The 57,671-nt window shown below is 41.0% G+C and carries 53 protein-coding genes and 1 riboswitch (2 of these 54 cut by a window edge); all 53 genes read right to left on the reverse strand.

The genetic code is table 11. From position 1 onward, the window contains the following. Positions 1-547, reverse strand: the start of a protein-coding gene (fliD, locus tag HPY27_RS12850) for a flagellar filament capping protein FliD (protein WP_174225165.1). Its footprint begins 962 nt before the window's first position; the window shows 547 of its 1,509 coding nt (coding positions 1-547); the start codon lies at positions 545-547; its stop codon lies off the left edge, out of view. 12 nt (positions 548-559) lie between these two features. Further along, a complete protein-coding gene (gene flaG, locus HPY27_RS12855) occupies positions 560-895 on the reverse strand; it encodes a flagellar protein FlaG (protein WP_007718168.1) in 336 nt (111 codons plus the stop codon). A 60-nt stretch (positions 896-955) separates the two neighbouring features. Beyond that, the gene (locus tag HPY27_RS12860) at positions 956-1,942 is read right to left on the reverse strand and encodes a Gfo/Idh/MocA family protein (protein ID WP_174225166.1); all 987 of its coding nucleotides are present in this window, start codon (positions 1,940-1,942) and stop codon (positions 956-958) included. 11 nt (positions 1,943-1,953) lie between these two features. Then, complete coding sequence (locus HPY27_RS12865) at positions 1,954-2,976, reverse strand: Gfo/Idh/MocA family protein (RefSeq protein ID WP_174225167.1); 1,023 nt, start codon at positions 2,974-2,976, stop codon at positions 1,954-1,956. Continuing rightward, on the reverse strand, positions 2,976-3,857 hold the full coding sequence (locus tag HPY27_RS12870) for an SGNH/GDSL hydrolase family protein (protein ID WP_174225168.1): 882 nt from the start codon (positions 3,855-3,857) through the stop codon (positions 2,976-2,978). The genes HPY27_RS12865 and HPY27_RS12870 overlap by 1 nt, the downstream gene beginning before the upstream one ends. Positions 3,858-3,896: 39 nt before the next feature. After that, positions 3,897-4,724 (reverse strand): SDR family oxidoreductase, encoded by an 828-nt coding sequence (locus HPY27_RS12875; RefSeq protein WP_174225169.1) that lies wholly within the window; start codon positions 4,722-4,724, stop codon positions 3,897-3,899. Next, positions 4,705-5,424: an acylneuraminate cytidylyltransferase family protein gene (locus tag HPY27_RS12880; RefSeq protein WP_174225170.1), complete on the reverse strand. Its 720-nt coding sequence runs from the start codon at positions 5,422-5,424 to the stop codon at positions 4,705-4,707. Before HPY27_RS12880 ends, HPY27_RS12875 begins: the two co-directional genes overlap by 20 nt. Then, positions 5,421-6,332, reverse strand: coding sequence for a Gfo/Idh/MocA family protein (locus HPY27_RS12885; protein ID WP_174225171.1), 912 nt, complete (start codon positions 6,330-6,332; stop codon positions 5,421-5,423). The genes HPY27_RS12880 and HPY27_RS12885 overlap by 4 nt, the downstream gene beginning before the upstream one ends. Then, on the reverse strand, positions 6,329-7,378 hold the full coding sequence (locus tag HPY27_RS12890; RefSeq protein WP_174225316.1) for a nucleotidyltransferase family protein: 1,050 nt from the start codon (positions 7,376-7,378) through the stop codon (positions 6,329-6,331). The genes HPY27_RS12885 and HPY27_RS12890 overlap by 4 nt, the downstream gene beginning before the upstream one ends. 13 nt (positions 7,379-7,391) lie before the next feature. Next, positions 7,392-8,024: an acetyltransferase gene (locus tag HPY27_RS12895; RefSeq protein WP_174225172.1), complete on the reverse strand. Its 633-nt coding sequence runs from the start codon at positions 8,022-8,024 to the stop codon at positions 7,392-7,394. Then, on the reverse strand, positions 8,021-9,103 hold the full coding sequence (gene neuB / locus HPY27_RS12900; protein WP_174225173.1) for an N-acetylneuraminate synthase: 1,083 nt from the start codon (positions 9,101-9,103) through the stop codon (positions 8,021-8,023). The genes HPY27_RS12895 and neuB overlap by 4 nt, the downstream gene beginning before the upstream one ends. Before the next feature lie 17 nt (positions 9,104-9,120). After that, positions 9,121-9,792: a PIG-L deacetylase family protein gene (locus HPY27_RS12905; protein WP_174225174.1), complete on the reverse strand. Its 672-nt coding sequence runs from the start codon at positions 9,790-9,792 to the stop codon at positions 9,121-9,123. Continuing rightward, positions 9,792-10,952 (reverse strand): UDP-N-acetylglucosamine 2-epimerase, encoded by a 1,161-nt coding sequence (gene neuC, locus HPY27_RS12910; RefSeq protein ID WP_174225175.1) that lies wholly within the window; start codon positions 10,950-10,952, stop codon positions 9,792-9,794. The genes HPY27_RS12905 and neuC overlap by 1 nt, the downstream gene beginning before the upstream one ends. 4 nt (positions 10,953-10,956) lie before the next feature. Continuing rightward, a complete protein-coding gene (locus HPY27_RS12915; protein WP_174225176.1) occupies positions 10,957-11,607 on the reverse strand; it encodes an HAD family hydrolase in 651 nt (216 codons plus the stop codon). Beyond that, positions 11,579-12,481 carry an ATP-grasp domain-containing protein gene (locus HPY27_RS12920; RefSeq protein WP_174225177.1) on the reverse strand — a complete coding sequence of 301 codons (903 nt, stop codon included), beginning with the start codon at positions 12,479-12,481 and terminating at the stop codon, positions 11,579-11,581. The genes HPY27_RS12915 and HPY27_RS12920 overlap by 29 nt, the downstream gene beginning before the upstream one ends. A 31-nt stretch (positions 12,482-12,512) precedes the next feature. Next, positions 12,513-13,217, reverse strand: a complete 705-nt coding sequence (locus tag HPY27_RS12925) for a TylF/MycF/NovP-related O-methyltransferase (RefSeq protein WP_174225178.1) — start codon at positions 13,215-13,217, stop codon at positions 12,513-12,515. Positions 13,218-13,233: 16 nt separating this feature from the next. Further along, entirely contained in the window at positions 13,234-14,406 is a 1,173-nt protein-coding gene (locus HPY27_RS12930; protein ID WP_174225179.1) for a LegC family aminotransferase, read from the reverse strand. After that, positions 14,403-15,413 (reverse strand): NAD-dependent 4,6-dehydratase LegB, encoded by a 1,011-nt coding sequence (locus tag HPY27_RS12935; RefSeq protein ID WP_174225180.1) that lies wholly within the window; start codon positions 15,411-15,413, stop codon positions 14,403-14,405. Before HPY27_RS12935 ends, HPY27_RS12930 begins: the two co-directional genes overlap by 4 nt. A 16-nt stretch (positions 15,414-15,429) precedes the next feature. Beyond that, positions 15,430-17,313 (reverse strand): motility associated factor glycosyltransferase family protein, encoded by a 1,884-nt coding sequence (locus tag HPY27_RS12940; RefSeq protein WP_174225181.1) that lies wholly within the window; start codon positions 17,311-17,313, stop codon positions 15,430-15,432. Then, positions 17,300-17,881, reverse strand: a complete 582-nt coding sequence (locus HPY27_RS12945; protein WP_174225182.1) for a hypothetical protein — start codon at positions 17,879-17,881, stop codon at positions 17,300-17,302. The genes HPY27_RS12940 and HPY27_RS12945 overlap by 14 nt, the downstream gene beginning before the upstream one ends. Positions 17,882-18,015: 134 nt before the next feature. After that, positions 18,016-18,840, reverse strand: a complete 825-nt coding sequence (locus HPY27_RS12950; protein WP_174225183.1) for a flagellin N-terminal helical domain-containing protein — start codon at positions 18,838-18,840, stop codon at positions 18,016-18,018. Between the two features lie 196 nt (positions 18,841-19,036). After that, a complete protein-coding gene (locus tag HPY27_RS12955; RefSeq protein ID WP_174225184.1) occupies positions 19,037-19,735 on the reverse strand; it encodes a class I SAM-dependent methyltransferase in 699 nt (232 codons plus the stop codon). After that, the gene (gene csrA, locus HPY27_RS12960) at positions 19,732-20,007 is read right to left on the reverse strand and encodes a carbon storage regulator CsrA (protein WP_174225185.1); all 276 of its coding nucleotides are present in this window, start codon (positions 20,005-20,007) and stop codon (positions 19,732-19,734) included. Before csrA ends, HPY27_RS12955 begins: the two co-directional genes overlap by 4 nt. A gap of 22 nt (positions 20,008-20,029) precedes the next feature. Beyond that, positions 20,030-20,434: a flagellar assembly protein FliW gene (locus HPY27_RS12965; protein ID WP_174225186.1), complete on the reverse strand. Its 405-nt coding sequence runs from the start codon at positions 20,432-20,434 to the stop codon at positions 20,030-20,032. 13 nt (positions 20,435-20,447) lie between these two features. Next, on the reverse strand, positions 20,448-21,026 hold the full coding sequence (locus HPY27_RS12970; RefSeq protein WP_174225317.1) for a DUF6470 family protein: 579 nt from the start codon (positions 21,024-21,026) through the stop codon (positions 20,448-20,450). A gap of 23 nt (positions 21,027-21,049) precedes the next feature. Continuing rightward, entirely contained in the window at positions 21,050-21,952 is a 903-nt protein-coding gene (gene flgL / locus HPY27_RS12975; protein ID WP_174225187.1) for a flagellar hook-associated protein FlgL, read from the reverse strand. Between the two features lie 17 nt (positions 21,953-21,969). Then, entirely contained in the window at positions 21,970-23,457 is a 1,488-nt protein-coding gene (flgK, locus tag HPY27_RS12980; protein WP_174225188.1) for a flagellar hook-associated protein FlgK, read from the reverse strand. Between the two features lie 12 nt (positions 23,458-23,469). Next, a complete protein-coding gene (locus HPY27_RS12985) occupies positions 23,470-23,961 on the reverse strand; it encodes a flagellar protein FlgN (protein ID WP_026043387.1) in 492 nt (163 codons plus the stop codon). A 72-nt stretch (positions 23,962-24,033) separates the two neighbouring features. Then, positions 24,034-24,309: a flagellar biosynthesis anti-sigma factor FlgM gene (gene flgM, locus HPY27_RS12990; protein ID WP_016742371.1), complete on the reverse strand. Its 276-nt coding sequence runs from the start codon at positions 24,307-24,309 to the stop codon at positions 24,034-24,036. A 110-nt stretch (positions 24,310-24,419) separates the two neighbouring features. After that, complete coding sequence (locus HPY27_RS12995; RefSeq protein ID WP_017252293.1) at positions 24,420-24,848, reverse strand: TIGR03826 family flagellar region protein; 429 nt, start codon at positions 24,846-24,848, stop codon at positions 24,420-24,422. Between the two features lie 87 nt (positions 24,849-24,935). After that, positions 24,936-25,721 (reverse strand): ComF family protein, encoded by a 786-nt coding sequence (locus HPY27_RS13000; protein ID WP_017252294.1) that lies wholly within the window; start codon positions 25,719-25,721, stop codon positions 24,936-24,938. Continuing rightward, entirely contained in the window at positions 25,718-27,706 is a 1,989-nt protein-coding gene (locus HPY27_RS13005) for an ATP-dependent helicase ComFA (protein ID WP_174225189.1), read from the reverse strand. The genes HPY27_RS13000 and HPY27_RS13005 overlap by 4 nt, the downstream gene beginning before the upstream one ends. A 149-nt stretch (positions 27,707-27,855) precedes the next feature. After that, positions 27,856-28,221 (reverse strand): glycosyltransferase family 2 protein, encoded by a 366-nt coding sequence (locus HPY27_RS13010; RefSeq protein ID WP_017252296.1) that lies wholly within the window; start codon positions 28,219-28,221, stop codon positions 27,856-27,858. Positions 28,222-28,291: 70 nt separating this feature from the next. Beyond that, a complete protein-coding gene (locus tag HPY27_RS13015; RefSeq protein WP_017252297.1) occupies positions 28,292-28,999 on the reverse strand; it encodes a response regulator in 708 nt (235 codons plus the stop codon). A gap of 33 nt (positions 29,000-29,032) precedes the next feature. Continuing rightward, positions 29,033-30,175, reverse strand: a complete 1,143-nt coding sequence (locus HPY27_RS13020; protein ID WP_017252298.1) for a sensor histidine kinase — start codon at positions 30,173-30,175, stop codon at positions 29,033-29,035. Further along, complete coding sequence (locus HPY27_RS13025; RefSeq protein ID WP_017252299.1) at positions 30,172-31,188, reverse strand: polysaccharide deacetylase family protein; 1,017 nt, start codon at positions 31,186-31,188, stop codon at positions 30,172-30,174. Before HPY27_RS13025 ends, HPY27_RS13020 begins: the two co-directional genes overlap by 4 nt. Before the next feature lie 150 nt (positions 31,189-31,338). After that, entirely contained in the window at positions 31,339-32,544 is a 1,206-nt protein-coding gene (gene metK, locus HPY27_RS13030; protein ID WP_217437969.1) for a methionine adenosyltransferase, read from the reverse strand. 132 nt (positions 32,545-32,676) lie between these two features. Further along, positions 32,677-32,778, reverse strand: a riboswitch (SAM riboswitch). Between the two features lie 61 nt (positions 32,779-32,839). Further along, the gene (locus HPY27_RS13035; protein ID WP_174225190.1) at positions 32,840-35,416 is read right to left on the reverse strand and encodes a S8 family peptidase; all 2,577 of its coding nucleotides are present in this window, start codon (positions 35,414-35,416) and stop codon (positions 32,840-32,842) included. 180 nt (positions 35,417-35,596) lie between these two features. Then, positions 35,597-36,592 (reverse strand): SLAP domain-containing protein, encoded by a 996-nt coding sequence (locus HPY27_RS13040; protein WP_173623356.1) that lies wholly within the window; start codon positions 36,590-36,592, stop codon positions 35,597-35,599. 40 nt (positions 36,593-36,632) lie between these two features. Then, on the reverse strand, positions 36,633-37,595 hold the full coding sequence (locus HPY27_RS13045; RefSeq protein WP_173623355.1) for an SLAP domain-containing protein: 963 nt from the start codon (positions 37,593-37,595) through the stop codon (positions 36,633-36,635). Positions 37,596-37,688: 93 nt separating this feature from the next. Beyond that, complete coding sequence (locus HPY27_RS13050) at positions 37,689-38,639, reverse strand: accessory Sec system S-layer assembly protein (RefSeq protein WP_173623354.1); 951 nt, start codon at positions 38,637-38,639, stop codon at positions 37,689-37,691. A gap of 413 nt (positions 38,640-39,052) precedes the next feature. Then, entirely contained in the window at positions 39,053-40,339 is a 1,287-nt protein-coding gene (locus tag HPY27_RS13055; protein ID WP_174225191.1) for a glucose-6-phosphate isomerase, read from the reverse strand. A 169-nt stretch (positions 40,340-40,508) separates the two neighbouring features. Beyond that, positions 40,509-42,251, reverse strand: a complete 1,743-nt coding sequence (locus HPY27_RS13060) for a phospho-sugar mutase (protein WP_174225192.1) — start codon at positions 42,249-42,251, stop codon at positions 40,509-40,511. Then, a complete protein-coding gene (gene galE, locus HPY27_RS13065; protein WP_174225193.1) occupies positions 42,248-43,246 on the reverse strand; it encodes a UDP-glucose 4-epimerase GalE in 999 nt (332 codons plus the stop codon). The genes HPY27_RS13060 and galE overlap by 4 nt, the downstream gene beginning before the upstream one ends. 30 nt (positions 43,247-43,276) lie before the next feature. Beyond that, positions 43,277-44,680, reverse strand: a complete 1,404-nt coding sequence (locus HPY27_RS13070) for an undecaprenyl-phosphate glucose phosphotransferase (RefSeq protein ID WP_174225194.1) — start codon at positions 44,678-44,680, stop codon at positions 43,277-43,279. 278 nt (positions 44,681-44,958) lie between these two features. Next, the gene (galU, locus tag HPY27_RS13075; RefSeq protein ID WP_217437970.1) at positions 44,959-45,852 is read right to left on the reverse strand and encodes a UTP--glucose-1-phosphate uridylyltransferase GalU; all 894 of its coding nucleotides are present in this window, start codon (positions 45,850-45,852) and stop codon (positions 44,959-44,961) included. A gap of 9 nt (positions 45,853-45,861) precedes the next feature. Beyond that, a complete protein-coding gene (locus HPY27_RS13080; protein WP_174225195.1) occupies positions 45,862-46,944 on the reverse strand; it encodes a glycosyltransferase in 1,083 nt (360 codons plus the stop codon). Between the two features lie 18 nt (positions 46,945-46,962). Next, positions 46,963-48,693: a glycosyltransferase family 2 protein gene (locus HPY27_RS13085; RefSeq protein WP_174225196.1), complete on the reverse strand. Its 1,731-nt coding sequence runs from the start codon at positions 48,691-48,693 to the stop codon at positions 46,963-46,965. 83 nt (positions 48,694-48,776) lie between these two features. Continuing rightward, on the reverse strand, positions 48,777-53,612 hold the full coding sequence (locus HPY27_RS13090) for a glycosyltransferase (RefSeq protein ID WP_174225197.1): 4,836 nt from the start codon (positions 53,610-53,612) through the stop codon (positions 48,777-48,779). A gap of 19 nt (positions 53,613-53,631) precedes the next feature. Next, positions 53,632-54,327, reverse strand: a complete 696-nt coding sequence (locus HPY27_RS13095; RefSeq protein ID WP_174225198.1) for a class I SAM-dependent methyltransferase — start codon at positions 54,325-54,327, stop codon at positions 53,632-53,634. After that, positions 54,324-55,610 (reverse strand): ABC transporter ATP-binding protein, encoded by a 1,287-nt coding sequence (locus tag HPY27_RS13100; RefSeq protein ID WP_174225199.1) that lies wholly within the window; start codon positions 55,608-55,610, stop codon positions 54,324-54,326. The genes HPY27_RS13095 and HPY27_RS13100 overlap by 4 nt, the downstream gene beginning before the upstream one ends. Beyond that, a complete protein-coding gene (locus HPY27_RS13105) occupies positions 55,600-56,463 on the reverse strand; it encodes an ABC transporter permease (protein WP_174225200.1) in 864 nt (287 codons plus the stop codon). Before HPY27_RS13105 ends, HPY27_RS13100 begins: the two co-directional genes overlap by 11 nt. A 210-nt stretch (positions 56,464-56,673) precedes the next feature. Continuing rightward, positions 56,674-57,671 carry the final stretch of an O-antigen ligase family protein gene (locus HPY27_RS13110; RefSeq protein ID WP_174225201.1) on the reverse strand. The gene runs 1,306 nt beyond the window's last position, so only the last 998 of its 2,304 coding nucleotides appear in the window; its start codon lies off the right edge, out of view; it ends in the stop codon at positions 56,674-56,676.

Raw genomic sequence — 57,671 nt, forward strand, 5'->3', positions numbered from 1 at the left:
TATTAAAATAACTTGCTTTGACTCCGGCTTTTGCATTATTGATATTTTGGATAATGCTATCCAAAGAGTCATTCGCTCCTGAAACAGTTATAGGTACACCAACCGTGTCATTTGAATCAATTGTGCCGTCACCGTTCGAATCCTTACTAATTGTGATAGTAAAATCCGATCCACCAATTGGAATTTTGGGATCTGTCACCGCTAGGTTGAACTCAGCTTTTGGAGGTGTACCTGCTTTAGCCAAGCTCTCTACCTCTATAGAATATGAAGATAGACTAGGTTTACCTGCTACCTTAGCAGATGCAATTGTGTCATTCTCGGAGGAAGCAATCTTTTTATTAAAACTCCCTGACATCCTTAGACTTTTCATTGAATTCTGCAAGTCTGCCAGAATCGTATTCATATCTCGGTAAGCATCGCGCTTCCATTCCACACTATACTTGCTTCTTTGTAAACGATTGACTGGTTCACGTTGGGCTTTCATCAAATCTTTGATCATATTTTCAGTGTTCAATCCTGATGCCATACCACTAATTCTAATTCCCATGAGTGTAGCCTCCTATCTCTTTTCGTCAACAAGCAATCCGATCATTTCATGCATTTTCGCTACCATATCCATCATTTTTTTTGAAGGGATCTCACGTATCACCTCGTTTGTCTGGTCATTAATAACCTGAACATAATACTCATTGAGATCCTCATGAAGGGTAAACTTAATGTGGGAACTACTTGATTGCAACCACTTGTTTATGCCAGATATTTCATGTTCTAAATCACGTTTGCTCTGCTGCGAATGCTCTATAGGCGCTGGCTTTTCTTGCGACTGGTTGTTATTCTGAACTAACTCAGTGTACGGTTTCGCTTTTCCGAAGTTATTTAATGAACCGACTTCCATTACAATCCTCCTTAAGAAATATTTTCTTAAGATAGTTATCGGTTTTTTTTACTAAAACTTTTAGATTATACATTCCTCTGTTGATGGGCTAAGTGACTCTACTAATTGCATCGTTCGAACAGCATCTTGAATGGACATACTTCCCTCATATACTGCACTTTGACTCTGTGTTACTACATTGTTAATAAAATACAAGATTTGATTTGCAAAACCAGGTTTAGCATTAACATCTGCTGCTTCAGGAAGTAACCGGTAAGGCTCCTTATTTCTTAGAAAAACATGGGCTTCTTCCAAATTAGTGAACTGTATTTTTCCATCTGGGATGTATAATTCGTAATTCCAATTTCCAAGGGCATGCCAGTATGCCTGAAATGTAACTGGTATATTTGATTCTGAAACAATAAGAGCAGCATATCGATGATTAAAAGGTTCTACATCCTGTGAATTATGAAACGCATTCACCGTTTTGGGATCACCACAGTAATAGCGAATCAAGTCAATACAATGGATGCTATTTCCTGTAAATAACATCTCTAGCTTTTCGGGGGGATAATTATTTTCTCGAAGCGATCGATACCTCTCAAATACATCCATGCGCATTCCGAGCAGACCGCCAGCTTCCTCAATGACATTTTTTGCCTGACTAACTACACTGTAAAATCGACGGTTAAAACCTACCATTATGCTTGTACCGTGCTGCTTGGACAATACCTCTAAAGATTTCGTTTGTTCTGCTGTTAAACCGGGTGGCTTTTCAATCAGTAAAGGAACTTGATATGGGATCAATGCTGACGTGACATCATAAATTTGGCTAGCAGATACTGCTATAATCACTCCATCTAATTTCTCATTTTCAAGCATGTCGATAATAGTAGTATACGTCCTTGGTATCTTTAGTTCATGCTTCGCTCTCTCGTTACTTTCTCTGGTACGATTTACGGCCGCACTTACTCGTATATTCGAGTCATTATTTTCATTTAGCCAATTAATGGCTGATATATAGAAAGGAGCGATTGTACCAGTTCCAACTATCCCCAGAGATATCATGAGAACCTCCCTTAAGTAAACGAAAACATTTTGTTTGAGTATTCTTTATCAGTAAGAGGAAGCTCAATCATTTTATTTCCCGTTTCGTGGGAGAAATGTATTCCAATAACCACCTCTAATGCCTCAACAGCATGTAGCGGATTAGCAGGAAGCTCGTCCCTTAGTAAGCTCATTACTAGATCACGACTTAAGGTAATAATATCAAGCTCAAGATTACATTCTTCCATTAATTTTAATGGAGTTCCATACCTAGTCACTGATAACTCTTGATCTTGCTTTTCTCTCGCTTCAATCGTGTATAACCGTTTTAATTCATTAATAATAATTCGCCCGTATTTACCATTTATTATAAGTAACGGGGGAATTCCCAAATCATCAGTCATTTCAAAGAACATGCGTGTTCCTGAACTAAGATGGAAGATCGCATAACCGCCAGGATCTTTAAATTGTGCTCCTCGTGGATTGGGTATGTTTTCATCATTTAGGAAGCCGCATACTTGTACCACTTTCTGATCTAATAAAAAGCTCACCAGATCAATAAAATGAGTACCATTGCATCCCAATTGACCGCCGCCCATTGAAAACATCACGCTTTCTACTGGACCAATAACTTCGTTTCTTATTTTATCCCGTAACGCAATATAATCTTTGGACCATCTTCTCCCATGATTTACTGCAAGCATCATCCCCTCTGCCTCAGATTTGTTTACCATATCTTTAGCCTGGGATATTGATATTGCAATTGGTTTTTCACAAATGACTTTCTTCACACCATACTTCCTTGCATCTAAAAAAAGAGGATAATGGCTTGGCCCATTAGTGGCTATGATTAAAATGTCAACCCGCTCATTTTGCAGCATGTCCAAATGATTAGAATATATGGATACCTCTTGTTTTAGCTGAAAATCTTCAATTTTCTTAACTGCGTCTGCTCTCACATCAGCTACAGCTATTCTAATTTCTTCCATGTTTTGAACAGCATTTACATATCTTTGTCCCATCGGCCCTAGCCCAATAATCCCGATCGTTTTCATCAATTAATTTGCTCCTTAATCATGTCCACAAGTTGAGGTAAAAGCGAATGCTTAATTTTATTTTCTCTCACAAATTTGATATACTCAGTTGTCTTTCTCAAGTCTTGCATCTGAAATGAAAGGTATATAAGATTATAAAGGTTGTCTCCATAATATGGGTAATACCCAAAAGATCGAGTAAAATGCTTATAACTTGTATCTATCTCTGTTTCAAAGGCGTTACAACCTGCTATATTCTCATAGAATGCTTTGATTATATCGAGTAAAAAAGTGCTGACCAACAAATTACCTTGCTTGTTCAAATGATGGTCATCTGGCAGTAGGTAAACATGGGGATCGCTTGGTTCAATATGTGACTCCATATCTATAAAGAATACTTGGCTATGGTTTTCGCCGGTTTTTAAAATATCATTGTACAACGATATTTGTGTTAATGTTCCGGGATAACGTTGTTCCATCTTCAAGGAAGTTTTACAGATCCCTATTACAATTAGTTTCGTTTGAGGGCGCAATTCTACTAATGAGATAATTTTCCTGTAGTATTGCTCAAAATCTTCAATTTCAACTATTTGCTTTCCACCCAGTTCCTCTCTAAACCAGCAATCAACAATACCTACTTGCATAACAATGACATCTGGTTGAAAGAAAAAAAGGTGGTCACCAAATTGTTCACAAATATTTTTTATAGTAGAGAATCGTTGAGCACGATTGGTGACAGAAAAATTCATTTCAGTAAATTGAGATCGTAATTCTTGCTCTAATAAAAACCCGTAAGTCTCATTAAAATGAACCGCTAATTCTTTATCTTGAATCGGATCAAAATTATTAATTCTATGAGGACGTGGTAGTGCAAGGGAATCGCCAAGAATAAGGATATTCATATGAATTCACCAGTCTTTTCAGTTTTCTATCCGATAGTTTTACCAGACCGATAAACCACCGTCTATTACGAATTGTTGTCCAGTTACATAACTAGATGCATCAGATGCCAAGTAAATCACTGCTCCAACAATTTCTTCTGGCCTTCCCATTCTTCCCATGGGTACGCGATTTGAATATTTTGTAATAAACGTTTCATTCTGCCCACTTTGAATTCCCCCAGGAATAAGGGTATTAACTCTAATTCCATGAGAAGCCCAATAACTGGATAAATACTTTGTCAAACCAACTACAGAGGCTTTTGATGCAGAATAAACAGCTGGGGTATTGATCTGTTTGCCCAAATAATAAGACCCTTCATAAATCCTATTATCTGGAGCAACAATCCCATAAATTGAAGCAGTTTGAATAATTGAACCGCCTTTTCCTTGAAGAACCATTTGTTTTCCTATCGATTGCGCTACTAAAAACATACCATCAATGTTCACTGCCATGATTTCTCGCCATTGATCTAATGTGTATTCTTCAAACGGGGCAAAGAAAGCATCGAGATCACTTGATTTACTCGCGGCATTATTATGGAGAATATGAATTTCGCCAAAAGTCCTAACCGTCTTCTCAACCATCTCTTTAACTGATTCTGTCGAAGAAACATCACATTGAACACCCAAGCATTTAACTCCGTAGACATCGGTAAGCTCCTCGGCAAACGCAATTGCACCATTCTCATGTAAATCCACAACAACAACATTTGCGCCGAATTCCGCTAAACCTTGACAAATTCTCTTACCTAGAATTCCAAGTCCACCTGTTACAACCGCAGTTTTCCCCTGTAAATCAAACAAATTCTTAAACAAATAAGGCTTCATAACTATCCCTCTTTTGGCTCATTAAGAATTCAACAAATTTGAAATCTATCTCTGAATCAATATCAATAGAGCGATCCTCTGGCATTTCATACAGTAATGTATCATCATTAAATACAGTATGTTTTTCAAAGAAAGCATTGCGGGTCCATACATATATAGAAGCATTCATGTCAAAACATTTTGGAGAGTCCTGCCTTCTCACAATAGGTTTTTCAAGCTTTTTAGATAGGTATACATAACCTTCTGAATTCAATTCTACTAAATTGAAGTAAGGAGATCTTCTTGCGGGAGCTGCGGTAATAAGATTAGATCCTTTCTTCTTTTCAAATAATTCTACTGCCGAATTTAAATCCTTAACATCTCGTAACGGTGATGTTGCATCTAAATCAACAATAATGTCAAAAGATACTCCCAATCTAGCCTCTGCTTCTTTTACGCAATGCTGAATTGCAGGCAGTTTTGCAGATTCATCAGTGGCCATTTCAGTCGGTCGTTCGATTAAGACGTCAGCTCCATATGTTCTTGCAGCTTCTAAAATATCTTTTGAATCACTACTTACAGCCACACAGTCAAATAAACCCGATAATTTCGCTTGTCTGATACTAAATGCTATAAGAGGATGACCCAGTAAAAGGCGTACGTTTTTATTTTTTACCCCTTTCGATCCTCCTCTAGCACAAATTGTACATATTCTTTTCATTTTCTAATCCACCTTTGCTCCATGTTGGCCTCTTCGACAGCTTTGATCATACCCATTACTTCACTTGCTTCACTTAGACTACATAAGTCCTGCATATTCCCATTCAAAACTGCAGTATGCTGTTCGATATATGTAAAATCTCGTGATACTTCGAATGTCTCTTTTTCATCGTTAACTACTATTTCATTATTAATCATATCTAATTTAATCGTATTTTTTTCTGTATTCACTATTACAAATCGTTTTGCAAGCCTATCCATATAATTTATATTGATTGTGACCACAGGACATTTCTTTGTCTGCAATAAGATAGAGAATATATCATCACTATTAATTTCTAAACTACTGAACTGTCCTCCTAGGGCTGTTAACCTCTCCCATCCACCGACGAGCCAATTTACGTAATCAAGTTCGTGGCTTAAATCTCTTAGAACGCCACCCCCATCTTCCTTCCTGGAAGAGTAGGCGGTCCTATAGTCGATTTGTGGTCTCCATTGAGGTAGATATTGACCAGTATAAACGTGAAACGATAATATTTTTTCATTCTCTAAATAACTCTTTAGTTTTTTTATTCCTGGGTGAAAACGAAGATTATACCCTACAAAAAGATTTTGAAAATCATTAGGGGGAACTTCATTTTCTTGATCAAATAGTGGTTTTTCGACTAAAACTGTCCCCTTGAACCCATTTCTGCTTAATTCAAGTAAAGTTTTATAGTGTTCAGAAGTACGATTGGCAACAATTACATAATCAGGCTCTTCTATTTGTAGTGCTTCCGTGAGTGAAAAATAGTGACAATCCCATTCGATAATACGGCTACTCACAACTGCAACTTTGCACCCGAGTTTATCAAGTAATCTAGCGTGTCTCATCCCGATAGATCCAAACCCAATGACAATCGCTTTCAACTGAATACCTCCATGTATTCTTTGTTGGCCTTTTCGTAGTCAGTCATACGTCCAATATCTAACCAGTATTCTCGAATAGGGAATGCAATTGTATTTTTCTCTTCCTGCATTAGTTCTTCAAACAGACTTGGCATGTCTAAATACTGATTATGCTTGATGTAGTCTAGAACATTAGGGTCGAGTACATATATCCCAGCATTAACAAAAAAACGTTGCATCGGTTTCTCCTCAATGCTCGTTAATCGTTGTTTATCGAGTCTAACTACACCATAGGGGATTTGATGATCATACTCTCGCACACACATCGTTGCATAGGCTCGATAAGTCTTGTGAAAATCTAGCAACTGTTCAAAATGCACTTTTGTAAGCAAATCTCCGTTCATAACAATAAATGGATGCTTGGGTCGTTCAGGTATCAAACTTAAAGCTCCAGCAGTACCAAGAGTCTCTTGTTCATGTAAATATCGTATTGTCACACCCCAACGGTCACCGTTACCAAAATACCCTTGAATCATCTCCGCTTTATATTTAACTGAGATGTAAAACTTATGAAAGCCTTGGTCAATAAAACTTTGTAAAATTGTTTCAAGTATTGGTTTATTGCCCACTTTCAGCAATGGCTTCGGGCAATCGTATGTTAATGGATGAAGTCGTGTCCCCAACCCACCTGCCATAAGGACGATCCAATTATCCTTTTTCTTTGGGCGAAGTAACTCATCTAAAATTTCCACATGTATAATTCGACCGTCTTCATCCACAATAGGAATCTGGTGAATTTGCTTAATTCTCATTAGAGCCAGTATGTTTTCACGATTATCATAAGGTGATGCAACAGTAGGATAAGGGTTCATAACCGTTGAGATTTCCTCTTGAAGATCTCTACCTTTTAAAAGGCCCCTCCGAATATCACCATCTGTAACAGTTCCTAGCAACCGATCCTTATTGTCTACTACAAGTGCAATTTGCCTAGCGTTTTTATCAATAATTTCCAACGTGTTGATGATAGGAGTTTGAGGCGATACCAAAAGGTCTCTCCAGTTCAACAGTCCTCACACCTTTCTAGCTGCTCGTTGTAATAACCTTTGCAGGAACTCCCGCCACCTTTACTCTGTCTGGAATGTTTTTAATTACAACAGCACCAGCACCAACCAGGCTCTCTTTCCCTACTAGGATACCCTGTATCACTACGGAACCAGTTCCCAAATGCGTCCCTTCTTGAACTTCTACCCCTCCGGACAAAATAACCCCGGGTGCTATATGAACGTGCTTCCCTATCTTACTATCGTGGTCTACAGAAGCCCGCGTATTGATTATAGAATTACTTCCGATATAACAATCTGCTTGAATAATAACACCAGCCATTATCTGTACGCCCTCATCAATTACAACACTTGGTGAAATAATAGCGCTTGGATGAATGACACTAGTAAATTTGTATCCTTTTTCTTTATAAAGATCATACAAATGCTTTCTTCTCGTATTGTCACCTGTTGATCCTAATCCGTTTACAAGTACAATATTTTCAGCTAAATAATGTTCAATCTTCGAATCATTTCCTAAACATGGAACCCCATAAATGTCCCCATGATCAATGAAATCTGTATAACCGATTACTTCTCTAGCCTGTGATAACAAAATCTCAATAAGAACTTTAGCGTGTCCTCCGCCTCCAATAACAATTATCCCTCTCATAATTGGATCGCTTCATCCGCCTGATAGTCCTTATCTGCCTGCTTCCCAATTATATCCCAGTAGTACATTGGAGAAATTCCTGTCGCTGGGCGTTTCGAAGTTAAATTGTTAGGGGTAAAGGTCTCCCCTTTACGAATACTGCACGCTGCGACCAAACTCTTGCGGGCAATATGTTTATTTTTTTGTTCAGATTGCGTCATCTTCTTAATTTTCGTTCCTAATGCTTCCTCCACTTGACGAATCGATTCTATCATTTGCTTTAATTCATCTGGTTCGATAGAAGCCTTGTGGTCTGGCCCAGGTAAATTCTTGTCCAAAGTAAAATGTTTCTCAATGACTTTTGCTCCCCGAGCAACTGCAGCAATGGGAATAGAAATACCCTCAGTGTGATCGGAAAAACCCACAGGAAGACCAAATGCCTCGAACATAGTGTCCATCGCTCTTAAGTTTACGTCGGTTAGAGGAGCAGGGTATTCTGTTGTACAATGCAATAGTGTTACTTTATTTTGGAGAGCCTGCTGTCCCTCCATACTTGTATATGCCTCCTCGAATGCTTGAAAAGAAGGAGCACTGCCCGACTGGACGTATCCAAAAGCCAAGACACCAAGTGCTTCTTCTATCTCTCCAAGCAGAGACATTCCCGTGGAAAGAATCACCGGCAGCCCAGATTGCGCTGCTTTTAGTAAGAGTGGTGCATTCGTAATTTCACCAGACGACATTTTAAGCTTATCAACCCTGATGTGTTGTGTAAGTAAATCTACACTATCTAGATCAAATGGTGTAGACAAGAATTCTATATTTAATTCCTTACAATAGCCCAACAGCTCTTCATGCATTTCCAAAGTTAATTCTAGTTTTTGTACCATTTCCAGTTGGGTCTCTTGCGAATTTGTTGTCTTCTTTTGATAATCGGCTTTTTCGGCATGATTGGTGATAATATTTTTTGCTTTAAATGTCTGAAACTTAACTGCATCAGCTCCAGCTTCAGCAGCTCGAAAAACCAGTTCCTTTGCCATCGATATGGAGCCATTATGATTAACTCCTGCTTCAGCGATAATGTATGTTCTATTACTATTCACAAAGATCTCCCCTTTCTTCACAAGACCTCTTTTAATAGCATAAACGCTTCCGCAGCTTCCACACCTGCCGTTGAACCACGTACGTAAGCCAGAGATCTTATTGTTTGTTCACTCCTTGGAAATGGAAAAGAGCCTACTTCACTTTCAAAAATACGCATAACTTCTAGTTTTCTCTCCAGATATTTCGAAATATCCACATAAACATTAGGTCTAAAACCATTCGTATCAGGATTTAAACCAAATTCAGTTTCGGACAGAGTTTCATATGCTAGTATTCTCTTCACAAAAGAATATCGAAACCATTTTGTACAAGAAATAATTGCATCAAAAACAAATTTGTGATCCGTGTGGACATCCCCAGGATACGGAGCGTAAATTACCTCTGGCTGAACAGAAAGCATCGCAGCGCTCATCTTCTCTACTATTTTGCTCATACCTATTTCATCGAGTTTGGTAGTTGGAAGATCTAACTTATGAACAGATGTAAACGAATATTGTCTAGCAGCAATTTCAATTTCTCTCGCCCTTGAAGCAATCCGGTCAAGGGAAAACCCTCCGTCCACACTCATTCCTGTAACAATTAACCAATGAACTCGGTCACCTTGTTCTAAGTGACGATAAATGGTTCCACCACAGCCAAGAGTCTCATCATCGGGATGTGGAGCGATAAACAGAACGTTTTTACTCATCAGTATGTAATATCCTTTACTAATAATTTTTCATCAATTTCAATTTCAGCTAAAATACTTGCTATCTTTTGTGAAGAGAATCCATCGCCATACGGATTCACACAATTCATCACTGAACTTTTGTAATCAGTATCATGAATTGCTTTCCTAACTGCCCCCATGATTGCCTCGACATCATGAGGAACAAATTGAACATTCTCAGCATGCAATCGACCTTTTTGTCTATTTCCAACATTAATGACTGGTAATTTTAACAATGGTGCTTCTAAAATGCCTGAGCTTGAATTACCCAGTAAGCAATCGGCTTGTCTCATAATGTTTATAAATTCTAACCTCGGTATATTTTTTGCCATATATATAAAAGAAAGATCTTTGTATTCTTGTAATGCATTAATTAGTTGCTGGCTACCTGCATCTGAGTTTGGATAGCTTATAATAGTCTTTATTCCTAGCTTTCTAACGGCCTCCAAAGTTTGCTTCATTTGAAAGTAAGCCTCATCAATTTCTGTAGAAATTACATGTTGAATTAACAAGATAAGTGGTTCTTGGTCTTCAATCTTAAAGCCAAGCCTTTCGGATAGTTCTTCTCTTGAAAGAAGAGGAACCTCTCTAATTCGATCCAACCCTGGATTCCCAGTATTATATACTCGAAATGATTGTTCACCCATTTTGATTAAACGGTCAGCACTGTCTTGGTTTGTTACAAAATGCAAATGTGCAAGTTTAGAAACAGCATGTCTAATCTGGTCATCAACGTTACCTACTACGCGATCACCACCAGCAATATGGGCTACAGGAATATTCATATACGCTCCAACTAGAGCTGTAGTCATGGATTCTTCACGATCTCCCAAGACTAGTAAAAATTCTGGTTCTACTCTTTTTACAGCTTGAACTAGCCCTTGAAGTTGGATAGCCAAACCTTTTACTCGTGAAGATGCCTGATCACTGTTTAAAAGACTTTCAATTTCGTCTGCAATTGTAAAACCATCCTGTTTTATTTCATTTACTGTTAAGCCGTATGCGTCACTTAAATGTGCACCTGTCACAATAAGCTCTAAATCTAACATGGGGTGAGAATCTATCGCCCTAAATACCGATGACATAATGTCATATTCCGATCGAATACCGGTAACTCCTAAAACTTTACGTTTATTCATAAGGTTATCCCTCTTTTTGAAGGCAATATGTTTGTACAAATTGAAAACCGAGTACTTCTGCAAACTTTCTATCTACTTCCCTATCGCCAAAAAAGACGACCTTCTTCGAATTCGTGATTCCTTCTAAAATCTTGATTTTTTTTGTAATTAGAGGTGAAGGTTTACTGTACTCACTTCCATACAATCCTGTAAATCCAATATTTTCTTCCTCAAACCACGAAGACAGTCCTAAGGAATGAAATTTTGCTTTTTGCAATTGAACTCCACCATCTGTAATTAAAAACAAGCCATATTTATTCTGTACATAATCCAAGACAAACGAAACTCTATCAGATAATGTAAGGATCGGAGTATGTTTTCTAAAGATCCTTAGACACTCATTAATAGTTGTTTCTCGTTCGCTCTCTACAACATCGTGCTGTATTAGTATTTCGTCAAATATTTTATTATATGAACTACCTTTTTCCATCCATCGCCGCAGTAATTGATTATATATTTCTTGTTCTGTAGTTTTAGTTGATAGTGCAATCCTTTTGGCTATAGGTATGTATACTTGAATCATAAAATTAAATTCATCATACAGTGTCCCATCCATATCAAACCCTACAATTTCTACAATATCCCAATCAACATTTGGGAACAAAGACTTCAGCATAATACCTCTTCATCATTAATCCATATTTTATAGGTTTAGTAATTATCGGCTTTCCTTCAATAAAGTGATCGATTATCACATTTATCCAATTTTCAGTTGCTGCAAAGCCCAGCGCCATCCCGCCTGCAATTCTTGGATTAATTTCAATAAATTTTATTTCTCCGTTCTCTTGTACAAAACACTGCATATTTACTGGTCCAACAAAAGGAATAGCTCGACATATTTTCCGTACCCATTCTTCTATATCAGGGTGATTTACCACTATTCCTGAAGTAGATTTCCCTTGTGCTACCCCTTCTCTCAAGCGTGGAACAATGTAGACTGGATCGGAATTACGATCGCAAAAAACATCCACCGTATACTCTGTCCCTTCAACAAGCTCCTGAGAAATCATCCCTTCCATATTAATAGCTGTATTCTCTATTCGTACTCCAACTGCACCCCTTCCATTTCTCGGTTTAACCAAGGGGAATTCTTGCTCGAGGCTAGTGCTTGGTGTAGGAATACCTGCTCTTACAAAAAACTGGTAAGTGAGGTACTTATCCTGAAATGTTTTTATCGTTTCTTCCTCGGATAAGATTACATGAATTCCTTTTTCAAGTAATTCTTTCTGTCTCTTAGCCCATCCAATTAATGTTTCATCTAACGATGGGATGACTATATTAATATCGTGTTTTTTAAGTAATTCAATTGTTTGTTCCCATAGATCAGGTGCATTCTTCGAGGGCATCTGAATAAACTGTGATGTGAGATAGCGACCAACACAATCAGGATCGATATCGGATGCAACTGCAACGTGACCAGCTTCTTGGATTGCTTTAATGAGATAAGCAGCTGACATACTTCCAGACGCTTCGGTCAATATCTTTAACATAACAAGTCCCACCCTATCAATCATCTATTCACTATAAAACTATATAAGAAATATTGGGTTCAAATGAAAAACGATTGATTTCATACTTTCGTAAGTCAAGCATCTCTAGCAGAGCTTGAGTTTCTCCCGGCCACCATGGGTTGTTAATTTCGTCAAAAGCTAAAATTGCGCCCTTTGGCATACGTGAGAGCAACTGTTCCAACGCTACTTTAGTAGGCTCATATAAATCAAAATCTAAAAATAACAAGCTTACTAGTAAGTGGGGATTATCTTTCACATATTGTGGAATTGTAACAGTTGCATCACCTCTTACCAACTCAACTTTTTGAAACTGGTTTAGAAATCTATTCTGATCAAATTCGTCGATAACATCTGTTAACTCTTCAAAAACATCATAACCAGTATCCAGTCCTCCGAGACGCATTTCGCCGTTCTCGCTACTTACACTTCCTTGGTCATTCTCATGAATGGAAGGAAAACCGTTAAATGTATCGAACCCTATAATTCTCCGATCAAATGCATATGGTTCTAAACCAGCAGATAACTTTGCCCACGCCATCAATCCACCACCATGATGAACACCGCACTCTATAATATTTCCCTTTATATTTACTTGCATTTTAAATAGTTCATATCTAGCTAAGAATCTGGTCATAATTTGTCGACGAATATATTTCTCGAAATTATCTAGTTTTTTTTCAGTTGTTCCGTATCCTTTTTCAAAAATTCTCGACACTAGTGACTCCTCCATTTCACGATAGCAACTCAACACTGCTTGGAATGTTAATCAAGCGTCTCTCAATCATCATTGAAGTCTCTATTGGCATACTAGGACACTGTTTAAACATGTCCAGCTTATGTAGTAAAGTCCAGGTTGGTCTCGTCATAATTCCTTGAGTGTTCGTTTTCTCCAAAACCGTATCACGAACACCTGCATACTCATCATCAAGTAGTATCGCATTAAGCCAAAAGTTACTTGAAACATAATCCTGTTCCCAGAAGAATGTTACTCCTTCGATCTGTTTAAAAGCATTCTGATATATCTCAGCAATTTTTCTTTTTTTCGTTAAAAAATTTGGTAGTTGCTCTAATTGAGCACATCCTAAGGCAGCATTAATATTTGGCATTCGATAATTATAACCAATTTGATCATGCTCAAAGGCCCATTTATGGGGTACCTTAGCCGTAGTGGTAATATGCTTTGCTAGATGCCCTAAAGACTCATCATTAGTCAAAATTGCACCACCACCACCGGTAGTAATGATTTTATTCCCATTAAAACTAAGTGCAGATACTTTTCCCCAATTACCCGTATGCCTTCCTTTGTAAAATGACCCCAAAGATTCAGCAGCATCTTCTACTAGTTCCAACCGAAAACGTTCACACACATTCACAAGCTCATCCAACTCAACGGGATGTCCAAATGTATGCATGGGAACAACTGCTTTGATTCTTCTCCCCGAAACTCGGTTATAACAAATGCCCTCTCTTACAACTGCAATCTCTTCCAAATATCTCTCTAGCTTATATGGATCAATTCCCAGTGTTTTTTCAGAACTGTCCACAAAATGAGGAATAGCACCACAGTATGCAACTGCATTCGCTGTTGCGATAAAGGTTAGGGTAGGAATCAGAACCTCATCACCCGACTCGACCCCAACTAATTTTAAGCAGATATGCAAAGCAGCCGTGCCATTCACAACGGCCACAGCGCGCTTTACTCCGGTATATTCTTGGAGCATTTGTTCAAACTGGTCTACGTATTTTCCTACCGAGGAGACCCAACCTGTATCAATGCACTCTTTTACATACTCCCATTCCTTTCCTTGAAAACAAGGTTCGTGAAGGGCGATATAATCTTTTTCGTTAGGAACTACGTTATTCAAGGTGGTTACTACTGATTCAACTAATTTTGTTTTCATCATAAATTGTAGATACCTGCCTTATAATGGGTCAAATTCGTTGGATTAGTAAACCAATCTATTGTTTCCGCAAGCCCGCGCTTCAGCCCCTCAATTCCGGGATAAGCCGGTTCCCAACCAACTAATTCTCTTGCTTTGTTGTTATCTGCCCACAATCGCTCAACTTCACTTTTCTCGGGACGAATTCTTTGGTCATCTGTCTGGATATCAATTTGTTGACCCATCAGCTCTGTAATAATTTCTACTGTTTCACCAATGGATACTTCATAGTTACTACCAATGTTAATTACTTCACCTATTGAACTATTAGATTGTGCAACAGCCAGAAACCCTCTTACCGTATCTTTAACATAATTAAAATCCCGAGTCGGATGAAGTGACCCTAGTCGAATTGTACGAAGACCACTCGCGATTTGTGAAATAATGGAAGGAATAACAGCACGAGCAGACTGTCTAGGTCCATATGTGTTAAACGGTCGAATAATAGAAACCGGCAGACCAAATGAACTGTAAAATGAGAGTGCCATATGATCAGCGCCAATCTTACTTGCTGAGTAAGGAGATTGCCCTTGGAGCGGATGATCCTCTGTAATGGGGACGAAACGTGCAGTACCATAAACTTCACTTGTAGAGGTATGTACTACTCTTTCCACGTTTAACATTCGAGCTGCTTGGAGAATATTTAAAGTACCTTTAATATTTGTATCTACATAGGTTTCAGGCGAATGATACGAATAAGGGATGGCAATAAGGGCTGCTAAGTGCAGAACTACATCGCAGCCTTTCATTGCATTCATTACACCATATGGATCACGAATATCACCTGAGAAAACATCTAAACTACTTTTGATGTCTTTTGGAGACTGATCCAGCCATCCCCATGAATTAAATGAGTTGTAATAGACAAAAGCCTTTACATCATTTCCTTGTCTTATTAACTCTTCAGTTAAGTGAGAACCGATAAAGCCATCCGCTCCGGTGACGAGAATTTTCTTGCCTCTTAGCTCCATTCTGCTTCCCCTCTTTTTATACTAAAATGGCTTCCCCTGAAACTTCTTCATGAATTTTTTCTAGCAACCTTTTTACGAGTGCTGTATCTGTCTGACAAGAAATAAGATAATTCCCGAATTGGTCAACGACTCTTCTTGATTTTGATTTTGCATCTGGATTAGAACGAATTTCATCAAACATTTTTAAAATTAACTGGAATTCAAGATGATTCATTGGTTGAATAATGCGCAGGTTTAATTTGTTCGCTTGCAGACGATCAAACATTTTATCGAATTTGTTAAGGCATACTTCTAACTGTTTATCATTTCTAGTGGTGATAAAACTGTTCATGTCTTCAAGTAACTCAGCGAATCTGCGAATAATCTTGATTAGCTCATCTTGAGAAACGATTAACTCCTTGATCATTTGTTTAAAATGCGAAATATCATAATTACCAGTATCATTCTCTACAAACGAATTTAACCAGTTTGAATTCACTACATTACGCGAAGTTAGATGTGTAGTAATTAACTCCTCCATCGGAAGAAAAACAGTGCCTTCAATATGAGCACCGCCTTTGGTTGTATTGATGATATCAGTTCTAGATATTTTTTGAATAAGCTCTTCTAGCTCCTCACGCATCGACACATGACCGCGTCCACTTAAGGTGGTGTTTCCATATACATCTTTTACTTCAACTGCATATTCCCTACGATCTTGCCCCAATTCAGTACCTGTGTACTCAATTCCTTTTGCATAAATCTGATCTCCACGGTACGCAAGGTTTTGGCCAACAAAAATGATTGGTGCGAAACCCATGTAGTCAAGAATTTGCAATGTCAACGTTGCAATACTTCCAAACCTATCGATGTACTGAAATGACTCATCGTCTGTTTTTTTCAAGAATAAATCCATAATATAATCATCACGAACTAAAAAATTTGCCTTTTCTCCGCAATAATTCTGTACAGTTTCAAATCCCATTGTACTTCCGAAAATCAAAGGGACGCTGTCAATCTTCTCCTCGATAACCTTTTGAAATACTTTTGAGTTCATAGCACTTCCATCATAGGCAAAAGCCGCATCTGGCAAAATATCAGCGTTCAGCAACTGATTTATAGAAGAACCAACTGAAAAGATATACCCTAATCCGTTTTCCTTGATATGGCGCAAGTTTTCAAATTCATCATTCAAAGATGGTCCAGCCCCTACTATTATGGCTGGTTTTCCCTTAAATTGATCCTTATGTGCTTCTAGAATATTTGGTGTCTTTATTATGGTCGGTAAATTGAATAATCCGTTAATCGCCATTCTTTTCGCGAAAACCTTACCCGTAAGAAGGCGATCTCTTGTCTCATATACAACATCCCGAAATGTTTTGATGAACTGTTCCGTCTGTTCAGTAAGAATTCTTTTGTAACTAGGGAGGATCACCAAATATAACTCATCCTCGAGAAAATTAGTAAGTTCCATCAGATTCTTCTTACAATCTTCAGGGTTTTCCTCGATCATTAGGTGTTTCAGCTTTTTCGTTGGAGACCAGTCATCTATTTTTTTATGCCCCATTAATTGATGGAAGACAGCCATATTTGGCTCGTATAAGGAAAAGGAATTGTTAGGTTTACTCTTGATAAACTCATCAATATGATACCCTAACCCTACTCCAAAAAATAACACATGCCGATCACCGATGTCCTCTAGTGATTCAATAAAACGTTCTGCTTCCTGCATAGGGTTATATTTACTATGGATATAATTCCATCCAGACTCCAGACATACAGCTAAAGTGTGATCCTTATCCTGTGATTTAGTTTCCTCAAGTCTAACCTGGTCCATCAACTGAGGGTTGCGATCTCTGAGCTTTTCCCAAATGTCAGGGTAATGTTTTTTTAAAGAGGTAATGTTATCAGTTAGTACCATTGCTGTCCACCTCGTGAATGCAAATATCCTCTAGTTGTTTTTCAATCATTTTATAACGGGGGATGATTTCATACTCAACTACATCACCAATCATATATGTATCTTGTTGATTAACCGCAGTATTTATCGTTTCTAATTCATTGCTAAAAGTAAAGATATCATTATAGATTGGGTAATATTGCACTGTATTCTGAATCCAGAGCAGCCCTTCCACCAATTGCCCCAGCTCTTCCCAGGTGTCAGTCGATATCATCTCTGAATGAAACCTTTCAGCCAACTGCGGAAGGTGTACAAGTGATCTCGTCACGTATTCGTGAATAGATATTAAAGTATCTTTGGATAACTGTTCTTCTGTCAAAAGAATGGGTTCGATCATTTCAATACTTTCAATTTCCTCTTCTATTTCCTCCTCAAAGTCTGAATAAATCTCTCTTCCATCTATTCGCATTCCGCAAAAGATCATATTTTTTTCTGCCATAATCGCTTTAATAATAGAAAGTATGTATTCAACAACATTATCTTGGGTTTTATCCACATGGTATTCTTGCCCCAGTGCTAGTATCTTCATGTTCTTCATCCCTTTCACTGTTCTTTTTAGTATATCGGTTCCTTTTTAACATTCAATTATATGATATACATGGAAAAAATAAAAAAGCATGGGCTTCTGGATAGAAACCCATGCTTTTTTTGTGAAAAGGTGTATTAACGGAGCAATTGCAGTACACCTTGTGGCAATTGGTTTGCTTGTGCAAGCATTGCTTGGGAAGCTTGAGTAAGAATGTTGTTTTTCGTGAAAGCCATTTGCTCTTTCGCCATATCTACATCGCGGATACGGGATTCAGCAGCAGTCAGGTTCTCAGCAGTGATGTTCAGGTTGTTGATTGTGTTTTCCAAACGGTTTTGGTTAGCACCCAAGTAGGAACGAGCTGCAGATACTTTGTTAATGAAAGCATCGATGCTTTTCAGCACGCTTTTCGCAGCGCTTTGTGTATCGATTTTCCAGTTACCAACTTTAGTTGCAACACTGGTCAGGTTGAATTTGGAAGTATCCAAAGTCAAAACTTGTGAAGCTTCTTGACCGATTTGCAGGTCAATATCTTTGTTGGCGTTTCCATCCAACAAGCTGATTCCGTTGAATTTAGTGTTATCTTTAATATTTGTAACCTCTTTAGACAACTCAGACAGTTCTTCTTGCAGACGGTTACGGTCAGCAGCAGAGTCATAAGTTCCGTTTGCAGATTGAGTAGCCAGTTCTTTAACACGAACCAAGATATTATTCACAGTTTGCAATGCACCCTCTGCAGTTTGAACGAGGGAAATACCGTCTTGAGAGTTGCGGGAAGCTTGTTCCATACCGCGGATTTGTGCACGCATACGCTCGGAGATAGAGAGACCAGCAGCATCGTCAGCAGCACGGTTGATACGGTAGCCGGAAGACAGTTTCTCAACGTTTTTTGCCAAGCTGCCTGTGTTTACACCCAGTTGACGGTGTGTGTTCATTGCGGAAATATTGTGATTGATAATCATGAGTATTTTCCTCCTTGATTTTTGCCCGTCACGTCCATGTGACTAGGAATTTTTAGGACTATTTACAATCGCGCGCTTGTAACTTTGTCCCTACATATCTTATATCGGTAAAACCTTGAGCATCTTTAACTAGTTTAGAAAGTTTTTTTAAAAATTTTTTCTAAGTATATATTGATGTAACGTTTCACTGACCCTATTACTTGATATTTCGCAGAATAATATGATACCTAGAGTGAAAAGTTCCACTCAAAATATCTTCTCTTTTTATTAAGACACATTCAAGAATTTCAAACGATCTTCCAATTAACTTCTCGATTTTACCAAAATTAAAATAGGACTGAATCGTCCCTTTTTCATGAGCAGTTTCAACTTCCACTTCACCATCGTATTCCCGAGAGTGGCTAGAGTCGTCTCCTGAAATCAGATCACAATAAAAGAGCCCATCCTTCACCAAAACTCTACTAATCTCTTCCATAGACTGAAGTGCTACAGAAAAGTTCATACTATCTAGTACTCCATGACTAACAGCAAATTGAAAATAATCATTTTCCCACGGGAGATTCTGCGTGTACCCCTGCTTTATTTTATTTTCAGGGCTGTTGATCCCTTCCATTTTTGCCCAATCAATTGCTAATTGGACAGCCGTTTCAGAAAGATCAATACCATGCGCATCTAATCCCATTTGATGTGCATAAATAACATGTCTCCCAATACCGCACCCTACATCTAATAATTTGTGATTTTCCAAGTGTGGATGTCTATCAATAAACTCAAACTGCCCTGTCCGTTTCCGAATATATTTTGAAGTGAATCTAATAATTTCTTCATGAGGATAATAAACAAAGTTATCTTTGTTTTTGTATGAAGTCTCCCACTCTTGTTTGTAAAAACTCACTTCTCATCATCCTCTTTCTTACTCTGTAATTCATCTCTATTACTCTGCTGATTCATCAATATAGCCTTCATGGAAGCCCATGTGATAGCACTTTCAGAGGCTAATCGATTCTCTTCTTGTATAGTCATGTATAATTCTTTTCTATAGATTTCAACATCACGGGGAGCCTCAATGCCTAGACGAACGGTTTCTCCTTCAATCGAAATAACTTTAATCTCTATGTCATGACTTACTATAATAGACTCATTTTTTTTTCTGGATAGTACCAGCATGAGGATCCCCCCTACTCTCTTGTCAAGTTCTCTCGACAAACAACGGCTGATGAATAGAGTATCTTTCATCCTGCAAAATTACTTGTTTGGCCATACGGTTAGACAAATTGATGACAATTGGCGCCTTAAGATTCACTGATACCTGCTGACTCTCTCGAATAGAAACTATTGTGAAAACCGCTTTGGGTGTATCCTCCTGTATACTAAGAGCTACCTTCGATATATCTGGAAGAACGAATTCGTAATCACTAAAAAAGGCGAACGGATTGACAACCCAAAAACCAATTTCTACCTCTTCAGTAGACTGCATTAAAAAAAACGGACTCTCCTCTTCCTGCATCAACTGAAAAAATTGCAAATGAGAAAACCCAGGAATGCCATCTTCAAAAAATAGCTTACCCAATTCCACTCGTTGGCTCTTATTCATGTTTTCCCCTCACTCACATCATTTGATCCAGTTGACTTCCTGACACATCAATCTTCAGACTATTATATTGTATCACATACGGTTCTACCTTACCGGGTGTATAGGAAAGCTCTGGGGGTCTTGTTACTGGATCAATACTCATGCCGTTTCGCTTAACGTTGATCGAAACTGGTCTTGCTTGGATACTTATATCGACGCCCTCATCATTGGATGTTGAGGGCGGTCTGTATCCGCCTTCAAACACCCTCATGCCTTTCTCCCTACCAATTTCAGCTATGGCATTCTCTCTCGTGTATACTCTCATCATTCGATCGCCCTCTTGACTCTTTTCTGCGATCGCCTGTAACCATTTTTCGCGCCCATACGCAGCATTACTGTCGCTAAACTGCATGGGGGTCATAATCCCGATATTTGATCGTGCTTGGCTTGAATCGATCATTAGTTCGGTCTTTGCCTGCTCGATAGTAAGTTCCGCGGGCTTCTGACTCAGATTCATCTCTGCCTGAGGCTGCTTGATTTCTTGAACAGGTTTTCTGACATTTAGGCCGAGTTGGGCAAAAGTACTTTCCATACGTAACTGTGGAATCCGCATCACGTCATCACCCTCCTAGCTCTCTACCTCAAAAAGTCTAGCAGTGTTGGTTGAATAATACGGGCTCCGGATCCCAGTGCCGCTGAGTGTACACTCTCTTGTGTCTTTAAATCTGTCATTACTTCTGCCATGTCAGCATCTTCATTCTTCGCCATTAGCCCGGTGATGCTTACTTCTTGAGTATTTAGTCTTTCCGCAATTAAATCTACACGATTTACAGATGCTCCTAAAGAAGCACGCTCTGCCAACAGTTTGTCATACTGCTGATCCAATACCGTTATAAATTGCGAAGCACTTCTCCCGTTATTTAACTCATTGATGACATTATCAATCACTTTAAACATGTTATTTGCATTGTCAGGAAAATTAAAGATGTTTTGAGCATTGATGTTCGAAGTAACAAAAACATTTTGGCTCACTTCTAGATTTATTGGCGAATTGTTCGTACTGACAAAGTCTCCTTTACCAGCATTGGCACTTGAATCATATGGGGCTTTGTTCGTATCTGTTCCTGCAAATATATACTTCCCGTTAATTTGCTGGTTAGCAAGCGTTCCCAAATGATTCTTCAATTCCAGAACCTCTGACCCCATCGTTTTCAAATCATCAGGGGAAACGGCTCCATCCCCAGAATACACCAAGAGTTCATTAATTCGCTTCAAGACGCTACCAACTTCATCCATAGTACTATCGGTCATATCTAACCAAGATTGTGCCTCATCCACATTCCGTTTATACTGATCATTCTCCATCAAGGAAGAACGATAAAACATACCACGTGCTGCCACAACAGGATCATCAGAAGGCTTAGCAATCTTCTTCCCAGATGCCAATTGATCCTGCAAACTATCCATATTCCGCATCGATTTATGCAAATTCCGCAGCATGTTACTATTCAGCATGTTCTGCGTTACACGTACTGCCATAATCTATTCCCTCCTAATTAGAGGCCCACTCGGCCCATGCCGTTGATGACTTTGTCTAAAATTTCGTCCATGCTTGTCATGACGCGAGCAGAGGCACTGTATGCATGCTGGTATTTCACCATTTCTGCCATTTCGTCATCAATCGATACGCCAGATACAGATTGACGCTGGCTATCTACGGTACCGACGAGCATTTCGGAGTTCAGTTGGTTACGCTCGGCTTCTTGAGCATCCACACCCAATTGGCTAATGGTGTAGCGATAATAGTTATCCAACGTAGAGCTTTCTGCCAAGTCATTCGGACCTGCACCCGCAGCCAATACCTTGAACTTGATCGAAGCAATAGCGAGAGCGCTCTTGTTATTCCCTACAGGAGTAGTACCTGCTTCTTCTTGTGCTGCCGCGATCGCATCTAGGCTCTTCATGATCTCTGGGTTAATAACGAGGCTGGATGCACCTTTCGGATAATCCTTTGTCGCTGGATTAGCGGCCAGTGAATTCGCATCTACAAAGAATGGCAGATCCTGTACAGTCCCATTGTTAATATCACTCAAGCTTCGTCCCGCCCGATGCAGGTCGTTGATTTCCTTCGTCAAATTCACAGCCAAAACATCCAGGCGTTTCAGCATATTCGGCACGATTTGATCACGAGATTGGAACGTTCCTGCCATATAACCGGTTGTCGGCACAAACGCCGCTCCCCCCAGCGTCATGTCACTCATGCCCGTAGCTGGATTCTGTACAGTAGCTACTGGCTGCGATGTAATTCCAGTAACAAATTCACGACCTTCAATGGTCACGTTTACCATACCAGCTGTTGACTGAGTTGCACGGACCTCCACCAGCTTGGAGAGCTTGTCCAAAAGCACGTCACGTTGGTCATAGAGATCGTTTGGCTGATAGCCGTGTGGTACAACGTTTGCAATCTGATTGTTCAAGCTGGCAATCTGTTGGCCCAAGGAGTTTATTTCCATCGATTTTACGTTTACCACATTGTTGAGATCTGTTTGTACTTCTTGAATATGTTTCGTAAGCGTATTAAACGTATCCGCTACTGCCTTGCTTCGTTCCCGAACAACTGCGCGGGCCGATGTATCCGTCGGATCTTTGGCCAAGTCCTGCCATGCTTGCCACATCTGGTCCATAACCTTTTGCAAACCAGTGTCAGAAGGCTCGTTCATGATCCCTTCTAATTTCTCCAACGTTTCCAAACGACCATCCCAGTAGCCTTGGCGTTTGTATTCGTTCCGATACTGAATATCCAAAAACTCTTCTCGCAGACGCTGAATACTAGTCGCTTGCACACCCGTACCGAGCAAGCCCGGCTCTATACTTGCTTGCATCCCTACATAAGGCAAACCAGTCGTAGCCTGCATATTCACGCGCTGGCGACTGTATCCTTCCGTATTCGCATTGGAGATATTATGTCCCGTTGTATTTAGCGCGGATTGTTGAGCGAACAAGCCGCGTTTGCTGACTTCAATTCCATGAAAAGTAGAGCGCATTTCGACACCTCTTTACGCTTTTTTGTTGAAAAAAGTTCGATTAGCCTGACGATACGTATCCGAGGTCGGCTTTCCGTAGATGAAGTCGTCCTCGGGCGTATCCGTGATCAGGTCGAGCGTCATGTTTACAAAAGAAAGGGATTGCTCCAGTAACTGCTGATTCAGGTCGTTAGCATCGCGCAGTTCGGTCACAATCCGGCTTAGCTCATTACGACAGGAAGTGAGTCGCATCTTCTCTTCCGCACTGGTCGTCAACTTGATCAATTCAGCCAGTGTGCCTTCTTGCAGCGCAAACCCCTTCTGTGCTGTCAGTTCTTTTACGACTTGCTGGCGGGCTGCTTCAGCTTCTGTGACGCCCTTGATCAGTTTTTGCTCCTGGCGTGTAATGGCTACCAGTTCATCCACACTCCCTTTTACCAGCACTTCTTTCTTGTGCGAGGCTAGGGTGTACAAGGCTTTGTGCAACTGGATCAAGTTGTCGAGCAGATCGTAGAGTCTATTCATTCCTTGCTTCTCCTCATCTTCCATCGAAAACTATTTAAAGAGGCTGTTCAAAAGGTCCTCTTCAGATCTGTGTTACAGCTTTTTCCAAAAGGACAGGAGCTTATCAGCGATCCGCTCACTTGAGACGTGATATTTTCCTTCCTCCACTTGCTTCTTCAACTGCTCCACTTTTTCCCGACGTTGTGGAGAGTTGACATCTTCTACTTGCTTCTGCATTTCAAGCGCTTCTGTGGAAATGTTTACTTCATCCTTGCCCATCGGGATTTTGCCGCTTTTGCCTACTTGGTTGTTGCCTGTCTTGTTGTAAGCATTGATCATCCCGACACGGTTAGGTTCATTAATCCGCATCTGATTACCATCCTCTCATACCACCAGTCTTTTCATAGAAAAAACCGATGACACCTCTTAGTAGTATCATCGGCAATTTCATCATGTACGATTAGTTTTTTTGCACAAAACTATTCGTCACTATTCTGCTTTCTTCGATAAGCTGCCTGAGCCAGATCGGCGCGTTGGAATTCGTCCAATCGTTGCTCTACCTCGAGTTGTTGCGTGATTTCGTGCTTCAAGCCTTTTAGACAAGATTCGCAAATGTTGCCTGCTCGAATCAAAAAACCGCAGCGCTCACATGGATAGCCAAGGTTGGGATTTCCGGCAACCGAAATGCGCCCTTCTTTGATAAACTTCGTAATTTGCTTCACGCTCACGCCAGTGGCTTCGCTCACCTGGTGAATATTCGATCCGCGATTTTCTCGCTTGCGCAAAAATTGGGCGCATGCTTCATATTCTTGTTCCACTTCTTTATAGCATTTGGGGCAAATGTCACGGACTGCTTGTACAAATACAGCATCACACCGCGAGCAGTTTGCCAACTTGCCCATAGACATATCGGACAACCCCTTTTCCGTTCAGAAAGTTCATACGGTTCCACATCCGTTATATGCCTACATCATAGCTTAATTTTTCCAAACTGGCTATCGGTATATTGTCAAGGAATATACTTCACAGCTTGGCCCCAAATGTTCTCTGATTGTTTTCGCACACGAACGCAACGTCGAACCAGTTGTATAAATATCGTCAAGAAGCAGGATTTTAGCAGTAGAGGGCACAGGCACATTCACCCCATCCCACACAAAAGCTTCGCGCATGCTTTCGTGACGAGCTGCGCGCCCTTTTTGCTTGCTCAGCTTTGGGGTATCCTTCGTCCTGAGAAGCAACGGTTTGACAGGAATTTTGATTGCCGCTCCTAAATGCTGGGCCAGCAGGTCAACCTGATTGAAGCCGCGTTCCCGCAATCGTTGTGGATGTAAAGGAACCATCGTGATACAGGTAAACCCCAAAGACCTGTAATAACGCTGAACCGTAATGGCGAGAAGCGTACCGTAGTATAAAGCTAGCCGCTCATCACCGCGGTATTTAAACAATCCGAGCAAATCCTTCTCTCCCTTTTCATAGCGAAGCAAACTCCGATTTGCCACCAATATCTGATCATCTTCTCCATGAACACAATCCCGGCATAGCCCTTCGTTGCCGATACTAGCCTGCAACTCCCTGTCACGCCCGCACCGCTGGCAAATATCATCCCCAATCAACGACAAAGCATCAAGACAGACTCCACACAACACAATCCCTTTTAACATGCGGTAGATGACCGGATAGCTCGCCTGATCGGATAGCTGTCGTGCCTTTTCACGAACGACCGATTCCTTTTGGAGAGCTGCGATACGCCCACCACAACGGACACACATCCCACTAATCACGAAAGGCCTCTTTGTTCCGCGAGCCTTTGAGCCAAGCTGTTCATCTGTAATATCTGTCTGACGGCCCGCTTTGGAGAAGTAGCGCGTTCTGCTTGCAAAAATATAACACTACCCGACGTATCATCAACGGATCGTCCTACTCGTCCTGCTATTTGCACCAATGACGCCTCGTCAAATATAGGTGCCTCCGCGCCTACCACTACTACGTCACTCTTCGGTATGGTCACACCTCGCTCTAGAATCGTAGTCGTCACCATGACGGTATAACATTTTTCTCGAAATGCGAGTACCTTTTCCTCCCGTATAGGGTCTGCCGCATGAACACCGGCCATCTCCCCCGCGTGAGCAGGAAGCCACTTTTGAAGGTATGATAGCACCCTGTCAATTTCATCAACTCGCGGGACAAAAACAAAAACTTGTCGGCCTTCATTCAGAGAACTACTCACCGCTTCTATAAACGGTGCCACAATTCGATTCGTCTGAACGCGCTTATGTAAGCCTTGTACCGTGAGAATCTTGGGGACAGGAAGCGTAGCACCGTGGTAGCGTCCAGGTAACAGAACATGTGTATCTGAGAATAGCGGTATCGCCCCAGACGAGCCTAGGGTTGAGAATCCTTTTCTAACGAGCCGCTTTTGCAAATATCCCGGAGGTGTTGCACTTAAATAGAGGAGCTTCCCACTCTTTTTCACCGCTCTGGATAGAGCGCGATACAAAACAGGATCATTATGATAAGGGAACGCGTCGGCCTCGTCGAGAACGACCAGCAAAAAACGCCGATGGAAGCGCATGACCTGATGCGTGGTCGCAATCGTGATATCGCTCTCTTCCCACTTCTCTGAGCTCGAACCGTGGACGGCAATCACTTTAGCCCCGGGAAAGACTCGCTTAATACGCGGGGCTAACTCTAGTACGACGTCTTTTCGAGGTGTCGCAATCAAAACGCGACCGCCAGCAGCAAGTGCCTCTGTAACCGAAGGGAATAACAACTCTGTTTTGCCCGCTCCACAAACTGCCCAGATCAAAAACTCCGATAGCCCTGGCCTCGGATTGGCAACAAAGCAACGCGCTCGCTCAGCTGCCCGCGATTGATCTGCCGAATACTTCCCCGCCCACTCCAATCTCGCCACGTTCTGCAAGTGGTCTGCGCTACGGATAAGAGATTCTCCTACATCCATTAAAAAATACGGAGTGCAACACTTACTCCTGCCCATTCCTAAACAAGCTGTGCAGTAAGCGCACCCTTGCTCACACGTATGACAATAAGTAAACTCCACCTTCTCTCCTGCGCTTCCGCAGCGTTCACAGACCAACTCCAACCGATTGCGCCACCATTCATTTATGACCGTAAAACGAATACCAGGTCGCCACTCCGCTTTGTTTGCAAGCACGAATGCATGCAAAATGGCTGACAAATCATGCACGTCCACCCCTCGCTTTTTCAGCAAGGACTCCACTTCATCCCAAAGGAGCGCACGCCCGTCCAAAATCTCTCTCAAAACAGCTTCTTGTATATTCACCCGAGATGAGCTCCTTCGAAGAAGCGCGTGACCACCCAAAAAGCCCAACCGAGCCCCCGGAAATTTCCCTGTTTCTTTGTTACCTAGATAAGAAACTTCCACACTCTCCTCGATTGACTCCCAAGAAAACCACCTCTGCTCTCGGCGGTCCTGTACACTCGCTACTTCCCTTCCATATAAGTTGCTCGCTTCGCACACGCTACTTACCGCCAGTGCTCTCAACTCTTTTACATATCCATCAGTCAGCATCCGTCCTTTGCCGACTTGTTCCATCAAATACCCGTTCACCTTTGCACGCAAGGAAAAGGCCAGAGCAAGCGACGATGTCTTCCCGATGACATGCAGGACACACCCTTCTCTCTCCTGCCAAAAAGAACGATCTACAGAAAAGCTCGGCGTAACATAAGTCTGCACCTGTGGTATTGATCCGCCGCAAGCTTTGATATACAGCAAATACTCACGCATACGCTCACTCCCCCGCCCTCTTGCCCTTAGTGTGCAAAAAGACAGACAGGTCCGGCAAATAAATTTCGGAACCAAAATAAGGCCGTAGAAAAATAAAAAAGCCGCCGATCTATTGTCGACAGCTCGTAATATTTACGCTTAACAAACTTTTATGCTCCCTCTTTTTTCTCCCGCAGATCAATGACGATGGTTCCAGCCGCCATATCCTCCTGTCCGTCTCCCAAACATTGTCCGTACGGATAACGATTCAAGACAGCTGTCATCTGTTTCGTATCATCGTCTGATCCATCATCTATCAAGGTAATTCGGATAGGTCTGCCACTCCAATACGAGCGAAACAGCAGACTCCGCACTACACGTTCCAGCACCTGTTCCGAATTGCGCACCAGCAACCGATAATGCTCATGCGGGAGCTCGCTCGCGCTATCCGTCCGATTGGTCCAGCGCTCCGCGATCATTACCAACAAAGAGGAGCAGCCAAATGCTGCCAAAAGCCATACAATCAGCTCTTCCATCACGGTCATACCTCCTCCTATACCAAGGTATGCCGCACGGCTTGAACAGCGTGCAAATAGGAAGCGCTTCCTACAGTTTCACCCAGCCATTTTTAATGGAGATGACAACAGCTTGTGTCCGGTCTTGCACATTGAGCTTTTGCAAAATGCTACTAACGTGATTTTTAACCGTCTTTTCACTAATAAACAAGAATTCCCCAATGGCACGATTGCTTTTCCCTTCTGCCATCAGCTGCAATACTTCCCGCTCGCGACGGGTAAGCGACTCGATCACTTTTGGATCGATGGCTTGCGATTCATCTACGGAGAAGCTACGCTCTGCCGTCCCTTCCTGCTCGCTCAGACGACGGAATTCTTCAATCAGCTTGCCCGTCACCTTTGGATGTATGTATGCACCACCACTCGCCACTACACGCACAGCATCAACGAGGTCTGTCGTTCCCATTTCCTTCAGCAAGTAGCCAGACGCTCCAGCGCGGAGTGTACGATACACATATCCCTCATCATCATGAATCGAGAGCATAATCACACGAGTAGAAGGGCTTACCGAAATCACATTTTCTGCAGCAGAAACGCCATTTATGTTCGGCATGTTAATATCCATCAACAAGACATCCGGCTTGTGCTCTTCCGCCAATACTGTGGCTTCTCCTCCGTCCGCACCTTCCCCGACGACCTTGAAATCTTCTTCCATTTCCAATATTCGCTTTACGCCTTCGCGAAATAATTGATGGTCATCTACAATCACGATGCGGAGTTCTTGCTGTCTCTTATCCATGGTTCATCCCCCAGTACTTATTTACGTATCATGTCACAATTTTATCGGTATTTGGAATATAACCTTGGTTCCCTCTCCCGGAGCGGATTGCAGCTCAACACTGCCCTCTAAGAGCTGTACACGCTCACGCATTCCCAAGAGTCCAAAAGAGTTGCCATTCGCCATGCGTTTTTCCAGATCGAACCCAACCCCATCGTCTTTGACGATAAGACTTAACGAATCTTGTACAAATTCAAGCTTCACTTGAACTGTCGTAGCGCCTGCGTGCTTCTCCACATTGTTCAGACATTCCTGAACCAAACGGAAGATCGCAGCCTTTACCGAACTGCGCAAAGGAGGCTCCACACCAAATACTACCAGATCGATGGAAGACTGAATACGCTCTTCGCACGTTTGAATATATTTTTGCAAGGTAGGTACTAGCCCTAAGTCATCTAATGCCATTGGACGCAAATCAAAAATAATACGTCGAACATCCGCCAAGCTCAAGCGTACCATTTCCTTCAGCTCGTGCAGTTCCATTTGCGCTTCCAAAATGCGCTCGTTCTTCAACATGCGCTCTACAATTTCCGAACGCAGCACGACATTCGCCATCGATTGAGCTGGACCGTCGTGAATTTCGCGTGCGACACGCTTGCGCTCTTCTTCCTGAGCCTGGATTACCTTTAAGCCCATCAACTGATGCTGCTTAGCCGATTCCAGCGCCTCGCCTATCTTGCTTAAGTCACCCGTCAAGTAACCTAGCACAACGCCCATTTGAGAAACCAGCTTTTCTGCACGGACGATGGTTTCTTCCAAGGTACGCAGTTGACGCTCCAAATCATTTCTTCTGCGCTTCAAATTATTTTCCCGTTCGCGGTAAATGGACAGCTCTACCTGAATACGGCTCGCCTCTTCATACGCAACCCGGATATCTTCCTCCGTGTACATATGAAAATTACGACTGACCAACACGAGCTTGTTGCGCGATTTGCGATACGCCAGTTCAAGTGCATCGACTTTTTGAATCACTTTGGAAATTTCTTGTCGAAGTTCATGTAAATCAAACTTCAATGAGTTGCCATGCTGTCTGGCGTTTTCAGCTATATCAAATATTTGGGTTTTACTCGTTTCTACGGTTTCAATCGTTCGCTTGATCACCCCGTCCAGCACGCTGATGTCTATCGCTTTGTTCATGATTGCTCTCCTTCAAACTCATTTTTAGCCTTCGTGAACAACTGTTGGAGGTGCTCTTCTTCAACATCTCGCAGTCCCATGTCATTGCGTGGAATGGCAAACGGATCTGTTCCCTGTTTTACGAATCCACGATTGGATGTAAATACATAGCGGTAGCCAGCTTGACGAGCTGTCTCCAGTACGACTGGACTTGTGTAGCCGAATGGCAACGAGATGACTTGGATCTCTTGCTTCATCCATTCGCTTAAACTAACGCGAGATATACTGAAATCCACATAGAGTCGGTCCCTGTACTCTTTTTCTTCCTCTAAACGCTGCAAGTCTTTCAGATAGACCGGAGCTGTTTCTGGGCCAAGATCGCCCCACTTATTTCGTTCTTCCTCTTCATGCAGACTGTACGTATGGGAACCGATTGTAACCAGCCCCGAATGAATCATTTCGTTAACCTGTTGACGCGTAAGTGGTGGCGTCATATTCTCCCGTTTTCGATCAGCTACATCTCTTAAGCGCCCCGCAATCGCGAAGTTCACTGAAGGGTAGCCGTATGTACGTAAGATCGGAAATGCTTCTGTGTAGTAACTCTCATACCCATCGTCAAACGTAATCAAAACAGCATTCTCAGTCGGTAAGGTACCCGTCTCCATAAATCGCAGGAACTCATCCAACGAAATCGGATTCAGGTCGTTATCATGCAAAAATTTCATGTGTCGGGCAAATTGATCAGGAGCTATGACATACCGCTGATTCGATTGATCCGTGACATGATGGTACGTCAAAACCACAACCTGATTGTTATACCACTTTTTCGTTTGAACCGCTGCTTCTTCAATTAGTGTGACGTTTGGCTCAGCATTTTTTGTCTCACTTATGCTTATAGACGTATCCACTTGGGGAAAAGGTTGCACTTCTTGTTTATTCTTTTTTTCCAGAAAAGATTCGCCTAACAACCCAATAGCCACTGCAAAAAACAAAAAAGTAAGAAACACGATCAGGAAGAGCCTTCTGTTCGGCAAAAAAACCCCTCCTCTACTTCCTCACTAGGAGATTCGACACAGTCCTACAAATTCCTGTGCAACAATTGGCCCAATAATTGGATGACTTTGCTCCTAAAATGAAAAAGAGCCCAGTAGCAACACCAGGCTCTTTTTATGTCATTCATGATATTACAGTTGAGCAGCCTCTTGCTTCAGGATTTCTGCCTTGTCTGTTTGCTCCCAAGGAACATTCAGGTCATTGCGTCCGAAGTGGCCATATGCAGCTGTTTGTTTGTAGATAGGACGACGCAGGTCGAGCTGCTTGATGATACCAGCAGGACGCAGGTCGAAGTGTTTGCGAACCAATTTCACCAGAGCTTCTTCGGAAATCGTACCTGTGCCGAATGTATCTACTGCAATAGAAACTGGTTGCGCTACACCAATTGCGTAAGCAACTTGTACTTCGCATTTGTCTGCGAGGCCAGCAGCCACGATGTTTTTCGCTACATAACGAGCTGCGTATGCACCGGAACGGTCAACTTTTGTCGGATCTTTACCGGAGAACGCACCGCCGCCATGACGAGCATAACCGCCGTAAGTATCTACGATGATTTTGCGGCCAGTCAAGCCAGCATCCCCTTGTGGTCCGCCAATTACGAAACGGCCAGTTGGGTTGATGAAGTATTTGGTTTCAGCGTCCAACAGTTCAGCTGGAACAACTGGTTTGATTACGTGTTCAACCAGATCTTGCTTGATTTGCTCCAGAGTTGTTTCAGGAGCATGTTGGGTAGAAATAACGATTGTATCGATACGAACTGGTTTGTCGCCATCGTACTCAACGGTTACTTGTGTTTTTCCGTCAGGACGGAGGTAAGCAAGTGTTCCGTTTTTACGTACTTCAGTCAGACGACGAGCCAATTGGTGGGACATGCTGATTGGAAGTGGCATCAGCTCAGGTGTTTCATTGCAAGCAAAACCAAACATCAAACCTTGGTCACCAGCACCAATTGCTTCGATCTCAGCGTCAGTCATTTTGCCTTCGCGTGCTTCCAATGCTTGGTCTACACCAAGTGCAATGTCAGCGGACTGCTCGCCAATTGCAGTAATAACACCGCAAGTGTCAGCGTCAAAACCGAATTTCGCACGGTCATAACCGATTTCACGAATGGTTTCACGAACGAGCTTTTGGATATCTACATAAGTGTTTGTAGTGATTTCTCCTGCTACGAGAACCAAACCAGTAGTTACGGAAGTTTCGCAAGCTACGCGAGCGTTTGGATCTTTGGACAGGATCGCATCCAAGATGGAGTCGGAAATTTGGTCACAAATTTTATCCGGATGTCCTTCGGTTACAGATTCGGATGTAAACAGACGACGACCTTTTTGCAAAGCCATGAGAAAATACCTCCTTTGACCTCATACAAATAGTGTGGTAGCCGAGTCAGGATTTTATCTACGTAAACGCAAATAAAAAACCCTTTCCATTTTTAGGAGGAAAAGGTTTGAGCGTTTTTTGCTTCCTTCATCCTCTTATCGGCCAGAACAGATGTCCGTTCTGCTGGTTAGCACCGCTCTAGATCGGTTGCCGGGCTTCATAGGGCCAGTCCCTCCGCCTGCTCTGGATAAGAGTATCCATTACGGATAATAGAATAATTGTTTTTTTCAGAGATGTCAATAGGAAAAATTTTACTTATATTTGATAGGCCTTGGAAAGTACCACTACTACCTCTGCGCGAGTTGCCCTTCCATTCGGTTTAAAGGAAGAACCGTAACCACTGAGCCAATTTCTAGATGTCAAAGCCTCAATGGCAGGAGAAGCCCAATGACTCGTTGGCACATCCTGATAATTCGAGGTACCACGGTTATACATTAAAACATCACGTGCCCGCGCGATCATGACCGCCATCTCTGCACGCGATATCGGCTGATCCGGCTTCATTTCATTCTTCGGGTACCCTTTCAAAATTCCTAATTGATAGGCTACACCTAGGTTGTGATACGCCCAGTGCCGCTTTTTCATATCCCGGAAGGTCGTGTTTCCTGTATAGGTAGTCGCTACCTTGGAACCGGTCGCACGCATCGATTTAAGCAGCATCGTCGCAAACTCTGCACGGGTCACTGCCTGATTCGGCTTGAACGAAGCATCATTGAATCCATTTACAATATCGCGAGAGCTAAGTCTGACGATCTCTGAGCGCGCCCAGTGGTCCGAAATATCGCGATAGCCCGCTATCAATTTCTGCTGCGTCACCGTGAGTCGGTACGAATCATATTTGAACGAAGTACCACTATTGAGACGTACATAGTATTTTCCTGGCTGCAAGCGCAAACCGATAACTTCATTCCCACTATTGGAAAGCTCGGCTACCTCGTTCGTCGAAGCAAGCGCATAGTTCATGTTTCGATCGCTGTAGAGTGCGAAACGAAAGCCACTATCCACAGGAATATACGGCGCTCGGAATGTCACATATGATTCGCTATTGACAGTAAATTGGAACCAGTCGGGATCAGCTGCTGTCGGAATTGTTCCTGACATCACTGTCCCACCGCTTAACGGAGACGCTTTTTGATAGGTATCATTCGGCTCATTGAAATCTTTTTTAACTGGCGTGTACCCCAAATCCAGCTGGTATTCGCCATTGACTGCATTCCGCGAATACTCGCTCACACGGATGTAATATTTACCCGGGGACACCTCTTTACTGACCCGCTCTGTCGGATTGTCCCTTGTCCCATTATCGTATAGAGGATCCCAGACTACTGCTTTTTGACCAGGTGCTTGTTTGCCAAGACCCAGCAACAGATCCACTCTCTTGTTGTCAGGGCTTACAGTGACATCTAAATGCCCGTACTCGCGAACATAGTAAGAGAACCAATCCTGATCGCCTTCATCATGAAAATTGCCTGTTACACTGATTTGGTTCCCTACAAGCGGTCTGGCCGTTTCTTGTGTATCGTTCGGTTCATTTCGGTCAGGGTTGATCGTAAATTTACTCGTCAACACGTAGTTAAAAGCATTGTTGACGCCTCCATTGCGCATTAAGCGGATGTTCATACTTCCTGCCTTGACCGGGACCGTTATCGTATCGCCATTCCCGAAGTACTGTGTAATCGGTTGACGATTCTCAGGGTAAAAGGTAGCAGCCACCGCCGAAGAAATACCCGATGTTACTGTAGCCGTAAAGCTGACCTTTCCATCGTAAGGGATGTCCATCTTCAGCCAATCTACGGTATCTTTTGGACCCAAATTGCCGCGTATTTGTGACTCAATCGGAAACGCCTTCGCTTTGGAAGGAGAATCATTCGGTTCTAAAAAGTCGTAAGAAAGTGCCGTTTTCACTGCTTTGTTGACATCTAACAAGCCGTATCCAGTCTTCCGATCCCATCCTTTCTCCCCCAAGTCAGTAGCCGTTTGATAAAGCAATTGCCTCACATCAAACGGACTGAGATTAGGGTGCCGAGCGAGAATGAGCGCAGCTGCGCCAGCTACTTGCGGTGCCGCTGCTGAAGTACCACTAAACGAGCCGTATTTTCCCCCTAGCTTCGTCGTGTATACGTTCAACCCAGGAGCCACCAAATTCAGTTCCGGCCCCGTATTTGCCTGAGACAAGACTTCATTGTTACTCCTCACAGCCCCTACCGCTACGACTGTTGGATAGGCAGCTGGATACGCCACACGGCTACTTTCATTACCACTTGCTGCAACCAAAACGGCTCCACTTCTCTCCGCTCGTTGTACAGCAGCTGCCAACGACTTGGAGTAAGCCATACTGCTAAAGGACATCACAATAACTTTGGCACCACGATCCAAAGCTACATTGATACCTTTTGCAATCAGTTCTTCATCCGATGACGCCTTGCTATTCAAGATTTTAATCGGTAAAATCTTGGCATTCCAAAGAACACCTGAAACACCGATATTATTATTTCCACTAGCAGCAAGAACACCGGCTACTTCTGTGCCGTGCCCGTTGTCATCCTGTGCTGACTTCCCAGCATTGACGAGATTCACACCAGGTAAAAGGTTGCCCTTTAAATCAGGGTGTTTATAATCTGCCCCAGTATCCAATACAGCAATAATAATCTGCTCATTGCTATTTACCGTTGGCCAAGCTTTATCTGCTTTAATTTGACTTAGATGTAGCTGGTTGGTCAAATAGTAGTCATTGGATGCCGGAGGTGCTGCTGCGAAGACTGATTGGTTGTTTGCCATAATGAGCGTGACCATTAATGTAACAGTCACTGACATGTTCACTGATCTTTTCATGTAAAACAGTCCTTCCTTCTCTCCCCTGCAAAAGTAGCAGTCTAAAAGGAATTCAGGTATTTGTAATCTGGTCTTTAGCATAGCGGATGAAAAGGGGGACATGCAACCCTCATCCTCCAATATTTGGGACATTCTCACAGAAGAAAACCCTTTTCACCATCGGCAAAAAGGGTTTTCTCCTTACTGTAACAAACCTTTATTGTCTTCTACTTCAGGTGCTACCTGAGCTTTTTCTTTTTTTCGTTGTTGCGCTTTCGGAATAAAGGCAGTCAGTTCCGCAATATTTACCGCTTCTTTTTTAAAGGAAGAGGAAGGAATATCGAACGCCCACACGCGATGGCTATTCGCTTCTACCTTCATGTTTTCCAACGTGAAGTGTACGCGTGCTACCGTATCGCCAGCCTTATCATGAACAATAATTGGCACTTCGGTAAACTCCAGACGCTTTCCTAATCCGTTACGGAAAGCAACGATAACTTTCAAGCCGTTATCTTCACCAGGCTTGATATCGAGGACTTGCAAATCTACTTCGCCCTCTGCAATGGGGTTCTTCTCTTCAGCCTGTTGCAAATACTGCTCCGACTCATCTGCACTCAGACCCCAGTTATAATTTTGGTTATCCTCTACTCCGTGCTTTTTAGGCTTGATAAAAGTCAGCATCAGGGGTATTTCTTTTTCAGGGATACGGTCGAACTCATCCCAGCGGAACATAAATTCCATCGGGCGACTGGACATTTCTCCTACTGGTCCTGAGGCAATCAGGTCAAACGTTTTTTTCGCGACCTCTTCTCCGTCCTCCGTAACCAAAGTCAACGGAAGCTTTTGTAGCAAAACACTGCGGTCTGTTGCATTGCGAATGTAGACAAGAACCAGATAACCATCATTGGTAACCTGCGTAAAGAACGGAATAATACCGACTTCGTTACGAACAACCGGAGGCATTTCATCATGCGCGTATTGCAATAGCTCCTGCTCAGCGTCATCCAATTGATTTTCCCAAGGACCATTCATCACCAAAAACAGTTCCTTCGAGTCCACACGGTTCGCAGATTGTTGCGGATTATCCAGTCCAGATACACCCAGATAAAACTCTCTATGAAGATTCTCATGAATATCTTCGCGTACTTGCTCCAAGCTCTCTTTGGAACCAAACCAATTTTCCAATAACCAACTCATATAGCAACCTCCTCTTTCCCATCCCTAAAAAATGTGCGATCTACTCTACAGAAAGCGCCCATCTTTTCAGGTCGGCATCAGGCTTTTTCACAAATTTAGGTGGGAATACAATCAGCCACGGACGGCTGTTTCCAGGCTTTACACGAATGGAGCTTGCATCCAGAGAACCTGTCGCAACTACATCTCCATCCGAATCCGAAATCGTAAATTTGAGTTTTTCCGGACGGTAATCATGGTTGAGACCATTTCGGAAAAGCATGGCTACTACCAGGTTCCCTTCCTCGGTCTTTCGGATGTCAAAACCCGTTACTTCCACCGTATTAATAGGAACTAACGGCAAAGACTGTGTCAATGCTTCCAGACGATCCTTTTGACGATCAGTCATGCGCTTCTCCATTTCAGGATCAAGCTCCAGTGTACGAGGCCAAACATGTGAATTTCTACCAGCCTTCATTACCACTTTCCAACGGCTAAAGGTGAAATTGTCATGCAAATAGCTTTCTTCCGGGAACAAAACCTCCCATGGACGGCTGGAATGCGGTGGAATAGCCTCCATATCTGACAAATCCACTCTCATCCGCGCAAAAGGCTTGTCGTCCAGATAAATCGCTAATCCTACGTTTTTAATACGCACAGGTTTATTTGTGGCGTTGCGGAAAAACATAGCGACAGTCATTCCGTTTGGCTGTGGAATCATACTGAAACCTGTTACGCTAATCATGCCTGGTACCATCTCAGGCAATTCTGCTTGCAAAAAGCGGAGGGTATACTTTTTCTCCGAATCCAGCTCACTTTCCCATATCGGGCTCAACGATAGCTCAGTTCGAATTTTCTCAGCCTTCGTAGCAGACTTTTCTGGTCCACCATTGCTATCCATTTCGACTTCGTTGCTAGTCATGGAAGCTAAATCAATTGTCGACTCTTCCTGAATCTCCTTTTTCAGATCCTCCAGGGAGCGCTTCTGTTGATCTTTACCTAACAAATTCTTCATAAAAGAAAACATATGATACCTCCTCACACGTCCGGGCACGAACGAAGCTTCTCTTATCATCATAAACTTTTTAGACTAGCCCATGCAAATTGGCCACTCAAAAAATCAAGCTCCTTGGGGTACGCTCACTTTCCAACGCGACAAATCTGGTGCTTCCTTTAGGATGCTTGACGGCGGAAAAATAAACACCCATGGCTTGCTGGTATTTGCATTTACAGTCAAGCCGTCCAGTTCAAATAAGCCTTCTGCCACTTTATCTCCACTGGCATCAAACAGCGCCAACGGCAATTTTTCCAGGGAAAGGGTCTGCTGCGCAGAACCATTGCGTATCAGAAGCATGACATGAATATCGCCTTCTGACGAACGCCCAAGCTGTACACTCTGGATATTGACCTCTCCCTCTTTTAATGTAGGAAGATTCTTGGCTAACTGAATCAAGTAAGTTTTCTGTTCTTCAGATAGCGCCTTAATCCAGGATTCCTCTAGCTCCAATTGGTGTGGCAGAACCATTTTCTTCTCGGCCAATTCAAAAGCAATTTTCCAATTTGCCAGAAGAACATCCACTTTCAGGAAGTGTTCTCTATCAAATACAAACGACCACGGTCTTGCGGAACGTGGTGGAATTTCCCCGATCTCGCTCAGATCAAATGTCTGGCGGGTAAACAACTCCTGATCACCGAACAGTACCACCAGTGTCGTCTCATTCAGCTGCACAGGTTCATCAGAACTGTTCCGGATGAACGCTGTCACTTCAATCCCTTCATCATGCGGAACAAGAGCAGTCCCTGCCAGAGAGATATTTCCCGCCTGCAATGGAGTCAGTTCTTGAGCCATAAAGGAGAGCGAATACTTCTCCTGTTGACTAAGCTTATCTTCCCATGATTCGTGCAAGGAGAGCGTTGTGATGACGCCAGAAGATGCATCCTGTACCTGGCTTTCTTCTTGATGTGACTGTGCGGTATCAGAAGCGGACAAGATCGATTCCTCCTGAACCTGCTCTTGTACCTCTTTCGCTGTTGGTTTATTCCCCATTAAATTCTTCAAGAAGGATAACATATCGTCGCTCCCAACTTTTCTCTACATCTATATACAGTTTGCATTCGTCATCCACTATAGCATAGTGACATCCTTTTGCAACATAGAAAACTTGGCATTACAAACAGCAAATATACGGCTTGTGCAACCATAGAACAGAGCCATTCGTAATAGTAGTTATGTTAGGATACCCGTATGAAGCAGATGGTGTCAAGGAATGGAAGAGTCCGGTTATGTATTTCATTTCCATAATGAGATAAAGTTTACATTGTTGTTTGTAATTGATAAAATATAGGAGTCTAAACAAATAACTTGGGGAATTTCTTTTTGCCAGCTGAATCGTTCAGTTGGCTCTTTTTTTGTATGGTTGGAAAAAATAGAAAACCAGGGCTTTTGCCCTGATTTTTCCGCTTCATTTTTATTTCGTTATTTCACTATACAAGTAAGGCTCTTATATTTTTTTTGTACTCTTCTACGCCTGGTTGATCAAATGGGTTTACGCCTAACAAATAGCCACTCACAGCACAAGCCTTTTCAAAAAAGAAAATCAATTCACCGAAAGTATACTCATTCATTTCATCCAGTTCGATACTGAGATTTGGTACTCCTCCATCGACATGGGCGAGGACCACTCCTTGGAAGGATATACGATTCAAATCGTGAAATGTTTTTCCCGCCAAGTAGTTTAACCCATCTATATTCGCAGGGTCAGATTCAATGAATAGATGCTCTTGCTGATTACTTACAAATAGTACGGTCTCGATTAAATCCCGTCTCCCATCTTGTATGTATTGCCCTATAGAATGTAAGTCAGTAGAAAATTGAACAGAGGCAGGAAATAGAGCTTTATGCTCTTTCCCTTCGCTTTCACCAAACAGTTGTTTCCACCACTCTGATAAATATTGTAGGGATGGTTCATAACTGACCAACAATTCAATGGTCTTACCCTTTCGATACAATACATTCCTGACGGCTGCATATTGATAGCTCTCATTACTCCATAAATCCGGATTGTCATAGTGATGAGAGGCTGCTCTTGCCCCTTCCATCATTCGTTCTATATTAAGCCCAGCAACAGCCATTGGCAAAAGCCCTACTGCCGTCAAAACAGAATACCTGCCGCCCACATCATCAGGGATCACAAAGGTTTCATAGCCTTCTTCTTCTACAAGCTTTTTAAGCGCTCCTCTGGATTTATCTGTCGTCACGTAAATGCGCTCTCTCGCACCTTCTTTTCCGTATTTCTTCTCTATGAAATCCTTAAAGACTCGAAATGCTAGCGCCGTTTCTAACGTGGTTCCCGATTTTGAGATGACATTAATAGATATATCTTTTCCGTCTAGTACATCAAGAAGATGAGTAAGGTATCTGGTACTCATATTATGGCCTGCAAAATATACCTCTGTTGAACCAGATAACTGATTGTAAAAGGAGTGAGTTAATGCCTCAATGGCGGCACGTGCTCCTAGATACGATCCCCCGATTCCAATGACGATAAACGCCTGGGAATCCCTTCTAATGCGTTCTGCTGCCCTTTGGATTCGTTCAAATTCGGCTTGATCATAGTTGTTTGGCAAGTCAACCCAACCTAGGTATTCAGAACCCGGTCCCATCTTTTCATGAAGGAAATCATGCGCTTCCTTTACGAGTTCACTCAGATTGTCTACTTCTTTTTTATCGATAAATGATAGCGCATTTGAAAAATTGAAAGATAGTCCCATTTATAAAACCTCCAAGCTATCGTCTCTGATCTCTAAATTCTTATCTCTTGTTTATGTATCGGCTATTTGTGCGACAATCTGGAAGAACTATGCCCAAAAATTGAATAAGCAAATGGAACAAAAAGACTTTTCACTTCAAGTACGACAAAGTGAAAAGCCTTTAACATATCTACCCTAGTGAAATTTCATCGACACGTCTCAAAACTTGTGCCTTTATTTGATCCATTCGTTGAATTGATTCTGCTTGACTTTGCCCTTTTATAGAAAAATAAATCTTAAGCTTGGGTTCCGTTCCCGATGGTCGTAAGCAGAACCAAGATCCGTCCTCAAGCCAATACTGCAAAACGTTCTCTTTCGGCAAAGATAAGGTGGTCTCTATACCGCTTTTTGTATCGAGAGCAATCTGTTTTGCATAATCACGGCTTTCCACGATTGGACTTTCAGCAATGGTAACAGGGGAATTTGTCCGCCAATCGTTCATGATAGCCTGAATACGCTCCAAACCATCGATTCCTTTCAATGTGCGAGATTCTAACCCTTCCTGATAGAAACCATGTTCGGCATAGAGATCGTTTAGCACATCGATCAAGCTCTTCCCTTGCTTCTTATAGAAGGCGCCCATTTCGCATATCAGCATAGTAGACATGACAGCGTCTTTATCTCGGACAAACGAATCCGCTAAATATCCATAGCTTTCCTCGTAGCCGAAAACAAACTGGCGCCCTCCCTGCTCCTCAAACAGACGAATTTGTTCAGCTATATATTTGAATCCCGTTAACGTGAGAATCGTATCTATACCATATTTGCGTGCTACAGCACTTCCCAACTCACTGGTGACAATTGTAGTGAATACTGTATCGCCAGATGAAAGGGTTCCCTTTTGGGCTTTGACAGACAACAAATACTCTACCAAAAGTGCCCCTGCTTGATTTCCTGTCAGGAAAACATATTCTCCAGTTTTGTCGCGGGCAGCTATTCCCACCCGGTCACAGTCAGGATCAGTGGCAACAACGATATCTGCTTTCTTTTCCTGAGCGAGCGACAACGCCATCTGAAACGCTTCTTTTTCCTCAGGATTTGGTGATTTTACCGTACTGAAGTTTGGATCTGGAACATCTTGGTCCTGTACGATATGAACTTGAGTAAAACCGATTCTTTTCAGAGTTTCCGGCACTAGCATTCGTCCAGCCCCATGGAGTGGAGTATATACAATAGAAAAAGAAGTACTCATGTCCCGAACTACATCGGAATTAAGCGATACCTTTTCCAATCGTTCTATGTATACTTGGTCCAATTCATTACCAATAATCTGCAAAAATCCAGATTTCTCTGCATCCTCGCGAGATATATAGTGAATTCCTTCAAATGTAGAGAGCTTATTCACTTCAGCGATGATTTGGGCAGCGATGTCTGACGCAATCTGTCCCCCGTCTTCCCAGTACACTTTGTATCCGTTATATTCGGGTGGATTATGGCTAGCTGTAATTACAATTCCCGCTTGTGCTTTTAGGTAACGAACAGCAAACGAAAGCTCAGGTGTCGGACGAAGATGGTCAAATAAATAAACGCGAATGCCATTTGCAATCAACGTGCACGCCGTCTCTTCCGCCAAGAGCGCTGACTGATGACGGGAGTCGTACGCGATAACGACACCTTTTTTCTTTGCATCCGCGCCAACTTTTGAGATATAGTCGGCTAATCCTTGAGTTGCACGTCGAACAGTATATCGATTGATACGGTTCGTGCCAGCTCCTAAGACCCCTCGCATTCCCCCAGTACCAAACTCCAAATATTTTAAAAAACGGTCTTCTATATCTTTAGGAGAATCTGTAATGGAGAGAAGCTCCGTTTTCGTTTGTTCGTCTATCCCTTGATGTTCTCGCCATTCCTGGTAAACCTCAAATTCGTTCATTCCGCTCCCCCGTTGTAACCGTCCGGATTATTTTGATGCCACACCCATGCGGATTGAATCATGGTTTTCAAATCGCTGTATTTAGGAGTCCAGCCCAATTTGCCCATAATCTCATCTACTCTGGCGACCAGCATTGCTGGATCTCCCATTCGCCGCTCTGTTTCCAAAACTCGGATGTCACGCTCTGTGACACTGCGTGCTGTTTCGATGACTTCTCGAACGGAACATCCTTGACCGGTACCGACATTGATGGCTCTCGAAGGTTGTCCATCTTCCATGGCCTGGAGAGCCAGCACATGTGCTTCTGCAAGATCGAGAACATGAATGTAATCACGGATGCACGTTCCGTCTGGTGTATCGTAATCTGTACCGAATATTTGAATCGCAGGACGTTTTCCTAAAGCAGCCTGCAAGACCAATGGAATCAGGTGCGTCTCAGGGAAATGATCCTCGCCGATGCTTCCATCCAAGGCCGCTCCTGCCGCATTGAAATATCGCAAAGCCATCCATTGCAAGCCATATGCCTGTTCCAGCCAATACATAGCCTGCTCTATCATAAGCTTGGACAAACCATATGGGTTTATGGGCTGAGTCGGTGCATGCTCAGGGATTGGAACATCTTTTGGCATGCCATAAACAGCCGCAGTAGACGAGAATACGACCCGCTTCACGTCATTGCAGATGAGCGTTGAGAGAAGCTGGGTCGTTTTGGCTGTATTCTCTTGAAAGTATAAATCCGGTTTCGCGACGGATTCGCCAACCAAGCTGCGTGCGGCGAAGTGGATGACTGAGCCTATGTCGTGCTTCTTTACAATGTCGGTTACCAGTTGAGAATTGGCAATATCTCCTTGATAAAACGGAACCGTGGATGGAACCGCACCTCGGTGACCAGTAACCAAACTATCAAGTATGACCACTTGATATCCCTTTTCCAGCAACAGTTTTACTGTGTGACTTCCTATGTATCCAGCACCGCCTGTGACAAGTACGTTCATCGTTTGCCTCCGTTATCTAAAATGCATGAACTAATAAGCATTTTTATTTATTAAACCATTCCATACAGTTTTGAAAATAATTCGAATGTCCAGAAGCAATGTCCAGTTTTCGATATAGAAAATATCGTGATTAATTCTTTCTTCAATTGATGTATCTCCACGAAGTCCATGCGCTTGGGCCCACCCGGTAATACCTGGTTGTACATGATGTTTGATCATATATTTAGGGATCTCTTCTTTAAATTGATCTACAAAATATGGTCTTTCGGGTCGCGGGCCAACAACACTCATGTCTCCCTTTAATACATTAAAAAATTGAGGGAGTTCGTCCAGGCTGGTTCTTCTTAATATAGATCCAAAAATAGTTTTCCGTGAATCAGTAGCCGTAGTCCATTGAGTATCTGATTCTACTTTGGTTAGCTGGTTCATAGTACGAAACTTATACATTGTGAAAATTCGTCTATTCAGTCCAACCCTCTCTTGTTTAAAGATAATTGGGCCTTGGGAAGTGAATTTAATCACAATTGCAATTATGATCATAATTGGTAATGTAAGCAAAATGGCAATTACTGAAAACGAAATATCGAATACCCTTTTTATAACCTGATTTCCAAGCTCATCTAAAGGTACATCTCGAATGTTTATTAATGGAATATCCCCAAAATGATCAAAAGAGGGTCGGGAGGGTAGGAAATCAAAAAAGTCAGGAATTATAAAAGCCCTTACACCAGCCTTTTCACAAGTGGCAATGATTTTCCCAAATTTCTCATGTGCCTGTAAAGGAAGTGCCAGAATTACCTCATCAACGATATTTTGTTCCAAAAGATCTCCCAAAACATCTAACGACCCAAGAATGGGTTTATAATGCGTATATTCTTTTTCATGTTCTGACTGATAATCATCTAAAAAACCTATTATTTCATATCCGAGTTCTGTGTGTAGATTGACATTCTGATAGTATCTTTTTCCGACTGACCCAGCCCCCAAAATTAAAATGTATTGCTTGTTATAACCCCTTTTTCTAATAACCTTCAATAGGTTTTTTACAATGAAACGATAAATTCCTAAAGAGAACAGATTACCCGATACAAATATCAGAAGGAAACCACGAGAAATATTCATTTCTTTCATAAAAAACAAAATGCTTAAAAAAGTTAACAGGCTAAGCACTTGTATTTGAAAGATTTTATAAACTTCGTAAGAAAAACTTTTCTTTCTTTTTGGAGAATAAAAGCCGAGGAGAAAACCAAATAGATAGGAAATAAACCCTAAAATAACAAACCATACGAAATAATATTGGAATGGAAGATGCTCAGCATTTATATCGAAAACTTCAAATTTTAACCACCAAGAGATGAAAAAGACGACCATTGTCACAATCATATCAGTGAATGCATAGATTTGTGACAAATATCTACTTGTACCCCTAATCATGGTAACCTCCGGACGCATGTACCCAATTTACTATTTCGGAAATACATAGCATTTTTGAGCTACTACTAATTCCATATTTTTGTGATGAATTTTAACAACCAAATAATTTGAAAAACGGTTATAATTTTATAACCGTTTTTTATCTATCAAGTTAGAAAAGGCAATAAATGAAGTAAATAAGCAATACCAGTGCCTAATATCTCCCCTGATTATTTTAATCCATTATCTATATTATTTTACAAACATCTTTTCAAAAAATCTATTAATTATTTTATTTGTTATACTCCTGTTTTTATTTTTATAGAATTATTTCTTTCTGTTATCAGCTTGTTTAAATATTTCAAGAAACCTTCTCCCATGTCTTCTCTCATCAAAGCATATTCAACAGTTGCTTGCACAAAACCAAGCTTATCCCCTACATCGTATCTTTTTCCTTCAAACTCATACGCAATAATCCCATTATAATACGCTAAATCTCTGAGAGCATCAGTTAGCTGAATTTCTCCTCCGGCTCCCGGTTTCGTCTGTGCCAAATAATCAAATATTTGCGGTTGTAGAATATACCGTCCCATAACCGCTATATTAGATGGTGGGTTTACCTTTGGCTTCTCTATAAGATCAAGAACTTCAATCTGTTTACCTTTTTCTTTCCCTGGATATACAACGCCGTATTTTCCAGTTTCCTGAAAATCAACTCTTTGTACACCAATAATTGATTTTTGTTCTTGTTCATATACTTGAATCATCTGTTTTAAACATGGGGTCTCGCTTTGAACAATATCATCTCCTAACAAAACCGCAAACGGCTCATTTCCAATGAACTTCCTAGCACAATAGACAGCATGGCCCAATCCTAATGGTTCCTTTTGTCTTATGTAATGAATATCGACCATATTAGATATTTCCTCAATGATTTCAAGCAAATTATTTTTCCTTTGCTCATTCAAACTGACTTCCAGTTCAACCGAGCGGTCAAAATGGTCTTCAATTGCACGCTTATTGCGTCCAGTAACGATGATAATATCTTCAATTCCAGATGCAATTGCTTCCTCGACAATAAACTGAATAGTAGGTTTGTCTACAATCGGCAACATTTCTTTTGGTTGTGCCTTGGTTGCTGGCAAAAAACGTGTTCCTAGACCTGCAGCAGGAATAATCGCTTTTTTAATCATGATCCACCTCTATGATTCATATATAGATTCTAATTGTCTGATAAAATCTCCATAATGATAGTTTGTTTGAAAGGTCAACATGGACGCTTCCGAAATCCGATTTGCAATAGCAGTGTCCGTCAGTATTCCAAGTGATTTCTCTGCAAACTGAACATCATCACGTGCTAGAAAGCCGTCTATTCCATCAGAAATAATATCTCTATGAGCAGTAATATCACTGGCTACTACTGGCGTTCCCAAAGCGAAAGCCTCCAACATCGTAAACGGAAGGCCTTCCCAGCGAGATGTTTGAAGCATAATGGACGCCGAACTTATATATTCCATCACTTTGTCGTGGGGAAGCCATCCTGTAAACTCTACCTGAGCCCCGATATTTCGACTAAGCGACACACATTCTTCTCTTAGTTTACCATCACCTATCCAAAATGCCTCAATATCTGGTTGATTTTCACGGATTTTTCTTATTGTTCTAATGAAAAGTTGAGGATTTTTTTGTTCATCCATTCTTCCAACCGCTACAATGCGTTTTCTGCAACGCTGAGCTGTTGGTGTAGAAGGTAATTGAATGGAGTTCCTTACCAGATACTTCCTCCTAAATGGATTGAAATAACGAGAGAATTGATATTCACTTTTGGAACAGGCTATAAATGATCCTGGAAAGTAACTCAAAACTGCTTCAGCTAAGAAATAAATAGCGCGCTTGCTGATATTTTCAGAGTTCATTAAAAAACTAAAGCCATGGGGCGTATAGAACACTTTACGTTTAGAAATTCCCACCGAAGCAATCCTTCCTAAAAAACCTGCTTTCGATGAGTGTAAATGGACAATATCTGGAGTCCTGCGTTTCATCCATTTATAAATATCGCAAATGCTCCTCCAGTCATTTATCAGGTTTATCTTGTTTGTCATGGGGAGGTAAACGAGATTTACATGTTCAGGAAATAGCTTGTCTAATTTTTTGGGTGTGACATCCCGGGTAGCATAAAGAATCGTATGATGAAACCTGGTATTACTCAAATCTCTGGTGACTTGCAATAAATACTGGAGCACCCCACCTCCCATACTTTCCACAATATGAAGTACATGTTTCACCTACTTCCCCCCTCACCGCTAACTGGATTGCCTTCGCGCTATACTAGCTAAAATGATTTCCAGCCTCCTAGTGCTATCCGCTGTTATTTCAGCTATCAAATAAATATTTCTTGAGGAAACACCCTTTTTAAGAAGTTGCTGAACATACGCAGCATCCGTACAGACATAAACAGCGGTATCCATATGCCCTGCCCAATCAGCGAAAAAATCACTAGTGTCTACAAAAAATAGAATATTATTTACCAAATGGTTTGAGGCTATATGCTGATCATGAATATAAACATCGAATACAATTATTTCACCCTTGTCTTCTTGATAGTTACGGTGAACTGCATGCCCAAAAGAAAGTAATCTATCACAGAACCTTTGAAGCTTTTCACTATCAGAAGTACATTGAATCATTAATTTGCTTATCGTTTCATATTCGATTCTTCCGTATCTACTACAAGTATCAAAGAGCGTAGCTGAAATCGCACAGACAACCGAAGGAAATTGCGAAACTTCTGCTATAAAAAAAACAGTAAGAGCCATATTTCTCATTACATGATAAGATGGTTCATCGAAAGTTACATAAATCCAATCATACTGAACGCGGTTCTTTTGTTCAAACAGACGATCTGTATTAGAAACAAGAACAATAACTTTGTCCCAGTCTTCAATCTCTTGCTGTAGAACGGTATTGAAATCAAAGACTGCAACTGATCTCTTATTTGCACTTGCTGAAGAGCTATTTGTGGACCATTTTTTTAATCCTCTTCTTAATTCATTTTCCAAATCCGTGCCACTCAGTTGAATAAAAATTGATACCTCTTTTTTAAGAAATAAGCGTCTCTCTTTTACTCTTTCAAGAGTTTGTCTGGCTTTTTCAGCAATTTTTAGTTCTTTTGCTTTCGCGGATAGACTATCACTATGTACTCTGTATTGATAATAAGAAGCAGGCTGGCCTAAATGAGTAAAGGAAAAGAACTCATTTCCTCTAATCCAATAGTCATAATCTTCAACACCAATCGAATCATTATAATTTCCAATTACAGACATAAACCTTTTATACAAAAAACTGGGACCAATAAAGTTGTCATGTACACGGGACAACAAAAAATCATCATCAGGTAGTTCAATTATACTGGAATCTATGGCGCTTTGGTTTTGGATCCGGAAGGATGATTGTGTATAATGCTGACCATGTTCATCAATTATTCGATAATCCGCATACACAAAAGTTTTCTCATGATTTTTTTCCAGAGTATATACTAATTGCTCTATATTAGTTTTCCCCATGATATTATCCGCCGATGTCCAGGAAAGAAATTCCCCTTGTGCAACGGAAAAGCCAGTGTTCAGTGCAATTGGTAAGCCAGCATGTTCTTGCCGTATATACCTTACTCTTTTATCATTTAAAAACTTTCTAAGTTGGTCTAAAAGATGCTCATCCGAACCATCATCGACGATAATTAGCTCAAAATTTTTATAAGTTTGATTCAGTACACTTTCAACTGCAAGGGATAAATATTCACTATGGTTGTATACAGGAAGAATAATGCTAACTAGCTCTTTTTGATTCTTTATTCCCGGAAATTTCACCTGTTCTTGGTTTATCTGAGGTTTTTTTTCGGGTAAAAAATTGACAACTTTCTTCATTGCTATCTTCATATCCTCTTTCGCCTTAGAAGGCAAGAGAGAAAAGGCGTGGCGCAAGAAACGATTTGTCGAGATATACAATAGTACCTTTTTGATTATTTTTCGGTTCATCGTTAGCCTTCCTGACTCTAAAATGTATAAAGCAGGAGAATTGCCTCTCTACGATAGAGAGGCAATTCATTTTCCACATACGATTATAATATTACTGAACGATACTGCGATACTGAAGTTATGGTTGATTCAGATACCTTTTCATATTCTTTTACAATTTGCAGTAAGTCGTAGTTTTCCAACACTTTTTCTTTCCCTTTCTTGCCTCTCTCTCTCCAAACGTCCTTTTCAGCGTACATGCGAAGGATCGCCTCTTTGAGCTCTTGAAAATTCTGTGTTGTTCCATTGAGTGTATAACTGTACAGAGTTTGATCATTTAATACAGCTACATCTCCATAGGCGTTTGGAATAATGATTCCAATATCTTCATTTTCCACTACATGTTTTGCTCCCCCAACATCTGTGAGTAATAGAGGTAGCTCAGCAAACATAGCCTCCGTCTTAGATATACTCCACCCTTCAATAATGGAAGGCATTAAAAAGACATCTGCTATTTTGAAGAGATCTTGGTTGTTGGCTACAAACCCAGTAAAAATAACGTTATTCTCTAGACCAAACTTTTCAATGCTCTCTTTACATTTTTGATAATAAGAATGGTCAAGTATATTGCCGCACATTAATACTTTGATATTGGGATGTTGTTTTACAACCTCGTTCATGACATGAATGGTTAAAAGTTGCGCCTTCCGACCATCGATAGAAGCCAGGTTCAATAATACATAATCATCTTCAGCTAAACCAAAATTGCTTCGGAAACTTATTTGTGGCTGCATAAATTTTTGTGTTAACCACTCAACACTTATTCCATTCGGTATAACTTTAATTTTATGAGCAGGTAAATTAACTCGTTTTACAGAATAATCCTTTACTTCTTGCGATACAGCAATATAAGAAGTAATATACGGATCTTGGTTTGCCAACAATGAAACATCTTCATTGGTAAACCAAACGTAAGAGTTGTGGAGAAAATGAATAACCGGAATATTTCTTGACCAGCACAATCTTGCTCCAAAAGTAGAGTAATGTTGATGAACAAGATGAATATTATGCTGCTGCAAGATATCTAAATACTCCACTTCTTTATTAGCCTCTGAAAGGATGATCACTGGATAGCCGAGTTCTTTACACCTGTCGGCTACTAATCCCCCCGTGTGGATGCAAGCTATAATCGGGTTATACTTTTCTTTGTCAATAGTTGTAATGACATTAAAAATAACCTCTTCTAACCCGCCTTTATCCAAGCTTAGGGCCTCTATCAGCAAATTAATTCGAGTCGGCTGATATAGACGTGCGGGTTCTTCAATTACACCGATTGCTTGTTTCTCGGCTTCTCTAGTATTTCGATAAAACAAAACATTATTAGCGAGTGATTCAAGCTTCTCGGCTTTATTTTCGGCTAGGAACCAATGTAAATATTTATCGACCAGACGTAAATCTATTTCTGTGCAAAGCAGCAGGTCCAATTCAGCCCCAATATTCTCTCCACGGGAATCCCATATCACATAAGGCAAGTTCCAATTCGATAATGATGTTCTGGTGAGAATTGGTTTGCCGGCATGCAGCAAAGCCTCTAGCGCCAGCTTTTTGTAAACTCTATCTCCTTCCAAAACAGGAAGAATAAACAGATCCATTCCCGAAAGATAGTAGTACTGCAAATCAGAAGGTTTATTACCTAATAAGTATACATTTGGCAAGTCGCCCAATTCTGCCTTGAAATCATAATCACTTTCTCCCTCCATACCTATGATAACAATATCGTACGAAGGACGTAATAGAGCTACATGCTTGATATACTCCACGTCAAAATGATTTTTTCTTAATGGTCCGAAATAGCCAAGTATCTTTTCGCCTGTCCCATTATAGTCCCAGAGATAATATTTGTTGTCACGAGCTTTTCTTATTATTGACGTTTTATCCAAGGATTCCTCTACAATAAAGATACGCTCGCATTCCGGACCTACACTTCCTTCATTACCTGTTTGCAATGTCCAATCCACAGATTCCTGTTCACCATTGAAACTAATAACAAAGGTTTGGTCAGGATATGTTTGTTTAACCCACTCTAAAGCACCCGTTTGTTTATCATAGGATTCATCCAGAAAAACCAACGCTTTCAGAGCCACTTTTTCATTATGAGACGCAAGCTCGTGAATATTAATCTTTTGGATGGGCAGTGGAAATTTTTGTAGCAAGTCAGCTTCCGCAACCAAATTCACATGGGTTTTGTTTTCATAGTATCCCCTTACAAGTTGCTGGGTGCCCAAGTGTAACTCCTTCCCTGCCAGAAAAAATACGTCAAATGGTACCTTATAATATTCCGTCCGTTGTTTGTGGTATTGTATCAACTTCGGTACATTATCATTGATGTGACTTTTGCCGAATTTTTCACTCAAGGAATTGGAGTGAACTCGATAATAATAAAGAGACTCTTCATGATCGTATCTCTTAACGGTAAATAATTCATTAATCCGCAGCCAATAATCATAGTCTTCAGTTCCAACCAAGCATGGATCGTACTCACCGATTATCTTGGCTACATGGCTTCTGTACATAAAGGAGGCGCCAATAAAATTATCTTCTATAAGACCCAATGTTTCTACAGATTTAGGTAGGCTCATCAGGTTAGAACCTTTCGGGATCTGATTGTGATATCTATGATCGGTTCCAATAAGCGGGTACCCGTTCTCATCGATTAACTCATAATTTGCGTATACAAGGTCAACATCAGGATTTACCCTCATAAACATCACTAGCTTTTCGATCATCTCGGGTTTACAAATATTATCAGCCGACGTCCACGTGAGTAAATCCCCTGTTGCTTGAAAAAAAGCGTTGGTTAAAGCACGTGGAAGCTTTTGATTTCGTTGCGTCAGGATTTTGATTTTAGGGTGATTTACATATCTATCTAAAACTTTTTCTATCCCGTCAGTTGATCCGTCATTCAAAATAATCAATTCAATGTTGGGGTAAGTTTGCTCTAAGACACTTTTAATAGACTTATCAAGCATATCCGCATGATTATATACAGGAAGAATTACACTGACTTTTTCGTGTGAATAACTCTGAAAATATGCCTGTTTTTGTTCACGGTTGTTAGTTAAAAGGTTCAACGACGGCAAGACAACAGAGGCAGCTATCTCATTATGTGCCGAAAGCTGATTTGACTCCCCGCTCTTAGGTACAATTAGTTTTTTCTCTGGATAAACCGTGTAGTACAACCTAGACAAATGTGGCTTTAGTTTCTGCTTCGTTTCAGGAGATACCTTTTGTTTACCGTACTCAAAACCAGTCTTCAGTGCGCGCTTCACTAACTTTTTGCTCATTTTAACAGACTTTATCAGGATAGACTTATTACTCTCAAGTAACATGATTGTTTTATTTCTTTCATCCAATAGTGAAAGTAACCGCTCTTGCTCAGTTTTCCTCCATGCGTTTTCCGCGACTACATTTTCAAACCTTACGATAAGATCGTCCAACCTTTTTTCAGCTAATAGCGTGTCTTCATGTAATTTTCCGTTTAAAATTTCGATTTCTTTTTGAAGTAAGAGTAGCTGCTTCTCCTGGTTCGTCTTTTCCGTCACTAAATCAGAAAGCCTACTTTCATGGTCACTTTGAACTTCAATTAGCCTATTTTCCATCTCGCTTCTTGATTCTTCGAACTTAGTCCATGAATCATCTAATTTAACCCGTGATTCTTCTAATTTATCCCGTGATTCTTCTAATTTAGTTCGTAATTCCCTTAGTTCGGTGTTTACGAGGTTATTACGTTGTTGCAATTCATTATTTTCGGTTTCTAAACGTTGATTTTCTTTATTTTTGTCTTCTAACAATAACAGCAACCTATCCTGTTCCGATTTTCTCCAAGTAAGCTCTTCTTTGAAATGGGACATTTGTTCTTCTTGTTTTAACTGTGTTGAACGAAATATCTCATTCTCTAAAAAACGATGCCTAGTTCTCTCCATCTCCAAGAGTTTTCTCATTTTTTGGGCCTCTTTCACATTCCATTCAAAAGCCCTTTGCCAATGAGAGAGTCCATACGTCATTAAGGACACCAATTTTTTCCCAAACGCGTCCTTTCGAATAAACAGTTCATTATCATTATGAAGGCGGAATACATTAGAATTAGAATAGCTACTGGCCGCTCTCTCGGATTGAATATCGCTAATTTCTTTACTTAGAAGCTCTATTAAAGACGGGAGTATGTGTGACACTTCTTCATTAGCATAGATATGCATGATCTTTGAATATAGGGATGCTGACCCGTATTCAAATCCATAGTGCATGTAGTTAATAATATAAATCCAAAAAGCAATGACATCATTTTCTTGCATGTCATCAGAAAAAGGTACTGCATCTTGCAAATCAATCCAAACCGCTATTTTCTCTGTGGTATAGATCGCATTGAACGGAAATGGATCTCCATGACAGAGTTCATTTTTATGAAGATGATTCAAACCTTTTGCCAGATCCAGTATCACAGTGTACATATCTTTAGCAGTTATTTGGTTGAACTGATCTTCTGTTCCCTTTAGCCAAGCTGGGGTCATATTCATATCAGCTAGGGGGGTACCCTTTAAAATAGGGACTCGAATAGAGCAAGTACACGCATCCTCAATCGTTAATACGTTATTATGTTTTTGTTCTTTTAATTTTTTAAACAAATGAATTTTCTCTGCTGGATCGAATGGAGTAAAGGCACCTAATACATGATCCGCATTTCTTTGTTTATTCGATATACTTATCCATAATGAATCTTCTGCAGTTAAAGCGTAACTGTTGATAGTTCCAAGTTTAACTGGCTCCCATAATTCGGGGAGCGTTTTTAAAATACATTGATCGCCGCAATATTGAATAGCTATGTCGTCACGTGTAATGAATCGATTCTCTTGCAAAATTTCCTGTCTCGCAATCTTAAACATTTCTATCCCCCAATCCAGTCTATATTTCAATTCGATAAAGATTTCTTATAAACCCGTTTGCTCCTACAGTAAAGCAGATAGGAGTGACTGTATTTACTTTCGCTACATCAACGAACCATCTTGGAAAATTATATCCATCCGGATAGTAGTTTATAGGTTCATTCTCAGGTCCTTCAAAATATATTATGCGATTCGAGTGTTTGCAAAATTGGTGTAGAATCTCAATAATTTCTGCATCTTCTTTCTTACCAATTCCTGTTTTGGCATACCCGTTAAAAAAGTGGTGAACAACATTAAATAATAGGATGATGTCATATCGATCGCTAGTGTTTTTTATATAGTCTTCAATATCTGCTTCTATAAAGCGAGCATCAGTATTATAAATCGTATTGTTTTTTTGTGCTGTATCGAGACAAGGTTCAGCATAAAAGCCCTGTACATTGGGAGCAGCGTTATTATCAATACCTACGACTGTATGCCCCAAAGCCGATAAAGTATGAGAGAAAAAACCGATATTGCAACCCACGTCCAATATTTTCTGTTGTTTTAACCCTAGAACTTCCAAATCGTGGATAATCGCCAATAGTCTATCGAAACATACTCTTTCCCAATTCGATTCCTTGTTACTGATCAGCGACAATATCTGTGTATAATTCCCCTGTTTAAGTAGCTTTATATGTAAATCATCAAAGAATAGCGGTTGATACGTCTTCATCGGTGGAGTGACATCTCCTTGTAAGAGATAGTTCCTGGTATACTTACAAGTCCAGGTATAAATGTCTGTCCATAGTTCAAAACAACCCGAAAGACAATTCCATTATAAACCTTGTCACTATAGGAGCCTTGAACAGGTATTCGCAATCCAAATGCTATATTATAGGTCCCTGGGGATAGAGCCATGACGTGATCGAATTCGATTCGGACAGTCGTTCCTTTTTTTTGTGGCGGTAAAGAAATCCCCTTGAAAAATGAGTTCAGAGCGTAAATTTCGATCCCTTCCTGATTACGAACTACGATTCCAAATTCACTTTCCATGTCACACTCTTCTTCAAAGTGGATATAAGCAACAACTTTACATGGTTCACCATGTCTTACCGTATCGATCTCGTTTCCTTCCTCATCGACAATATACGCATCAATATATTTGGCTACTCCATCTCCAAAACGCTGGGTTACTCTTTTCTCAAAAGGAGGCTGCATCGTCGATTGGATATCCATTTCGTCTAATTTCGGTCTAGTTGCAACTGTATCATAATTACTGTTTGCTAAAGAAACCTTTGAGTACATGTCAGCCGACCTCATGGAATCTCCTTCAAATAAGAGCTCACCTTCCTGAATGAGAATACATTTGTCGCATAATGCTTTAACTGTTTCCATAGAATGACTGACAAATAAGAGTGTCACACCTTTTTTCTTCAATTCATTTAACTTGTCAAAGCACTTTGCTTGGAAAAACATGTCTCCTACACTCAATGCTTCATCAACAATGAGTATTTCAGCATCGATATTTACTGCGACTGAAAAAGCTAAACGTACAAACATTCCACTTGAGTAGTTCTTGACTGGTTGATCGATGAATTCGCCTATATCAGCAAAAGATAGAATTTCATCTAACTTTCCATCCATCTCTTCTTTCTTTATACCATATATGGAACCATACAAGTAGATATTCTCACGACCGGTAAAATCAGGATTAAAACCCGATCCCAACTCTAATAAAGCAGCTACTCTCCCCTTAACCCATACATCTCCAGAAGTAGGACTAAGCGTACCCGCAATTATTTGTAATAATGTACTTTTTCCCGAACCATTTCTTCCAATAATTCCAACAGTCGTCCCTTGTGCAACCTGAAAAGAGATATCACGCAATGCCCAAAACTCTTTATAATATTTTTTCTTCTTTCCAAATACAATTTGTTTAAGTCGATCTGAAGGTTTATCATACATGTGGTAGCACTTAGAAATCTCTTTCACATGAATTGCTATATTAGATGACATCGGCAAAACCTCTCCTTGTAACCATGAACCACGCATAACAAGCAATCAAAAAAACAAAACCACCGGCAATCCAACCTGTTAATAGTAATAAATCAGGCATAACCCCATTGAAAACAGTATCTCGAAATACCGATATCAGATATGTAAGCGGGTTTAGGTTCATGTAATATTGAAATTCTTTAGGCACTGCAGTTACTGGATAGAAGACAGGAGTTAAGAAAAACAGCATATTTACAACAATTCCAACGCTCTGTGCTACGTCTCGTATATAAACCCCAAGTGAAGCCAGTAAATAAGAGATACCTAAACTGATCATAATTAACGGCAGTAAAACAATAGGCACCATAAAAATAGTTGGCGATATATAATCGAGCAGAATGTACTGACCAATCACAAAGATTGTAAAAGATATAAGAAAATTCGTAAGTACTGAAAACAAAACTGAAACTGGTAAAACTTCTAAAGGAAAAATGACTTTCTTCACGTAATTACTATTATTAATAATCAGCGAAGGTGAGCGATTTGCCAGTTCACTAAATATATTAAAAACAATTAGCCCCGAAAATAACATCATAGCAAACTCGGATGTTGACTGCCCGCCGTTAGTACCCCATTTGGCTTTAAAAACAACAGAAAAAACAAAAGTATAAATAGTGAGGAGAAATAAAGGGTGAATAAAGGACCATAAGATTCCCAGATAAGAATCCTTATACTTCGCCTGAATCTCACGTATAGCCAAATTTTTTATTAATAGTCTTTGCGACCAACAAGTTTTTGCAAAAATAACCGGGTTCAGAAATCTCATGAAGGATATGGAATCTGAGTTATATCTATTTTGCAAAGTAAAACTCATCACCTTTCACATAGTTTTGCATCTTTTCACTTGATAAGTGTGACTATCAACAAAAAACAGTAAGCCATTGGATAGTCATTATTATACCTTGTCTTAACCAATCGCTATCTCTTGTTATGGCGGCACAATTATACCATGTTACCTGTCTAGCCACACTGTAGCCCCAGTTAAATACAATATTTACAATTTGGAATATGAATCAAGCAGGCCTTAAGGCTGCTGCACTACAATCCCCCGATACTCCACAACCCTCTGCGCAAAATCAGCTCGTTGCATCATCAACGCCTTGGTAATAGTAGTAGCCTTTTCGTTTTGTCTCGTGGCTTCATATGCTACAACTAGTAGTGCTTGCGCATCAACTGTGAGTTTGGGATCACTTACCGTCTTCAGTATTTCAATACCCTGTGGATAATGACCGAGTATCATATAAGACTGTCCTATAAAAAAATACGTACTGTTCGCCAATTCAAGAGGCCGCTTATCAGGAATATCTTTCATCTTAAATTTCTCGATTTTCGTTAAATAGCTCTCATAATAACTTAACGACTTTTTAGCTAACATCAACGCTTTTTCGTTGTCATTCAACTTAGCAAAATCAGCTGCTAGCTGTGATTCCAAGGTAATAATACGCTCAATATATTCGACGTTGAACGGATCACGTTCCACCGCAGATTCATAGTACTGAATGGCTTTCTCCCAGTCATTTAGAGTCACATATACATTCCCCACGTAAAATAATACTTTGGCATTTTGAGGCTCCAGTGCTTCTGTTACGTGTAACCTTTCAATCGATTTTAATTTCCACTCCTCGTTCCCTTCATTTCTAAACTTAGTAGCATAAACATTGGCCAAATTTAGTTGATAATCTGTTTGATAAGGATTGAGGGCCACTGTCTTTTCAAGAATAGATTCAGCCTCATCAACCAACATCTCACCTTGTGTATCAGCTACAGTATCTTGAGCTAAATAGAATCTTAACGAATAAAAACCAAACACAAGAACAAATGCAGCCGTAAATGACAAGATCAATCTAACAACCACTTTACTAGAAAAATTATTAGATGATTGTTCGCCTGAGAAAGAAACAACCGATGGAACTCCTATAGCAAGCAACCAAAAAGCAACAAACCATACAGTCCCATAAGAAAAGTCAAAATCTATGAAACCATGCATGAATATCATTGCTAAGGCTGGAAGCACAGCTATTG

Origin of the sequence: Brevibacillus sp. HB1.1 (genome assembly GCF_013332445.1) — a bacterium.
Classification (GTDB): Bacteria; Bacillota; Bacilli; order Brevibacillales; family Brevibacillaceae; genus Brevibacillus; species Brevibacillus porteri.

Coding starts and splice junctions, on each gene's coding strand:
- flaG (WP_007718168.1), bottom strand. CDS start 895: ATGGAAGTCGGTTCATTAAATAACTTCGGAAAAGCGAAACCGTACACT.
- HPY27_RS12865 (WP_174225167.1), bottom strand. CDS start 2,976: ATGAAAACGATCGGGATTATTGGGCTAGGGCCGATGGGACAAAGATAT.
- HPY27_RS12915 (WP_174225176.1), bottom strand. CDS start 11,607: ATGCTGAAGTCTTTGTTCCCAAATGTTGATTGGGATATTGTAGAAATT.
- csrA (WP_174225185.1), bottom strand. CDS start 20,007: ATGCTGGTACTATCCAGAAAAAAAAATGAGTCTATTATAGTAAGTCAT.
- HPY27_RS12945 (WP_174225182.1), bottom strand. CDS start 17,881: ATGAAGATACTAGCACTGGGGCAAGAATACCATGTGGATAAAACCCAA.
- HPY27_RS12950 (WP_174225183.1), bottom strand. CDS start 18,840: ATGATTATCAATCACAATATTTCCGCAATGAACACACACCGTCAACTG.
- HPY27_RS13040 (WP_173623356.1), bottom strand. CDS start 36,592: ATGAGTTGGTTATTGGAAAATTGGTTTGGTTCCAAAGAGAGCTTGGAG.
- flgK (WP_174225188.1), bottom strand. CDS start 23,457: ATGCGCTCTACTTTTCATGGAATTGAAGTCAGCAAACGCGGCTTGTTC.
- metK (WP_217437969.1), bottom strand. CDS start 32,544: ATGGCTTTGCAAAAAGGTCGTCGTCTGTTTACATCCGAATCTGTAACC.
- HPY27_RS12930 (WP_174225179.1), bottom strand. CDS start 14,406: ATGATGAAAACAAAATTAGTTGAATCAGTAGTAACCACCTTGAATAAC.
- HPY27_RS12985 (WP_026043387.1), bottom strand. CDS start 23,961: ATGAATAGACTCTACGATCTGCTCGACAACTTGATCCAGTTGCACAAA.
- HPY27_RS13085 (WP_174225196.1), bottom strand. CDS start 48,693: ATGAACCGAAAAATAATCAAAAAGGTACTATTGTATATCTCGACAAAT.
- HPY27_RS13035 (WP_174225190.1), bottom strand. CDS start 35,416: ATGAAAAGATCAGTGAACATGTCAGTGACTGTTACATTAATGGTCACG.
- HPY27_RS13045 (WP_173623355.1), bottom strand. CDS start 37,595: ATGTTTTCTTTTATGAAGAATTTGTTAGGTAAAGATCAACAGAAGCGC.
- HPY27_RS13020 (WP_017252298.1), bottom strand. CDS start 30,175: ATGAACAAAGCGATAGACATCAGCGTGCTGGACGGGGTGATCAAGCGA.
- HPY27_RS13095 (WP_174225198.1), bottom strand. CDS start 54,327: ATGAAGACGTATCAACCGCTATTCTTTGATGATTTACATATAAAGCTA.
- HPY27_RS13050 (WP_173623354.1), bottom strand. CDS start 38,639: ATGTTATCCTTCTTGAAGAATTTAATGGGGAATAAACCAACAGCGAAA.
- galU (WP_217437970.1), bottom strand. CDS start 45,852: ATGATTAAAAAAGCGATTATTCCTGCTGCAGGTCTAGGAACACGTTTT.
- HPY27_RS12970 (WP_174225317.1), bottom strand. CDS start 21,026: ATGCGGATTCCACAGTTACGTATGGAAAGTACTTTTGCCCAACTCGGC.
- HPY27_RS13015 (WP_017252297.1), bottom strand. CDS start 28,999: ATGGATAAGAGACAGCAAGAACTCCGCATCGTGATTGTAGATGACCAT.
- HPY27_RS12860 (WP_174225166.1), bottom strand. CDS start 1,942: ATGATATCTCTGGGGATAGTTGGAACTGGTACAATCGCTCCTTTCTAT.
- HPY27_RS12995 (WP_017252293.1), bottom strand. CDS start 24,848: ATGTCTATGGGCAAGTTGGCAAACTGCTCGCGGTGTGATGCTGTATTT.
- HPY27_RS13070 (WP_174225194.1), bottom strand. CDS start 44,680: ATGATTAGGGGTACAAGTAGATATTTGTCACAAATCTATGCATTCACT.
- HPY27_RS12875 (WP_174225169.1), bottom strand. CDS start 4,724: ATGAAGCCTTATTTGTTTAAGAATTTGTTTGATTTACAGGGGAAAACT.
- HPY27_RS12935 (WP_174225180.1), bottom strand. CDS start 15,413: ATGGAGCTAAGAGGCAAGAAAATTCTCGTCACCGGAGCGGATGGCTTT.
- flgL (WP_174225187.1), bottom strand. CDS start 21,952: ATGGCAGTACGTGTAACGCAGAACATGCTGAATAGTAACATGCTGCGG.
- HPY27_RS13060 (WP_174225192.1), bottom strand. CDS start 42,251: ATGAACGAATTTGAGGTTTACCAGGAATGGCGAGAACATCAAGGGATA.
- HPY27_RS12870 (WP_174225168.1), bottom strand. CDS start 3,857: ATGAATATCCTTATTCTTGGCGATTCCCTTGCACTACCACGTCCTCAT.
- HPY27_RS13055 (WP_174225191.1), bottom strand. CDS start 40,339: ATGGGACTATCTTTCAATTTTTCAAATGCGCTATCATTTATCGATAAA.
- HPY27_RS12920 (WP_174225177.1), bottom strand. CDS start 12,481: ATGTTAAAGATATTGACCGAAGCGTCTGGAAGTATGTCAGCTGCTTAT.
- HPY27_RS13105 (WP_174225200.1), bottom strand. CDS start 56,463: ATGAGTTTTACTTTGCAAAATAGATATAACTCAGATTCCATATCCTTC.
- HPY27_RS12880 (WP_174225170.1), bottom strand. CDS start 5,424: ATGAAAAGAATATGTACAATTTGTGCTAGAGGAGGATCGAAAGGGGTA.
- neuC (WP_174225175.1), bottom strand. CDS start 10,952: ATGAATAAACGTAAAGTTTTAGGAGTTACCGGTATTCGATCGGAATAT.
- HPY27_RS12940 (WP_174225181.1), bottom strand. CDS start 17,313: ATGGTACTAACTGATAACATTACCTCTTTAAAAAAACATTACCCTGAC.
- galE (WP_174225193.1), bottom strand. CDS start 43,246: ATGAACGTACTTGTCACAGGCGGTGCTGGATACATAGGAAGTCACACA.
- HPY27_RS12895 (WP_174225172.1), bottom strand. CDS start 8,024: ATGAGAGGGATAATTGTTATTGGAGGCGGAGGACACGCTAAAGTTCTT.
- flgM (WP_016742371.1), bottom strand. CDS start 24,309: ATGCGGATTAATGAACCTAACCGTGTCGGGATGATCAATGCTTACAAC.
- HPY27_RS13010 (WP_017252296.1), bottom strand. CDS start 28,221: ATGGAAGAGCTGATTGTATGGCTTTTGGCAGCATTTGGCTGCTCCTCT.
- HPY27_RS13090 (WP_174225197.1), bottom strand. CDS start 53,612: ATGTTTAAGATTGCGAGACAGGAAATTTTGCAAGAGAATCGATTCATT.
- HPY27_RS13100 (WP_174225199.1), bottom strand. CDS start 55,610: ATGTCATCTAATATAGCAATTCATGTGAAAGAGATTTCTAAGTGCTAC.
- HPY27_RS12905 (WP_174225174.1), bottom strand. CDS start 9,792: ATGAGTAAAAACGTTCTGTTTATCGCTCCACATCCCGATGATGAGACT.
- HPY27_RS12965 (WP_174225186.1), bottom strand. CDS start 20,434: ATGAATAAGAGCCAACGAGTGGAATTGGGTAAGCTATTTTTTGAAGAT.
- HPY27_RS13005 (WP_174225189.1), bottom strand. CDS start 27,706: ATGCGTGAGTATTTGCTGTATATCAAAGCTTGCGGCGGATCAATACCA.